At 71.2% G+C, this 56,818-nt stretch carries 53 protein-coding genes (2 of these 53 only partly in view); 17 read left to right on the plus strand and 36 right to left on the minus strand.

Going from position 1 to position 56,818, the window contains the following annotated elements; translation table 11 throughout:
* On the plus strand, positions 1-346 hold the 3' portion of the coding sequence (locus NP777_RS19435) for an AraC family transcriptional regulator (RefSeq protein ID WP_256651432.1). Its footprint begins 524 nt before the window's first position; the window shows 346 of its 870 coding nt (coding positions 525-870); the start codon falls outside the window, past its left edge; it ends in the stop codon at positions 344-346.
* Here the strand turns inward: NP777_RS19435 and NP777_RS19440 are convergent.
* The 18 genes from NP777_RS19440 to NP777_RS19525 form a co-directional block, all read right to left on the minus strand.
* Complete coding sequence (locus NP777_RS19440; RefSeq protein WP_256651433.1) at positions 330-1,589, minus strand: SGNH/GDSL hydrolase family protein; 1,260 nt, start codon at positions 1,587-1,589, stop codon at positions 330-332. The genes NP777_RS19435 and NP777_RS19440 overlap by 17 nt on opposite strands.
* 155 nt (positions 1,590-1,744) lie before the next feature.
* The gene (locus NP777_RS19445) at positions 1,745-2,785 is read right to left on the minus strand and encodes an MBL fold metallo-hydrolase (protein ID WP_256651434.1); all 1,041 of its coding nucleotides are present in this window, start codon (positions 2,783-2,785) and stop codon (positions 1,745-1,747) included.
* On the minus strand, positions 2,782-4,290 hold the full coding sequence (locus tag NP777_RS19450) for a class I adenylate-forming enzyme family protein (RefSeq protein WP_256651435.1): 1,509 nt from the start codon (positions 4,288-4,290) through the stop codon (positions 2,782-2,784). The genes NP777_RS19445 and NP777_RS19450 overlap by 4 nt, the downstream gene beginning before the upstream one ends.
* A 113-nt stretch (positions 4,291-4,403) precedes the next feature.
* A complete protein-coding gene (locus NP777_RS19455) occupies positions 4,404-4,724 on the minus strand; it encodes an EthD family reductase (protein ID WP_308405172.1) in 321 nt (106 codons plus the stop codon).
* 25 nt (positions 4,725-4,749) lie between these two features.
* Positions 4,750-5,127 (minus strand): hypothetical protein, encoded by a 378-nt coding sequence (locus tag NP777_RS19460; protein WP_256651437.1) that lies wholly within the window; start codon positions 5,125-5,127, stop codon positions 4,750-4,752.
* Complete coding sequence (locus NP777_RS19465; RefSeq protein ID WP_256651438.1) at positions 5,124-5,510, minus strand: nuclear transport factor 2 family protein; 387 nt, start codon at positions 5,508-5,510, stop codon at positions 5,124-5,126. The genes NP777_RS19460 and NP777_RS19465 overlap by 4 nt, the downstream gene beginning before the upstream one ends.
* A gap of 168 nt (positions 5,511-5,678) precedes the next feature.
* Positions 5,679-6,302: a TetR/AcrR family transcriptional regulator gene (locus tag NP777_RS19470; RefSeq protein ID WP_256651439.1), complete on the minus strand. Its 624-nt coding sequence runs from the start codon at positions 6,300-6,302 to the stop codon at positions 5,679-5,681.
* 112 nt (positions 6,303-6,414) lie between these two features.
* Positions 6,415-7,212 carry an enoyl-CoA hydratase/isomerase family protein gene (locus NP777_RS19475; protein WP_256651440.1) on the minus strand — a complete coding sequence of 266 codons (798 nt, stop codon included), beginning with the start codon at positions 7,210-7,212 and terminating at the stop codon, positions 6,415-6,417.
* Positions 7,209-8,018 (minus strand): SDR family NAD(P)-dependent oxidoreductase, encoded by an 810-nt coding sequence (locus NP777_RS19480; protein WP_256651441.1) that lies wholly within the window; start codon positions 8,016-8,018, stop codon positions 7,209-7,211. The genes NP777_RS19475 and NP777_RS19480 overlap by 4 nt, the downstream gene beginning before the upstream one ends.
* Before the next feature lie 86 nt (positions 8,019-8,104).
* On the minus strand, positions 8,105-8,881 hold the full coding sequence (locus NP777_RS19485) for an SDR family oxidoreductase (protein ID WP_256651442.1): 777 nt from the start codon (positions 8,879-8,881) through the stop codon (positions 8,105-8,107).
* A complete protein-coding gene (locus NP777_RS19490) occupies positions 8,878-10,110 on the minus strand; it encodes an acyl-CoA dehydrogenase family protein (RefSeq protein WP_256651443.1) in 1,233 nt (410 codons plus the stop codon). The genes NP777_RS19485 and NP777_RS19490 overlap by 4 nt, the downstream gene beginning before the upstream one ends.
* Before the next feature lie 39 nt (positions 10,111-10,149).
* Positions 10,150-11,148: a phosphotransferase family protein gene (locus tag NP777_RS19495; protein ID WP_256651444.1), complete on the minus strand. Its 999-nt coding sequence runs from the start codon at positions 11,146-11,148 to the stop codon at positions 10,150-10,152.
* Positions 11,145-12,347 carry an acyl-CoA dehydrogenase family protein gene (locus tag NP777_RS19500; RefSeq protein WP_256651445.1) on the minus strand — a complete coding sequence of 401 codons (1,203 nt, stop codon included), beginning with the start codon at positions 12,345-12,347 and terminating at the stop codon, positions 11,145-11,147. The genes NP777_RS19495 and NP777_RS19500 overlap by 4 nt, the downstream gene beginning before the upstream one ends.
* Positions 12,348-12,535: 188 nt before the next feature.
* Entirely contained in the window at positions 12,536-13,687 is a 1,152-nt protein-coding gene (locus NP777_RS19505) for a thiolase family protein (protein ID WP_256651446.1), read from the minus strand.
* On the minus strand, positions 13,684-14,130 hold the full coding sequence (locus tag NP777_RS19510; protein WP_256651447.1) for a Zn-ribbon domain-containing OB-fold protein: 447 nt from the start codon (positions 14,128-14,130) through the stop codon (positions 13,684-13,686). Before NP777_RS19510 ends, NP777_RS19505 begins: the two co-directional genes overlap by 4 nt.
* Before the next feature lie 5 nt (positions 14,131-14,135).
* The gene (locus NP777_RS19515; protein ID WP_256651448.1) at positions 14,136-14,924 is read right to left on the minus strand and encodes an enoyl-CoA hydratase/isomerase family protein; all 789 of its coding nucleotides are present in this window, start codon (positions 14,922-14,924) and stop codon (positions 14,136-14,138) included.
* A 96-nt stretch (positions 14,925-15,020) separates the two neighbouring features.
* Positions 15,021-16,172: an acyl-CoA dehydrogenase family protein gene (locus NP777_RS19520; RefSeq protein WP_256651449.1), complete on the minus strand. Its 1,152-nt coding sequence runs from the start codon at positions 16,170-16,172 to the stop codon at positions 15,021-15,023.
* A gap of 120 nt (positions 16,173-16,292) precedes the next feature.
* Positions 16,293-17,096, minus strand: coding sequence for an SDR family NAD(P)-dependent oxidoreductase (locus tag NP777_RS19525; RefSeq protein ID WP_256651450.1), 804 nt, complete (start codon positions 17,094-17,096; stop codon positions 16,293-16,295).
* Positions 17,097-17,191: 95 nt separating this feature from the next.
* Here NP777_RS19525 and NP777_RS19530 point away from each other — a divergent pair, with 95 nt between their 5' ends.
* Together NP777_RS19530 and NP777_RS19535 are read left to right on the plus strand one after the other, a co-directional pair.
* The gene (locus NP777_RS19530; RefSeq protein WP_256651451.1) at positions 17,192-18,232 is read left to right on the plus strand and encodes an NAD(P)-dependent alcohol dehydrogenase; all 1,041 of its coding nucleotides are present in this window, start codon (positions 17,192-17,194) and stop codon (positions 18,230-18,232) included.
* 23 nt (positions 18,233-18,255) lie between these two features.
* Positions 18,256-19,005, plus strand: coding sequence for an SDR family oxidoreductase (locus tag NP777_RS19535; protein ID WP_256651452.1), 750 nt, complete (start codon positions 18,256-18,258; stop codon positions 19,003-19,005).
* 39 nt (positions 19,006-19,044) lie between these two features.
* On the opposite strand, the gene NP777_RS19540 is transcribed toward NP777_RS19535, so the two are convergent.
* Positions 19,045-20,346: an MFS transporter gene (locus NP777_RS19540; RefSeq protein ID WP_256651453.1), complete on the minus strand. Its 1,302-nt coding sequence runs from the start codon at positions 20,344-20,346 to the stop codon at positions 19,045-19,047.
* Positions 20,347-20,520: 174 nt separating this feature from the next.
* Between NP777_RS19540 and NP777_RS19545 the strand changes: the two genes are divergently transcribed.
* Positions 20,521-21,279, plus strand: a complete 759-nt coding sequence (locus NP777_RS19545; RefSeq protein ID WP_256651454.1) for an SDR family NAD(P)-dependent oxidoreductase — start codon at positions 20,521-20,523, stop codon at positions 21,277-21,279.
* A 67-nt stretch (positions 21,280-21,346) separates the two neighbouring features.
* Here NP777_RS19545 and NP777_RS19550 read toward each other — a convergent pair whose 3' ends face one another.
* From NP777_RS19550 to NP777_RS19570, 5 genes are all read right to left on the minus strand, one after another.
* On the minus strand, positions 21,347-22,693 hold the full coding sequence (locus NP777_RS19550; protein ID WP_256651455.1) for an FAD-dependent oxidoreductase: 1,347 nt from the start codon (positions 22,691-22,693) through the stop codon (positions 21,347-21,349).
* A 135-nt stretch (positions 22,694-22,828) separates the two neighbouring features.
* Entirely contained in the window at positions 22,829-24,532 is a 1,704-nt protein-coding gene (locus tag NP777_RS19555) for a DUF4185 domain-containing protein (RefSeq protein WP_256651456.1), read from the minus strand.
* Between the two features lie 35 nt (positions 24,533-24,567).
* Positions 24,568-25,710, minus strand: coding sequence for a DUF4185 domain-containing protein (locus NP777_RS19560; RefSeq protein WP_256651457.1), 1,143 nt, complete (start codon positions 25,708-25,710; stop codon positions 24,568-24,570).
* 76 nt (positions 25,711-25,786) lie between these two features.
* Positions 25,787-27,430, minus strand: coding sequence for a fucose isomerase (locus tag NP777_RS19565; protein ID WP_256651458.1), 1,644 nt, complete (start codon positions 27,428-27,430; stop codon positions 25,787-25,789).
* Between the two features lie 66 nt (positions 27,431-27,496).
* Entirely contained in the window at positions 27,497-28,975 is a 1,479-nt protein-coding gene (locus tag NP777_RS19570; RefSeq protein ID WP_256651459.1) for an FGGY-family carbohydrate kinase, read from the minus strand.
* Between the two features lie 297 nt (positions 28,976-29,272).
* On the opposite strand from NP777_RS19570, the gene NP777_RS19575 reads away from it, so the two are divergent.
* The 4 genes from NP777_RS19575 (at position 29,273) to NP777_RS19590 (ending at position 33,658) form a co-directional block, all read left to right on the plus strand.
* Positions 29,273-30,364, plus strand: a complete 1,092-nt coding sequence (locus NP777_RS19575; RefSeq protein ID WP_256651460.1) for a glycoside hydrolase family 172 protein — start codon at positions 29,273-29,275, stop codon at positions 30,362-30,364.
* A 90-nt stretch (positions 30,365-30,454) separates the two neighbouring features.
* Positions 30,455-31,831: an ABC transporter substrate-binding protein gene (locus NP777_RS19580; protein ID WP_256651461.1), complete on the plus strand. Its 1,377-nt coding sequence runs from the start codon at positions 30,455-30,457 to the stop codon at positions 31,829-31,831.
* A complete protein-coding gene (locus NP777_RS19585) occupies positions 31,828-32,799 on the plus strand; it encodes a carbohydrate ABC transporter permease (protein ID WP_256651462.1) in 972 nt (323 codons plus the stop codon). Before NP777_RS19580 ends, NP777_RS19585 begins: the two co-directional genes overlap by 4 nt.
* Positions 32,789-33,658, plus strand: a complete 870-nt coding sequence (locus NP777_RS19590; protein ID WP_256651463.1) for a carbohydrate ABC transporter permease — start codon at positions 32,789-32,791, stop codon at positions 33,656-33,658. The genes NP777_RS19585 and NP777_RS19590 overlap by 11 nt, the downstream gene beginning before the upstream one ends.
* Before the next feature lie 215 nt (positions 33,659-33,873).
* On the opposite strand, the gene NP777_RS19595 is transcribed toward NP777_RS19590, so the two are convergent.
* Positions 33,874-34,896: a LacI family DNA-binding transcriptional regulator gene (locus NP777_RS19595; protein ID WP_256651464.1), complete on the minus strand. Its 1,023-nt coding sequence runs from the start codon at positions 34,894-34,896 to the stop codon at positions 33,874-33,876.
* 174 nt (positions 34,897-35,070) lie between these two features.
* Complete coding sequence (locus tag NP777_RS19600) at positions 35,071-35,367, minus strand: hypothetical protein (protein WP_256651465.1); 297 nt, start codon at positions 35,365-35,367, stop codon at positions 35,071-35,073.
* A 344-nt stretch (positions 35,368-35,711) separates the two neighbouring features.
* Here NP777_RS19600 and NP777_RS19605 point away from each other — a divergent pair, with 344 nt between their 5' ends.
* Positions 35,712-36,095 carry a hypothetical protein gene (locus tag NP777_RS19605; RefSeq protein ID WP_256651466.1) on the plus strand — a complete coding sequence of 128 codons (384 nt, stop codon included), beginning with the start codon at positions 35,712-35,714 and terminating at the stop codon, positions 36,093-36,095.
* A gap of 300 nt (positions 36,096-36,395) precedes the next feature.
* Here the strand turns inward: NP777_RS19605 and NP777_RS19610 are convergent, their stop codons facing one another.
* Together NP777_RS19610 and NP777_RS19615 are read right to left on the minus strand one after the other, a co-directional pair.
* Positions 36,396-37,883, minus strand: coding sequence for a GntP family permease (locus NP777_RS19610; protein ID WP_256651467.1), 1,488 nt, complete (start codon positions 37,881-37,883; stop codon positions 36,396-36,398).
* Positions 37,884-38,023: 140 nt separating this feature from the next.
* Positions 38,024-39,055 (minus strand): Bug family tripartite tricarboxylate transporter substrate binding protein, encoded by a 1,032-nt coding sequence (locus tag NP777_RS19615; RefSeq protein ID WP_256651468.1) that lies wholly within the window; start codon positions 39,053-39,055, stop codon positions 38,024-38,026.
* Between the two features lie 98 nt (positions 39,056-39,153).
* Between NP777_RS19615 and NP777_RS19620 the strand changes: the two genes are divergently transcribed.
* Entirely contained in the window at positions 39,154-40,827 is a 1,674-nt protein-coding gene (locus tag NP777_RS19620; protein WP_256651518.1) for a sensor histidine kinase, read from the plus strand.
* The gene (locus tag NP777_RS19625; RefSeq protein WP_086881110.1) at positions 40,824-41,516 is read left to right on the plus strand and encodes a response regulator; all 693 of its coding nucleotides are present in this window, start codon (positions 40,824-40,826) and stop codon (positions 41,514-41,516) included. Before NP777_RS19620 ends, NP777_RS19625 begins: the two co-directional genes overlap by 4 nt.
* Before the next feature lie 215 nt (positions 41,517-41,731).
* On the opposite strand, the gene NP777_RS19630 is transcribed toward NP777_RS19625, so the two are convergent.
* The 3 genes from NP777_RS19630 to NP777_RS19640 form a co-directional block, all read right to left on the minus strand.
* Positions 41,732-42,547: an SAM-dependent methyltransferase gene (locus tag NP777_RS19630; RefSeq protein ID WP_256651469.1), complete on the minus strand. Its 816-nt coding sequence runs from the start codon at positions 42,545-42,547 to the stop codon at positions 41,732-41,734.
* Positions 42,548-42,648: 101 nt separating this feature from the next.
* A complete protein-coding gene (locus NP777_RS19635) occupies positions 42,649-42,861 on the minus strand; it encodes a DUF397 domain-containing protein (RefSeq protein ID WP_256651519.1) in 213 nt (70 codons plus the stop codon).
* A gap of 25 nt (positions 42,862-42,886) precedes the next feature.
* Positions 42,887-43,762 (minus strand): helix-turn-helix domain-containing protein, encoded by an 876-nt coding sequence (locus NP777_RS19640; protein ID WP_256651470.1) that lies wholly within the window; start codon positions 43,760-43,762, stop codon positions 42,887-42,889.
* 243 nt (positions 43,763-44,005) lie between these two features.
* On the opposite strand from NP777_RS19640, the gene NP777_RS19645 reads away from it, so the two are divergent.
* The 6 genes from NP777_RS19645 to NP777_RS19670 all read left to right on the plus strand — a co-directional run bounded on the left by NP777_RS19645 (position 44,006) and on the right by NP777_RS19670 (position 52,108).
* Positions 44,006-44,467 carry an ATP-binding protein gene (locus tag NP777_RS19645; RefSeq protein WP_256651471.1) on the plus strand — a complete coding sequence of 154 codons (462 nt, stop codon included), beginning with the start codon at positions 44,006-44,008 and terminating at the stop codon, positions 44,465-44,467.
* Between the two features lie 48 nt (positions 44,468-44,515).
* Positions 44,516-44,956: a hypothetical protein gene (locus NP777_RS19650; RefSeq protein ID WP_256651472.1), complete on the plus strand. Its 441-nt coding sequence runs from the start codon at positions 44,516-44,518 to the stop codon at positions 44,954-44,956.
* A 243-nt stretch (positions 44,957-45,199) separates the two neighbouring features.
* The gene (locus tag NP777_RS19655; RefSeq protein ID WP_391858542.1) at positions 45,200-47,506 is read left to right on the plus strand and encodes an AbfB domain-containing protein; all 2,307 of its coding nucleotides are present in this window, start codon (positions 45,200-45,202) and stop codon (positions 47,504-47,506) included.
* 154 nt (positions 47,507-47,660) lie between these two features.
* The gene (locus tag NP777_RS19660; protein WP_256651473.1) at positions 47,661-49,511 is read left to right on the plus strand and encodes a glycoside hydrolase family 76 protein; all 1,851 of its coding nucleotides are present in this window, start codon (positions 47,661-47,663) and stop codon (positions 49,509-49,511) included.
* Positions 49,512-49,585: 74 nt separating this feature from the next.
* Positions 49,586-51,052, plus strand: a complete 1,467-nt coding sequence (locus NP777_RS19665; protein WP_256651474.1) for a family 43 glycosylhydrolase — start codon at positions 49,586-49,588, stop codon at positions 51,050-51,052.
* A gap of 114 nt (positions 51,053-51,166) precedes the next feature.
* Complete coding sequence (locus NP777_RS19670; protein WP_256651475.1) at positions 51,167-52,108, plus strand: LysR family transcriptional regulator; 942 nt, start codon at positions 51,167-51,169, stop codon at positions 52,106-52,108.
* 81 nt (positions 52,109-52,189) lie between these two features.
* On the opposite strand, the gene melA is transcribed toward NP777_RS19670, so the two are convergent.
* The 5 genes in view from melA to NP777_RS19695 are tightly spaced (at most 41 nt apart) and all read right to left on the minus strand, a layout consistent with a single transcriptional unit that may run on beyond the window.
* Positions 52,190-53,500 carry an alpha-glucosidase/alpha-galactosidase gene (melA, locus tag NP777_RS19675; protein ID WP_256651476.1) on the minus strand — a complete coding sequence of 437 codons (1,311 nt, stop codon included), beginning with the start codon at positions 53,498-53,500 and terminating at the stop codon, positions 52,190-52,192.
* Entirely contained in the window at positions 53,497-54,453 is a 957-nt protein-coding gene (locus NP777_RS19680; protein ID WP_256651477.1) for a carbohydrate kinase family protein, read from the minus strand. Before NP777_RS19680 ends, melA begins: the two co-directional genes overlap by 4 nt.
* Positions 54,454-54,494: 41 nt before the next feature.
* The gene (locus tag NP777_RS19685) at positions 54,495-55,340 is read right to left on the minus strand and encodes a carbohydrate ABC transporter permease (protein WP_256651478.1); all 846 of its coding nucleotides are present in this window, start codon (positions 55,338-55,340) and stop codon (positions 54,495-54,497) included.
* Positions 55,337-56,287 carry a carbohydrate ABC transporter permease gene (locus tag NP777_RS19690; RefSeq protein WP_256651479.1) on the minus strand — a complete coding sequence of 317 codons (951 nt, stop codon included), beginning with the start codon at positions 56,285-56,287 and terminating at the stop codon, positions 55,337-55,339. The genes NP777_RS19685 and NP777_RS19690 overlap by 4 nt, the downstream gene beginning before the upstream one ends.
* 10 nt (positions 56,288-56,297) lie before the next feature.
* A protein-coding gene (locus NP777_RS19695; protein ID WP_256651480.1) for an ABC transporter substrate-binding protein crosses the window boundary here: on the minus strand, positions 56,298-56,818 show its end. It continues 823 nt past the right edge of the window; the window shows 521 of its 1,344 coding nt (coding positions 824-1,344); its start codon lies beyond the right edge, outside the window — the gene reads right to left on this strand; it ends in the stop codon at positions 56,298-56,300.

Below are 56,818 nucleotides of genomic sequence, written 5' to 3' on the forward strand. Positions count from 1 at the left end.
CGCCGCGCTGCGGGCGCTGCACTCGGACCCCGCCTCCCCATGGACCATCGAGCGCCTGGCCGCGGAGGTGAACGTCTCCCGCCCCACCCTGGCGCGCCGGTTCACCACCCTGGTCGGCCGCCCGCCGATGGGGTACCTCACGTGGTGGCGCGTCATTCTCACCGCCACCCTGCTCCGGGACACTTCGGACACCCTGGCCTCCATCGCCGGCCGGGTCGGCTACGGCAGCCCGTACGCGCTCTCCCACGCCTTCCAGCGTGAGTTCGGCACCACCCCGGGGCGGTACCGCAAGGCCGCGGCCCGGGGACCGGCGTGGAGGGGGCAGGAGGTCAGCGGGCGCAGCTGAGGGCGCGGAGGGGGATGGCGTCGCTCATGACCCGCATACCGGCGTCATTGGGGTGGAGGTGGTCGCCGCCGTCGTAGGCGGGGAGCATCCGGGAGGGCGCCGCGGGGTCCCTGACGGCCTCGTCGAAGTCGACGACCGCGTCGAACTCGCCGCTGGTGCGGATGAAGGCGTTGACCTGTTGACGGACCGTCTCGTCGACGGCCTCGTACTCCCGCCACCCCTCGTACGGCATGACGGTCGCCCCGACCACGCATACGCCACGCGCGTGGGACCTCGCGATGATCTGCCGGTAGCCGGCGATGAGGTCGTCGGCCGTGGGGCCCGGTGTGGCCTTGATGTCGTTGATGCCCTCCAGCAGGATCGTCGTGCGCACACCGGCCTGGGAGAGCACATCCCGGTCGAGTCGCTTCAGCGCGCTCTCGGCCGAGCCGTCGGCGAGGACCCTGTTGCCGGAGATGCCCTCGTTGGCCACGCCCTTGAGCCGGGAGCGGGGGTCGGCGAGCAGCCGTCGGGCGAGGAAGTCCGGCCAGCGGCGGTTGGTGTCCTGGGTGGAGGCGGAGCCGTCGGTGATCGAGTCGCCGAAGGCGACGACGGCGCCGGTGCCGGGCCGGGGCCGCACCACGGCGGCGTCCAGGTAGTACCAGGAGGTGATCTGCTGAGAGTAGGCGGCGGCGCCCTCCTCCGCGGCGTGGTCGCCGGACGGTGCGATGTACGAGGTCGCACGGGCCCCTTTGTGGCCGGTCGCGAGGGTGCCCGCGCTGCGTACGTAGAGGCTGATCGCGAGGTCCGACTGGGGCTGGACGCGGCCCGGCAGCGGATCGCTGTAGACGACGCCGCCCGCCGGTACGGTCACCGACGACGCGCCGCGGAAGGTCAGCCGTCCGCTGCTGCCGGGCACGACCGCCGCCCCGGACGCGCGTACACCGGCGTAGGCGTGGCCGAAGGTCACCGGCTGGTCGCCGTAGGCGTTGGAGAGCCGGATGCGCAGGTCCCGGCCGCCGACGCTGGTGTGGACGACGAACCGGTAGGTCAGGTCCTGGGCGGCGGCTCCCGCCGGGTAGGCGCTGGAGCCCCAGGTGACGACGGAGGCGCGCGGGGCGGGCGGCGTCGCGGGCTGGTCGGTGGACCGAGCGGTGGCCTGGGCGGCGTAGGACTCGGTTCCGGTGGTCAGGACGACCCCGAGGGCGGCGGCGGTCGCGGCCAGGAGGCCGAGGGCGCGTGCGGGTAAGCCCGGTCTCTGCATGATGCGTCGCTTCCTTCTCTCGACAGTTGAGTGATCGGAGGAATAGATACGCAATTCCGATCCGGCTGTCGAGAGGGAACGCCGAACTGCCCGGGATTAGCCGCTCGGTACCTCATGGTCATCGGATCTCTTCGCTCGACGTATGTACGGCGTCATCAGCGCACCCGCGTGTACTGATGCACGCCGCCGACATGGGCCACCGCCGCCCGGCCGCGCAGCACGAGGACATCCAGGTGCGCGGCCGTCTCATGGACCGCGAGCATCTGGTTGAAGGCGTTCAACTCCCCGAACGGCACAGCCCGGCGCGTCCATGCGAGCTTTCGCGCCACCGCGTGGGCATCGAGCGTGTCCTCGCCCAGCGCGGCCAGACTCCCGGCCAGCCGGTCGTCGTGGTGGGCGAGCAGTTCGGCGACCCGGGTGTGGGTGGAGTCGGCGACCGGTCCGTGGGCGGGCAGCAGGCGGGCGTCGGCGTAGCGGGTCATCAGCCGCAGCGAGTCCAGGTAGTCGGCGAGCGGGTGGCCGCCCGGCTCGGCGAGTTCGAAGCCGATGGACGGGGTGATGTGCGGCAGGACGTGGTCCCCGGAGAACAGCAGCCCCCGCTGTTCGTCCAGGAAGACCACATGGCCCTTGGTGTGCCCGGGGGTGGGCACGACCCGCAGCTCACGGTCGCCGAAGCGGAGGGCTCCCGCGTGCAGCCAGCGGTCGGGGGCCTCCCATACGCTCGGGTCGTAGCCGCCGTGGTCCATCGCCTCGACGCGGTCGGCGAGTTCTCCGGCGCCCGCCGCGCGCAGGGTCCGCAGCGAGCCGACGGGCTGGTCGCTGCGCAGCCGGTCGAGCATCTCCAGACCCGGGCGCTCCCCCGCGCCGAGGTAGACCCGCGAGCCGAGCAGCCGGCGCAGCTCCACCGCCTGGGTGTAGTGATCGCGGTGGATGTGGGTGACCAGGATGTGGCTGATGTCGCCGGGGTCGCGGTCGATGGCGGCCAGGGCCTCCTCGAGCGCCTTGCGCGCCTCGGGGATCGCCCAGCCCCCGTCGATCATGACGATGCCACCGTCGTCGGCCAGATCCTCCAGCAGATAGACATTGACGGCACGCAGTCCGTCGCCGGGAAGTGGCAGTGGCACGCGGTGCACCCCGGGCCGTACGGTCCGGATTCCGGACGCCGCCCACGGAGCCTGGTCGAACCGCGCTGTCATGCTTCTCCTCGCCGGCCGGTCTCACGGGCGCGCAGTCCGGCGGCCAGATCCCGGGCGCCGCGCCGGTCGAGCTTGCCGACCTTCGTCTGGGGCAGCTCCTCGACGTCGTAGACGTACTCGGGCCACTTGGTCTTGGACAGTCCGACGCTCTCCAAGTGGCCGATCACCTCGGCCAGCTCGATGCCGTCGCCGTCCTCGGCGACGACGAGCAGCGCCACGCGTTCGCCGAGGACATCGTCGGGGACCGGTACGACACAGGCCCTGGCCACCCGCGGGTGGCCGACGACCGCGCGCTCGACCTCGGTGATGTCGATGTTGCGGCCGCCCCGGATGATGATGTCCTTCTCGCGGCCCATGACGCTGATGGTGCCGTCCTCGTGGGTCATCAGCAGATCGCCGGTGGGCAGATAGCCGTCCGCCGTGAGCGCCGGTGGATCGATCCTGCCCTCGCGCGCGTATCCGAGGAAGAGGGAAGGGCCGCGGACCTGCGCCCGGCCGGTCACCCCCGGACCTGCCGCCTGACCGTCGGGGGTGAGCGCGCGTACGTCCGTACCCGGGAAGGGGCGGCCGTCCCTGCCGAGCCGGATCTCCTCGGGGTCGTCGGGGCTCGGCGAGGTGTGGCCCAGGCACTCGGACATGCCGAAGACGCGGAGGATCCTCGTGCCCAGGGAGCGTTCGGCCCGAGCCAGCGCCCCGCGGTCCATGGGCCCGCCGCCCACGGTGATCGACCGGACGCCCCGGAGGATGCCGGAGCCGGCCGCTTCGGCGCCCATCTGCAACGCCATGGTCGGTACGCACATGGTCCAGCGGACACCGGTGTCGGCCATCCGCCGCAGCGCGACCGCCCGGTCCCACTTCCCGGTCAGGACGAGCGGCCCGCGCAGCAGGAGGGAGACGTACACCCCGAAGCAGTACGCCGCGGTGGACGACAGCGGCACGATCGCGGCGACGGCGTCTCCCGGCGCCAGCCCATTGACGTCGATGGTGCTCGTGGCGGCGTACCGCAGGGCCCGCTCGGACTGTACGACGCCCTTGGGCCGCCCGGTGGAACCGGAGGTCAGGCCGATGAGGACGCCGTCCGACCACCGCGCCACCTCGCGCCGGTGGGGTGCGGACCGGCAGGTCCAGCCGTCGAGGACCGTCCGCGCCGGGCCGGGGAGCCGGGTGCGTACCGTCCACTCGTCCATCGCGGAGGGCTCGGCGACGACGGCGTCCGGGCGGATGTCCTCCCATGCGGCGGCGAACTCGGCGGGTGTGGTGTGCCGGTTGACCACCGCGAGAACCCCGCCCCGCAGGCCCACGGCGAGGCTGGCGGCGACGGTGCGCCAGGAGTTGTCGGCCTGGACCAGGACGGTGCCCACCGACTCCTCGGCGGACAGCGCGTCGGCCAGCCGTACGGCCTCCTCGAGCAACTCCCTGGCCGTATGGCCGCCGGTGTCGTCGATCACGGCGATGAAGTCGGCGTCGTCCGCCTGCCGCTGGAACTCCCGCACTACCTGTCGCATCTGGCCCCTCGTCGCACTCTGCCGATCGCCGTGTGTCCGACGTCGTGTGTCCGACGCCGTGTGTCCGACGTCGTGTGTCCGACGCCGTTTGCCCGGACGGCCGGGAATCCTCATCAGGCGGTGAACATCTCCGCCTCGTGCCCCATGACCGCGATCCGGCGGCCCTTCATGTCGCCGACCTGGGCGACGGCATCGGCCCACTCGGGGCTCGCGAGGGCCTTCTCCAGGTCCTCGGGGGAGTCGAAGCCGAGCACGGAGATGCCGTCCCAGCCTTCGGAACGCGGCTCCAGGGCGGCGTCGATCTCGGTGTGCCGCCATGAGCGCAGCCCGGGCAGGCGGCGGGTCAGCTCGGCGTGGTCGCCGCGCCACCACGTGATGAACCGCTCGTGGGTCCACTCCGGGGGCCGGGCCGCCAGCAGGACGAGGTTGTACATGACGGTGCTCTCCATGGGGTCGAGGTCAGGTGAAGCGGATCTCGGACGAGCGCCCGATCAGCAGGCGCCGCAATCGGCCTTCGCCGTTCACCCGCCCGGCGGCGACGAAGGTGGCCTCTGGGACGCCCTCGCGGCGCACCTCGCCCAGGAAGAGCTCGTCCTGGCCGAGCGTGGCCGCCGACAGCAGATGGTGGGTGCGGGTGCCCTTCTCGCGCTGTTCGAGGTAGCGCACCAGGGCGGCGCGGTCCCCGGCGAAGTCGGTGGCGTTGCCGTCGCCGGTGGAGAACAGGATGGAGAGCGAGAAGTCGTCGCTGATCAGATCGAGGATCCGGGACGGCTCGTCCCCGTCGAGGATCTCGAACCACGCGGTGAGGAAGGGGGCGGTGGCCGGGGTGTCCGTCATGCCCGGCTCCCGTCGCCCTGTCCGGTGTTCTGCCGGGCCCAGTCGACCAGCTCGAACGAGGTGGTGAAGAAGGACTGGTAGCGCGCCATGAGCCCGGCGGGCGAGATCACCGCGGCGGAGAGGAAGGAGCCGGTGTACCGCCCGCGCTCCGTCACCACTCCGTACACGGTCTCGACGTCGCCGTCCCGGCTGTGGCGCAGGATCTCATGCGCCCGGTCCACGGGGTTGCGGCCGGCCAGGTACGCGGCGAAGTCCTCCCTGGACTCGCCGCTGACCTCCGTGCCCGGCAGGGCGATGAGGAACCGGAAGTCGGGCTCGAGCAGGTCCAGCGTCCGTTCCGGATGCGGGCTGTCCATACTGGCCATGTACGTGTGCAATGCCATGAGACGGACCCCCAGATCAACCTGAGTTCAGTTCAATTCGGTGATCTGGATCGTAAGCCCGGGGAAACGCGGCTGACAAGGGTCCGTCACGGACGCGAAACGGCCCCCGGGCCGAGGTCAGCCGGGGGCCGGAAACGAAAGGGTCGTACCGGGGTCGCGCTCAGGGCGTCATGTGGCGACCATCCGCACACACGCGCCCTCGATCAGTTCACCGATCTCCGACAGCGGCGTCGGCCCCGACGGCCGGTACCACCGCCATACGCTGACGATCAGGCCGAGCACGCTCGCGCCGAGCAGCTGCGCGTCCCGGAGCGGGAACACGCCCATGGACATCCCCCGCACCAGCAGGTTCATCCAGTCCCGCTCGACGAGCTGGACCAGCTTGCGGGCCTCGACGCGCTCGGCCTCCTCGCGCTTGGACTTGCGCGGGCCGGAGAGCAGGTCCATGTGGTTGTGCAGGATGCGCATCTGCAGAACCTCGTGGTCGGAGACGTCGTACGCCGCGCGGATGGCCGCGCGGAGCGCCTCGGTCGGATCCGTGACGTCCTCGGTCGCCTCCGTGAACTTGTCGTGGGAGCGCTGGAGTTCGAGCCGCATGATGGTGAGCAGGCAGTGGGTCTTGGACTCGAAGTAGTGGTACAGCGCCGTCTGACCGATGCCGACCCGCTCCGCCACGGTGGACCACTTGGTGGCCTCGAAGCTCGTCTCGCCGAAGCAGTCGACGGCGGCCGCCAGGATGGCGGCCCGCTTGGACCTCGGCCCCGCTTCCGGTTCAACGATTCTCGTCGCCATGCCTCGTCTCCTGGCTCGCCCACCGTGTCCGTACCCGAGAGTAGCCCCAAGCTGAACTCAGTTGCCAATCGCGCACCCGACACGGTGGGTTCCCTGGGGTGTGGCGAGGAGTTCATGCGGTGGTGGCGGTGCGGGTGAAGTCGGGCGTCCGCTTGTCCAGGAAGGCGGCGACGCCCTCACGACCGGCGGCGGAGGCGGCCGCGGCGGCGATCGCACGGGCCTCCCGGTCCAGCTGGGTACCGAGGTCGGCGTTCTGTCCGGTGGCGACGAGTCGTCGGGTGGCGCCGAAGGCGGCGGTGGGCCCGTCGCGCAGCGCCTCGGCCGTGCGCAGCGCCTCGGCGGCCAGCCGGTCGGCGGGGACGACCCGGCTCACCAGTCCGATGGCCTCGGCTTCCGCCGCCGCGATACGGCGGTTGGTCAGCAGCAGGTCAAGGGCGCGCTTGGGACCGACGAGCCGGGGCAGGAACCAACTCACTCCGGCGTCCGGTGAGTAGCCGATCCGGGTGTACGCGGTGGTGAACGAGGCGTCGTCGGCGGCCAGGGTCAGATCGGCGGACGCGGCGAGGCCGATGCCCGCACCGGCGACGGCTCCCTGCACGGCGGCCACCACGGGCGCGTCGCCCGCCGCGAACGTGCGCAGGGCGTCATGGAGCGCGTCGGTCACCGCGAGGAGGTGCCGCTCCAGCGGCCCTCCGGAGAAGCGGGAGAACTCCGCGAGGTCCCCGCCGACGCAGAACGACTTCCCTTCGCCGGTCAGCAGCACGGCCCTTACGGATACGGACTCGCCGGCGCAGGCCCGCGCCGCGTCCCGCAGTCCGCGTGCCATCTCCAGGTCGATGGCGTTGCCCGCCGCGCCCCGGCGCAGGGTGACGCGGGCGAGGCCGTCGTCGATCTCGATGCCGACGCTCATCGCGCGGTCCATCCGCCGTCGACGGTGAGGACCTGGCCGGTGCAGTACGAGGAGGCGTCCGAGGCCAGGAACAGCAGCGCGCCGTCGAGTTCATGGGCCGCGCCGCCGCGCCGCAGCAGGGTGTTGCGCTCGACCCAGCGGCTGGAGCGCTCGTCGCCGAAGAGGTCGGCGGTCATCTCGGTGCGGAACCAGCCCGGGGCGAGCGCGTTGACGCGGGTTCCGCTCGGGCCCCACTGCCCGGCCAGTTCCCGGGTCAGCCCGATCAGCCCGGCCTTGGACGCCGCGTAGCTCGCGCCGCCCAGCGGGGCGGCGGTGACCAGGCCGAGGATGGAGGACACGTTGATGACGCTGCGGGGCGGGGCGCCGTCCCCGGCGGGTGCCTCCGCCACCAGGCGTGCCAGATGGAAGGGGGCGGTGAGGTTGACGCCGAGGACGTCGGCGAAGGTGTCCGGGGACTCGTCCTCGGCGCGGGTCTCGCCGGACATGGCCGCGTTGTTGACCAGGATATCGATGCGGCCGGTGGCCTCCAGCGCCGTCCCGGCCAGCCGCGCGCGGTCGGCGGCGCGCGAGACGTCGCAGCCGACGGGGTGGATACGGGCGTCGGAATCGGCGAGTTCCTTCAGCTTCTCGATCCGCCGGGCGGCGGCGAACACGGTGGCCCCGGCCTGTGCGAGGACGGTGGCGAAACGTGCGCCGAGCCCCGCGGACGCGCCGGTGACCAGGGCCGTTCTACCCCGGAGCGAGAACAGCTCGGCGGCCGGCCGGGGCACGTCCCGTGGCGCGGTCATCTCTCCCCCCATGGTCATGCCTCCCTCCGCGGTCATCTCTCCCCCCATGGTCATGCCTCCCTCCGCGGTCATCCCTCCACCCAGGGTCGTCCCTCCGTCCGCGGTCATCCCTCCACCCCGATCGGCAGGGCGGTCGCGCCACCGTCGAGCACCAGGGTCTGGCCGGTCATCCAGGAGGAGGCGTCGGTGGCCAGGAACAGCGCAGCGTGTGCCACGTCCTCGACCGTGCCGAGGCGCCGCAGCGGCAACTTGGCGGTGAGGATCGGCTCCCGGACCTCCCACACCGCCCGTGCCAGCTCCGTCTTGATCAGTCCGGGGGCAATGGCGTTGACGCGGGCGCGCGGCCCCAGTTCGTAGGCGAGCTGACGGGTCATGTGCAGCATGGCGGCCTTGGTGGCGTTGTAGTAGCCGATATGCGGATCGACGACGAGCCCGCCGACGGAGGCGATGTTGACCACCGCTCCCCCGTGCTCGGCCATCCAGGCCCGCCAGGCGCACCGGGTCCAGGCGACCATGCCGTACTGGTTGACCCGGGCGGTCTTCTCGGCGCGCGGCAGGTCCAGGTCGAGCAGATCGCCGTGGTACGGATTGGTGGCCGCGTTGTTGACGAGGACGTCGACCCGGCCGAAGCGGGACATGGTCTCCTCGACGCACCGCTCGGCCTGCTCAGGTTCACCGGCGTTCGCCACCACCGTGTGCACGTCGCCGTCGCCCTTGGCGCGCAGCAACTCCTCGCGCGCGTCGGCGAGTCCGGCCGGTTTGCGGGCGGCGATCACCACATGGGCGCCGGCCGCCCGGTACGCGGTGGCGATGCCGAGGCCGATGCCACGGGATCCGCCGGTGATGACGGCCACCTTGCCGTCGAGGCCGTTGGCGCTCACGCTGCCCCCGTCGTCGGGTCGGTCTTCTTCTTGTAGTGCGCGAGTTCCTGGCGGGCCACCGTCCGCAGATGGACTTCGTCGGGGCCGTCGGCGATGCGCAGCGCCCGGGTGATGGCGTACAGCCGGGCGAGTACGGTGTCGTCGCTGACCCCCGCCGCGCCGTGCGCCTGCACCGCGCGGTCGACCACCTTGTGCGCGACCTCCAGCGCCGCGACCTTGATGGCGGCCACCTCCATGCGGGCGGCGGCGTTGCCGACGGTGTCCATCAGCCAGGCCGATTTGAGCACGAGGAGACGCACCTGCTCGATCTCGATGCGGCTGCGGGCGATCCACTCCCGGACCACTCCCCGGTCGGCGAGCGGCCCGCCGAAGGCGGTGCGTTCGGTGGCGCGCTCGCACATCAGCCGCAGGGCCCGCTCGGCGAAGCCCACGGCGCGCATCGCGTAGTGCATACGGCCGGGGCCGAGCCGTCCCTGGGCGATGGCGAAGCCCTCGCCCTCGCCGCCGAGGATGTTCTCCACCGGTACGCGGACGTTCTCGAAGCGCACGTCGCCGTGGCCGAGCCGGTCGGTGTAACCGAACATCGGCAGATCGCGCAGGACCGTGACGCCCGGCGTGTTCCGGGGGACGAGCAGCATGGACTGCTGCCGGTAGGTGGGCGCCTCCGGGTCCGTCTTCCCCATCAGGATGATCAGCTCGCAGTCGGGGTCGAGGATCCCGGAGGTGTACCACTTGCGGCCGTTGACCACGTACGTGTCGCCGTCGCGGGTGATGCGGGTGCGGATGTTGCGGGCGTCGGAGCTGGCGACCTCCGGTTCGGTCATGGCGAAGCACGACCGGATCCGGGCGTCGAGCAGCGGGCGCAGCCAGCGTTCCCGCTGCTCGGCGGTGCCGTACAGCGCGAGCAGCTCCATGTTGCCGGTGTCGGGCGCCGAGCAGTTGAACACCTCGGGGCCGATGATGGATTGGCCCGCCAGCTCGGCGAGCGGCGCGTATTCGAGGTTGCTGAGCCCCGCGCCCCAGTCGCCGTGTGCCATGAAGAGGTTCCACAGGCCCTCGGCGCGGGCCTTCGCCTTCAGGTCGGCCATGACCGGCGGAAGGGCGTGCGGGTCGTCCCCTTCGGCCAGTTGCCGGTCGTAGGTGGCCTCCGCGGGGAAGACGTGCTCGTCCATGAACGACCGCATGCGGCCCTGGAGTTCACTCGCCCGTGGCGAGTATCCGAAGTCCACGAGTGCTCCTGTTCGGTGGGGGGACGGATCGCTGCCGGGTCAGCCGAGGATGTCGCGGGCGGTGCGGATCATCGCGGCGATGGTGGGCGGCAGGCGTTCCTGGTCCGGGTCGTGGTGTTTGCCCTCGCGGTGGCGACGCAGGTTGTGGCCCATGATCGCGGCCATCTTCATGCGGCCGAGCGCCCGGAACCAGTCCATCGCGGGCAGCGCGTGCCCGCCGTCGCCGCCGTAGGTGCCAAGCGGTTCGCCGTAGGCGTCCAGCAGTTCCGCCTCGCCGGGCAGACCGGGCACCGCGTGTCCCAGCCGGGGGAAGTTGCGGTGGTCGGCGAAGAGCAGGAACCAGCCCAGGTCGATGCGGGGATCGCCGACGCTCCAGATCTCCCAGTCCACGACGGCCACCGCCCGCTCGCCCGCGCACAGCACATTGCCGAGCCGGAAGTCCCCGTGCAGCAGCACCGGCGGGAGGCCGCGGGGTACGCCATCGGCGAGACGTACCAGCAACTGCTCCCCGCCGGGCCGCAGTTCGGGTGGAACGGCACGCAGGGTGCGGCTCCACCGGTCCAGCTCGCCGGTGGGGTCGAGGGGTGCGGGCGCGTCGAGCCCGGGTGTGCGCACATCGGTGCCGTGCAGGCGTCGTAGTACGGACGCGATCTCCAGCATCCGGGCGCGGGCCGTCGCGGCGGGCACCTCGTGGTCGTCCAGCACCGGCTCGACGGCCTCACCGTCCGCGAAGTCCATGGCGAACCAGGCGGGTTGCGTCTCGTCGACGGCCACCACGCCCGGCACCGGCACCGCGGACCCGGCCAGCGCGCCCAGCACCCGTGCCTGGCGCAGCACGTCATTGCGCCCGACGGGCCGCTGCCCCGGTGGCACGGCCTTGACGACGTACCGGGCGTCCCCCGCCGCGACCTCGTACGTCAGCCCGGAGTGGCCGCCCGGCAGCACCTCCAACTCGCCGATGGCCGCGCCCGGGTGGTGGCGGGCGAGCCGGTCGCGGACCCGGGCGGCCAGTTCCGGCACCTCGGTGGCCATGCTCATCGGACGGGCTCCTTGGGCAGGCCGAGGACGCGTTCGGCGAGGATGGTGCGCTGGATCTCGTCGGTGCCGCCCGCGATGCTGTACCCGGGCGCGCCCAGCAGATGCTCCGTCCAGGCGTAGGTGCCCCACTCCCCCGTGTCCGCCACCAGGCTCGGCCCCAGCAGTTCGGACACCAGGTCGCTGGTGCGCCGCATGGTCTCGGTGGCGTACAGCTTGCCGACCGACGCCTCCGCGCCGGGCTCGCGCCCCGCGACGAGGGCGGCGGTCACCCGCAGCCCCATGAGGCGCTGGACGAGGGTGCGGATGTGGAGGTCGGCGGCGCGCTGGTGTTCGGCGCCGGTGAGGGGACGCGGCAGGTTCGCGGCCAAGTCCAGCGCCCGGTCGGCGTTGTCCAGTCCGAGGCCGCCGGAGTCGAGCCGTTCGGCGGCCAGCACGCTGAGCGTGACCCGCCAGCCCTCGCCGACCGGCCCGAGCCGATCGGTGTCCGGCACCCGCACCCCGTCGAGGTAGACCTCGTTGAAGCTGGTGCCGCCAGTCATCTGCCGGATGGGCCGTACGGTGACGCCCGGCGCGTCCATGCGCACCAGGAAGACGGTGATACCGGCGTGTTTGCGGACGTCCGGATCGGTGCGGCACACCGCGACGCCCCAGGTGGCGACGCGGGCGCCGGAGGTCCACACCTTGTGCCCGGTGAGCACCCAGCCGTCGCCGTCCCGCACGGCCCTGGTGCGCACCGCGGCGAGGTCGGAGCCCGCCTCGGTCTCCGAGAAGAGCTGGCAGGCCAGCTCGTCGGTGCGCAGCAGGGGCACGAGCCGGCGGTTCTTCTGCTCCTCGGTGCCCCACAGGCCGATCGCGGGGGCGACTAGGGCCTGTGTCACGGGAAAGATCTCGGGACGGTGGGGTACGTCGAAGGCCGCCTCTTCGGCGCGGTAGAGCTGCTCGTAGTACGCGGGCAGCCCCTGTCCGCCGTACTCCTGCTGCCAGTTGAACGCGGACCAGCCCTGGTCGTAGCGGGTGCGTTCCCACTCCTGGACGCGGGCGGTGTGCTCGCGCTCCTGCTCCTCGGTCCAGTTGTCGAACACGGCGACGGAATCGGAGCCGCTGCCCCACTCCCCGTCGGCGGCGCGGGGCCGGGCGACTCCGGTGAGCCACCGCCGGGCCGCGGCGCGGAACTCCTCGGGTTCCGGGATGCCGCTCATCTCCTTCTCCACCTCCTCGGATCGGGTTTTTCACTGGGTGTCCGGCGGATCACGCGGCGGAGCCGCGTGGCAGGGGCTCCGCCCCCGGGCCCCGGGGTCTGGGGGCGGAGCCCCAGTCGCAGGAAGGGTGCGGGCCGTTCTGCGGGCCGTTTCAGCGGGCCGTTCTGCGGGCCCTTCTGCGGGCCGTTTCAGCGGGACAGCACCGTGCAGGCGCTCACGCCGGGGGCGCCGTACACATGGGTGAAGCCGACCCTGGGCTCGTCCGGGACCTGGCGTTCGCCCGCCTGTCCGCGCAGTTGCCGGACGATCTCGTAGACCTGGCGCAGTCCCGAGGCGCCGATGGGCTCGCCGTTGGCGATGCAGCCGCCGTCGGTGTTGACCGGCAGCGTTCCGCCGATCCCGGTGGCGCCGGAGGCGACCAGCCGCTCCTGCTCGCCGTCCGCGCAGAAGCCGCACTCGGCCAGGTGCATCACCTCGGCACCGCTCTCGGTGTCCTGAAGCTGGCACACGTCCACGTCGCCGGGGCCGAGCCCCGCCTCCTCGAAGGCGGCGGCGGAGGCGTCACGGCTGACGCTGGTCAGTTCGCCCCCGGGGATCCACGGGCTGAACACTTCGAACGATCCGAAGCGACGGGTGCGTACGACCGCCGAGCGCAGGGTGACCGGCCGGCCGTCCAGCGCGCGGGCGGCCTCGGGCGAGCAGAGGACCAGCGCCGCCGCACCCGCCCCCGGGGAGCAGAACATATAGCGGGTCAGCGGATCGCTGACCATGCCGGACTCCAGGATCTCCGCGGCGGACAGCGGCTTTCGGCGCCATGCCTCGGGGGTCAGAGCGCCGTTGCGGTACGCCTTCTCGGCCACCAGGGCGAGGGTCCGCGGGGTGATGCCGTGGTCGTGCATATAGCGCTGGATCTTCATGCCGAAGAACTGCGTGGTCACCATCAGCCCGTCGGTGCCGTACTCCGTTCCCAGGCCCCAGTCCTCGGGCCTCGGGTCGAAGGCGCCGCGCGGGTGTTTGTCGAAGCCGACGGCGAGGACGACGTCCGCCATACCGGAGCGGATCGCGTTCACGGCGGAGACCAGCGCGCTGCCACCGGTGGCGCAGCCGTTCTTGACGTTGACGAACGGCAGTCCGGTGAGGCCGAGTTGGGCTACCAGGGTGTCCGCGAGGCCCGCGCTGTCACTGCCGCCGAACGCGGCCCCCACCCGCGACCACGGGATCCCGGCGTCCGCCAGCGCGGCGTTCACGGCGGCGACGGCCAGTTGCCGGCCGGTCGCCTCCGGCCACCGCCCGAACGGGGTGCGCCCCGCACCGCAGATCAGGACGTCGGCGCCGGTCATGAGCGCTCCTCAGCCGGGGTGGTGGGCCTGGCCCGGGGCACCCCGGGGCCCGCGGTCACGGAGAGGGGCATGCCGATGCGGAGGTGATCGAGGCCGTCGAGGTCGTCCACGTCGAGGACGGCGGCCACCCGCACGTCCTCGGACAGCTCGACATAGCCGAGGGCGAACGGTACGAAGCCTCCGGGCGGGGGCTGGTAGGGCGGCGACTTGGGGGCGTATCGCTGCACCGTCCAGGTCCACAGCGTGCCCGCGCCCGGGAGGACCACCGGATCGGCCGGTCCTCCGCAGCGCGGGCAGGTGTCGTCCGCGGGGTAGACCGTCACCGGGCAGCCGGCACAGCGTGCGCCCTGGAGCCCGGGGGTGGCCTGGGGCCCAGGAGTGGCCTGGAGCTCGGGGGCGGCTTCAGGCCCGGTGGCGGCCCGGCTCCGCGGATCCGTGGTCATCCGGATCAGCGCCCCTGCCACTTGGGTTCGCGCTTCTCCAGGAAGGCCGAGACGCCCTCGTTCGCGTCCTCGGAGTTGAGCGCGACGCCCACCGCGAGGTGCTCCATCACCATCAGCGACTGGGTGTCGGCGTCCAGGCTGCGGTCGATCGTCATCTTCGTGAGCCACATGGTGAAGGGGCTCTTGTCGGTGAGATGGCCGATGAACTCCTCGACCGTGGCGTCCAGTTCGTCCGCCGGGGCCGACTTGTTGATCAGCCCGAACTCGGCGGCCTCGACGCCGGAGAGGAGCTTGCCGGTGAGCATCAGCTCCTTGGTCTTACGGATGCCGATCATGCGCGGCACCCGGTAGATCGGACCGGCCCCGCCGAACAGCGCACGGCGGATGTGGAAGTCGCCGATCTTCGCGTCGTCCGCGGAGATGGCGAAGTCGCAGGAGATCATGATCTCGAAGCCACCGGCCGTGACATGGCCCTCCAGGACCGCGACCGAGGGCGTCTTCATCGAGTACAGCCGGTCGCACACCTTCGCGGACTTCACCGCGACGTCGATCGCGTTCGACTTGCCCACGTAGTCGGCCTTCAGGCTGTCGAGGTCGAAGCCCGAGCAGAACGTGCCGCCACGGCCGCGCACCACCAGGACCCGCAGGTCGGGGTCCTCGTCCACCTCGGTGATGATCTCGTCGAGCCGGTCCAGGATCGGCACGGTGACGCAGTTCTTCTTCCACGGTCGGTTGAGCCACACCCGGGCGACGTGGCCGTCGCGCTCGAACTGGATCTCGTCTTCCGTCGTCATCCCTCACCCCTCTGAAACTGAACTGAATTCATTACAACTTTGAGTCCGTCGGGAGAGCCGTGTCAAGCCCTTGATCGAGCCAGGCCGATGTTCGGTTCAGGCGGCGGGGTGGCCGACGAGGCCGAGGAGCCGGGCCCGGTGCTGGTCCGCGGTGCCGAACAGCACCTCGGCGGCGCGTGCCCGGCGTACGTACAGATGGGCCGGGTGCTCCCAGGTGAAGCCGATGCCGCCGTGCAGCTGGACGTACTCGGCCGTCGCCAGCCGGAAGGTGTCCGAGCACACCACGGCGGCGGCGCAGGCGGCCGTCGGCAGGTGCGGCGAGGCGACGGCGGCGCAGACGGTCGCGTAGACCGACGCCGAGCGCGCCGCCTCCAGCGCCACCAGCACATCGGCCAGCCGGTGCTTGATGGCCTGGAAGGACCCGATGGGGCGGCCGAACTGGTGGCGCTGCGCCACGAACGCGACCGTGGCGTCCAGCGCGTGGCCGCTGCCACCGACCTGCTCGGCCGCCAGCGCGGCCCGTCCGATGTCCAACGTCGCCGCGACCACGTCCTCGGCGCCGTCCGCCGTGCCCACGGCGGTGGCCGGGGCACCCCGGAACTCCACCAGCGCCTGGCGTCGCGTCTCGTCCAGGACGCGGCGCGGAGCCCGCCGGCAGCTGCCGGGGGCGGGCTCACAGGCGAAGAGCCGGGGTCCGGCGGGGGTTCCGGCCCGCACCAGGACCAGATCCGCGCCGGCGCCGTCGAGCACGAAATCCGCGTGTCCGCGCAGCACCCAGCCGCCACTCCCCCGCTCCGCGGCGACACCGGGCTCGCCGGCGTCGAACCGTCCGGCCTCGAACCCGGCCACGGTTGCGGTGAGCGTGCCGTCGGCGATCCGGGGCAGATAGCGCTCGCACGCCGTACGGTCGCCGCTGAGCAGCAGGGCGTGGGCGGCCAGCGCCACCGTGGGCAGCAGCGGCCCGCGGTACAGGGCGCGCCCGGATTCCTCCAGGGCCACCGCCAGTTCGGCGAAGGTGAAGCCCGACCCGCCGTACTCCTCCGGAACGGCCAGTCCATGGACTCCGATCTCGCGCGCGAGCCGGGCCCAGAGCGCTTCGTCGTATCCGCGCGGGGTGGCCGGCTGTTCGCGCAGTTCCTCGACGCCACTCGTCTCGGCGTAGAAGTCCCGCAGGACGGTGCGCAGTTGTCGTTGCTCATCCGTTTCGGACAGCAGCTGGGGGTCGAGCTCGGGGTGGCGACGGTGCACGGGATCTCCATCGTGATCGGGCGGCGGACCGGAGGATGATAGAATTGAACTCAATTCGAGACCGTAGGCAGCGAACCCCGGGTGAGCAAGACCCGCACCGCGGCCGCTCCGGACACCCGCTCAGACGGTGAACCGGCCGCCGTTGGCGAGCAGCACCGCGCCGACCAGGTTCGCCGCGGCATCGCTCACGAGAAAGAGGGCGATCTCGGATATCTCCTCGGGGGTCGCGTACGGGCGCACCCGCGGATCGGCGAAGCCCGTCCGCAGCGCCTCGGGGGTACGGGCCGCCATCCCCGTCTCCGTGGGCCCCGGCGCCACCACGTTGACCCGGATCCCGGAGGCGATGACCTCCTTGGCCACGGCCTGGGCCAGCGCGTGCACACCCGCCTTGGAGGCCGCGTAATGGGGGTAGCCGACGGGCGCATCGAAGGCCGACGACGATCCGATCACCGCGATCGCCCCGGCCCCGGTCGGCCGCATGACCCGCACCGCGGCGCGCAGCACATGGAAGGTTCCGTCCAGGTTCACGCCCATGACTCGCCGCCAGGAGGCGTCGTCGAGGGAGTCGGTCAGCTCGACCGGCCGGCCTTCGACCGTCGCGTCCGCGATGCGCCGCTTCGCCTCCGGGTCGTCGACCCCCGCCGCGTGCACCAGGACGTCGAGCCGCCCGTACCGGCGCAGTATGTCCCGGAAGGCGCCGTCGACACCCGCCGCCTCCGTCACGTCGAGCGCGATCGCCGTGGCGTCGGGCAGTTCCGCGGCGACCGCGGCGGCACCCTCGCCGTTCACGTCCGCCAGGACGACGGCCGCCGCCCCTTCCGCGGCCAGTTGCCGGGCTACCGCCGCGCCCATACCGGAGGCGGCTCCCGTCACCATCGCGACCCGGCCGGCGAACCTCCCGGTGCGGATGTCTTCGCGCGTCACGCCGACTCCCTTCACTTGCCCGGACCATCTATTGAACCGACTTCACCTCTGTTACCGTGGCTGCCGCGGCGCTGACAAGACCCAGGACGGTGAAGATGAGGGCACTGCGGCTGACGGCCTGGGGGAAGGCTCCGGCACCGGTCGAGGTCGACCGGCCCGTCCCCCATGGCGCCGAGGTGTTGGTGCGGGTCGAAGCCGCCGGGCTGTGCCGCTCCGATCTGCACGTGGTCGACGCCGCCCCGGGGGTGCTCCCCTACCGGCTGCCGTTCACCCTCGGCCATGAGGTCGCCGGGCGGATCACCGCCCTGGGGCCCGGCGCCGACGGGGTGGCGATCGGCGAACGCGTGGTGGTGTACGGGCCGTGGGGCTGTGGCTCCTGCGCACGGTGCGCCGCGGGCCGCGACAACTACTGCGACCGGCGTGACACCCTCGCCTGGCACGGGTCGGGGCTGGGCCGGGACGGCGGAATGGCCGAGTATCTGCTCGTCCCGTCCGCCCGCCAACTGGTGCCGATCGGCGACCTGCCCGCCGACCAGGCCGCCCCCCTCTCCGACGCGGGCCTGACCTCCTACCACGCCGTGGCCGGACTCCGGCACGCGCTCGGCGAGGGCGCCACCGCCGTCGTCATCGGTATCGGCGGCCTCGGCCACCTGGCCGTCCAAATCCTCCGTGCCACCACCGAGAGCCGGGTGCTGGCGGTCGACGTCCGGGAGGACGCCCTGGCCCTCGCGGACCGCTCCGGCGCGGACTTCGGAACCCTGATGCGACCGGACACCGCCCGCGCGCTGCGGGCGCGAAGCGGCGACGTGGGAGTGGACGCCGTGCTCGACTTCGTCGGCACCGCACAGACGATGGACCTCGCGGTCAGCGTGGCGCGCCCCGGTGGCGAACTCGCCGTCGTCGGAAGCGGGGGCGGCAGTCTGACGGTGTCCAAGCCGGGTGTACTCCCCGCCGGTTTCCGGCTCTCGCTGCCCTTCTGGGGAACTCGCCATGAACTGGCCGGGGTCGTCGCGCTGGCGGGTTCGGGCGCGCTCCGCGTCGAGACGGAACACTTTCCGCTGTCCGCCGCCCCGGAGGCGATCGACCGGCTTCGCCGTGGCGGGACCCGGGGCCGGACCGTGCTCGTACCGGATTGATCACCTACACGAGGGAAGTCGGCATGCGCTTCGACGGAAGAGTCGCGATCGTCACCGGCGGGGCCCGGGGCATGGGTGCCACGCATGTACGGGGACTGGTCGCGGAAGGGGCCCGGGTCGCCGTCTGCGACATCCTGGACGAGGTGGGAGAGGCCCTGGCCGATGAGCTCCCCCACGCGCGCTACCACCACCTCGACGTCACCGACGAAGCGCGGTGGCGGTCGGTCGTCCGAGCGGTCGAGAACACTCTCGGTCCCGTGGACGTCCTGGTCAACAACGCGGGGATCATGCACTTCGGCGGTGTGGAGGAGCAGTCGCCCGCACACTTCCGCCGGATCCTCGACGTCAATCTGGTGGGCGCCTTCCTCGGCATGCACACCGTACTCCCCGGTATGCGCGAACGCGGTCACGGGGCCGTCGTCAACGTCTCGTCGGCCGCCGGTATGACGGGCTTCGCCGGTGGCATCGGCTATGTGGCGAGCAAGTGGGGGGTGCGCGGGATGACCAAGGCCGCCGCACTGGACATGGCGGGCAGCGGGGTGCGTATCAACTCCGTACACCCCGGAGTCATCCGTACGCCCATGGGTGAGAGCGCCTCACCCGAACTCTTCGCCCAGCAGCCGGTGGCGCGCATCGGGGAGCCCGAGGAGGTCACCCGCATGGTGCTCTTCCTGGCCGGCGACGACGCCTCCTACACCACGGGCGGGGAGTTCCTCGTCGACGGTGGCCAGACCATCGGCCAGGGCGGCCACCCCGAGGCGGCAGCGGACTGATGTCCTTCGGTGGCCGATGGTCGCCACGACGGGCACCTCCTACACATCCCTGCGGACGGTGAGCAGGGAACCGATCCCGATCAGACAGACCAGCATGACGAAGAACGCCGGGGAGAGCAGGTTCCCGGTCCGCTGGACCAGGAAGGCCGCGATGTACGGGGCCGTACCGCCCGCCAGGACGGTGCCGATGTTGTACCCGATCGCCATACCGGTGTAGCGGACCCGGCGCTCGAACAGATGCGGCCACAAGCTGGCCGCCGGGACCTGCACGAACGCGCTGCCCAGCATCAGGAGCACATACGCCAGCCCGGCCAGCGCCAGGCTGTGCCGGCCCATGAGCATCATCGCGGGGTAGGCGGTCACCAGGAAGGCCAGCAGCCCGCCCATCAGGACGCGACGGCAGCCGAACCGGGCGGCGAGCCGTCCGGCCGGGACCATGAGCAGCACGGTGACGAGCACGACGGCCGCGGTCAGCCAGTACACCAGCGTGGTGTCGTAGCCGAGGTTGGTGGTCAGGTAGATGCCGATGTACGTCAGCCCGAGGAAGATGGCGCCGCCCTGGGCCATGGCCAGGCCGATGGACTGCAGCAGCGCCGTGCGGTGGGTGGCCAGGACCTCCCGGATCGGAGCCGTGGGGATGTCGGCGCGCCGTGCGGCCTCCTTGAACTCCGGGGTGTCCTCGATCCGCATCCGGGCCCACAGACAGAGCAGGGTGAGTGGCACGGCCATGAGGAAGGGCAGCCGCCAGCCCCATTCGGCCATCTGGTCCTTGGTGGTGAGGGCCGAGATCGCCCCGGCGGTGGCGGCCGCGAACATGAACCCGAGGTTGGACCCGATGGGTGTGACGGCGCCGAGGAAGGCCCTGCGCCGGGGTGGCGCCGACTCGTAGATGTAGGTGTAGGCGCCGACCGACTCGCCACCCGAGGAAATGCCCTGTGCCAGCCGGGTGATGAACAGGAGCACCGCGGCGAGCACACCGATCTGGCTGTACGTCGGCAGCAGCCCCGTGACGCTGCTGGCCACCCCCATGCACAGCACCGAGGAGACCAGCGCCTTGCGACGCCCCCATCGGTCGCCGATCCACCCGAAGAAGACACCGCCGATCGGCCGCACCACGAGACCGGTGGCGAACACCGCGAGCGCCGCCAGCATCGAGGCCGCCGGATCGTCGCCCGGGAAGAACTGCGGAGCGATCGCCACGGCCAGATAGCCGTAGACGCTGAAGTCGTAGTACTCGATCAGCGTGCCGATGCTCCCGGCGAGCATCGCGCGGCGCACCGTACGGGGGTCGTGTGACGCCGACTCCTCCCCCGGAGGGGCGGGTTGTTGTGTGGTGCTCATGGTCCGGCTCCCTTCCCGCGGCACGGCCCGGTACCCTGCCGACGTTTCGGGACGGTACAGAACTGAACTCAGTACAGCTAGCCTTAGCGCATGGATTACTGCATCAGTCTGGATACCTGAACCGGATTCGATTTACTCTGAGGGTCGCGGAAAGGAGACCCTGTGGAGAGCCCGTTGCGAGATCGACTGTCCGGACAGATCGCCCTGGTCACCGGCGCCACCGGCGGCATAGGGACCGCCGTCTCGCGGCGGCTGGCCGCCGAGGGCGCCACGGTGGTGGTGACCGACGTGGACGCCACCCGCTGCGACCACCTGGCGCGGGAGCTGACGGCCGACGGAGCGCGGGCGCTGGGCCTGGCGCTGGACGTGAGTGACGAGGAGGCGTGGCGCGACGTGGTCGAGCACGTGGTCTCCGCGCTGGGCGGCCTGTCCGTGCTGGTCAACAACGCGGGGATCGCCGAGATGCGCACCGTGGAGACGGAGACCCAGGAGTCATGGGACAAGGTCATCTCGGTGACCCAGGGCGGTGTCTGGCTCGGCATGAAGCACGGTGGCCCCGCGATCGAACGCTCCGGCGGCGGCTCGATCGTCAACATCGCATCGATCTTCGGCACGGTGGGCGGCTTCGGCAGCCAGTTCTCGTATCACGCGGCGAAGGGCGCGGTCCGGCTGATGACGAAGAACGCCGCGCTGCACTGGGCCACCCGCGGCGTCCGGGTCAATTCGATCCATCCCGGTTTCATCGAGACCCCGCTCTCGCGCGAACTGTGGCAGGGCACACCCCGTCACACCGCGATGGTCGAGGGCACCCCCATGAGGCGGCTCGGCAGTCCGGAAGAGGTGGCGGGGGCCGTGGCGTTCCTCGCGTCCCGGGACGCGAGCTTCGTGACCGGCTCCGAGCTGTACGTGGACGGCGGCTGGACGGCACGCTGACGGGACACCACCCGCCGTGGCGGACGGGCGTCGTGGCGGACGAGCCGGGTGCCGGTCCGCCGCACGCTCAGTCCGCCACGTGTGACGCGCTCGCGGTGGCGGTGTCCGCGGCGGTCAGCCCGAACACCAGGGCCGAGGCTATGCCGCCCGCGTAGGCGCGGTGCCACAGGCCGCCGGTGTCCGACCCGGCCGCGAGGAGCCCGGGGAGCGGTTCGCCATCGCCGCGCAGTACGCGGGCCCGGTCGTCGACGCGGACACCGTGGAAGGGAAAGGTGATGGCCGGTACCGCCTCGATCACGTAGTACGGCGGTTCGTCGAGCGGGAGGCGGTCCAGCTTCCGGCCGGGCGCGGTCTCCAGCCCCGCCGCGGCGTGTTCGTTGAACAGCTTGACCGCGTCGCGCACGGCGTCGCCCCGATATCCCCATTCCTCCGGGAGGTAGGCCAGTTCGTCGAGGTCTTCGGCGAGTCCCACCCGGCCGCCCCGCTTGCCGGCCAGGGCGAATTTGTCCACGGCGACCGCGCCCTCGACGTAACTGCCGACGACCCAGTCACGGAACACCCGGGCGTCGGCGATGAGAAGGCCCCGGCCTTCGGGCTGCTCCAGCAACGCCATGGCCGTGAGGTGGTCCCCCAGCGTCTCGTCGACGAACCGGTCGTTGTCCACGTTGAACAGGAGGGCGTGCTCGCTGTAGTAGAGCGACAGGTCGACGAAGTCCGCCGGATCCGCGAAGGGGATGCCGCTGGGGATGAGATGGCCGTAGAAGCCCGCGTCATCGTGGCCGGTGGCGGCACCGACCGAGGTGGCCAGGCGGTAGCCACCGCCGCGGCTGAGGGGGTTGGAGCGGAGCCGCATGCCCCCGGCGCGGGGGTGCACATGCGTGGCGCGGAGTTCCGTATCGCCCTGGAACCCACCGGTCGCGATGAGCGTGGATCCGGCGCGCACACGCATCCGGGTGCCATCGGCCAGTCGCAGCTCCGCCCCCGTCACGACACCGTCCTCGACCACCAGCCTTTCGGTGCGCGTCTCCAACAGCAACGCGCCACCGCCTCGGCGGATGGCCTGACGACAGGTGGCGACGTATTGATGGGTGTCGAACTGGTGCCCGCGACCGAAACTCAGAACGCGCTGCGCGTCCTCAATGTCCACGCCGAGGGAACGGATCCACGAGACGCCCTCGGGGAACCGCTCCACGAGGGCGCGCTTGAGCGCGGTGTCTCCGTACGGATTCTGCTGGTCCATGACGTCGTGGCTCGGCGCGGTCCACGCGTAACCCGCGAAGAGCGCGGAACCGCCGACGTCCCTACCGATCTCCACGACCGTGACGGACAGACCGTTGCGAACCGCGCGGGCACCGGCGGTCAACCCCGCCATACCCGCACCGATGATCAGCAGATCGACATCTTCCGCGCGCACGTGACTCCCCTCCGGCCATGGGACAACGACCCTCTCAGCAAAACCGAACCCAGTTCAAAGAGCAAGCACTGGGACCAGATCAGCCTGCCAGAACCAGCGTCACCGTGACCGAAGTGGATTCTCTTGCTGAGGGTTTCAGCGGTAGTGGGCCGCCAGTTCGGCGATGGAGGTGAAGGTCTGGGTTCCGCCGGTGCCGCCGATGACGCGGACGCCGTCACCGGTTGTGGTGTCGAAGTCGAAGACGTAGGTCTTGTTCGTGCCGGCGGCCGAGGAGGTCGGGTAGGACGGTGTGACGCGTTGGCCGGTGACGTCGGTCCAGATGCCATTGCGGCGGACCTGGATCCTGGGTGGGCCGCCGAACCAGCCGCCGTCGCCGAACATGGTGCCGGTGGTGTAGGCCACCTGGTTGAGGCGGTACGTACGTGGCCAGGTGTAGCCCCACCAGCTGGTCGGCTTGCGTTCGTCGTTCCAGTCGTCCTCGTTCTGGGTCGTGTCGCCGTCGTTGTAGATCGCGCGGCCGAAGTGGGTGGCGCGTTCGATGGGCACGGTGCCGGGTTCGCGGGCGAGGTTGCGGGCGGCGTCCGGGGCGTTGTCCGGGGTGGTGGGGACCGAGGGGGTGAGGGACATCTTGCGCAGTGAGAAGGTGTACGCCCAGAAGTCGCCGGCCGGGTAACCCCCGCCGCAGGGGCAGACGTTGGACTGCAGCCACATCGACTTGCCGTCCGCGCTGATGTACTTCGACGGGATGGTGGTGGCGTAGCCGCCGTGCTTGGTGTGGGTCCAGGGGTAGCCGCCGAAGTCCTTGGGGGTGAAGTGCTTCCACGGGCCCCAGGGCGTGGGCGCCTCGTAGAACTCGTACGTGTACTCCGTCCAGGACGTGTAGATGTAGCGCTTCAGTGCCTTGTTGTAGACCACGCCGCCCTGGCTGATCACGCTGAGGTCCTTGACCCGGCCCGCGGTTCCCACGTTCTGGTAGACGCGGTGGTCGTCGTGGAGGACCGACACCCGCTGGTCGACACTGGCGGACCACCGCGGGGTGCCGCCGCTGTCACCGGCGTAGAACTGCCAGGTGGAGCGGTCCATGATGGACATGGCGGGCACCCGGGCCAGATAGAGGTCGGTGGGGTCCGGGTCGGGGTCGAAGGTGTCGCGCCAGTTGTAGTCCAGGCCGTAGGCGTAGACGTATCCGTCCGGGCTGTCGGCGTTGTCCTTGCCGTAGTCCAGGAACATGACCGTGGTGAACTTCTGGTCCGAGAACATCGGCTCGACCTTGTCCGATGTCCAGGTGGCGCCCTTGTCGGCGGACTTCACGACCGTGGCGCTGGGCGCGTTGTCCAGCGTGCCCTTCTTGAGGTCCTGCACGGCGAGATACAGGTCGCCGTTGACGCAGACCATGCCGGTCGGCTTGCGGTAGTAGTCCTGGGGAGCGCCCCAGACCCGGCCGATGCCGTCGCCCGACGCCCGCTGGGCGCCCGTCAGGTTGCCGGGCGAGCCACCGATCCGGGCCACGCCGATGTCCTGCCAGGTGTCGCCGAAGCCGACGCCGTCGCCGTACGCGGCGTAGACGTTGTCGTCGTTCGACCAGCACGACGGCCACAGGTCGCCGTGCTCCTTGTTGTCGCCGATCGCGGGGGCGCCGATGGTGGCGCCGGGGGCGATGTCCACGGTGGAGAAGTAGTCGCTCTCCGGGGCGTTCGCGGCTGTGGCGGAGGTGGCCTCGCGCCCGGCCTCGCGGGCGTGGCCGGTGCCCGCGCTGTCCGCCTGGACGGCGGGTACGGTCGCCATCGTCACGACGGCCAGCCCGGCCGCCAGGGTGATCAGGAGTCTGGATCGTCGCACGGTGTGCTCCTCGCGGGTGTCGGTGGCGGCGTCCTTCAGGCGGCCAGGCCGTTGATCCGGTACTGCATCACCCGGTAGTTCTGGTCGTCGTACCACTGGCTCACGGCGATGTGGAAGTCGCCGAAGGTCGAGCCCGGGACGATGAAGCCGCCGTAGGGGTTGGCCACCGCGTTGCCGGACTCGTTGCCGGGAGTCGTGGGGAGGATCAGGGGCTGTTCCGGGGTGGCGAACAAGTTGCTCGTCGGCAGCGGGAAGACCTGGGCGCGGATGTCGAGTGGCTCCATGTTCAGCCAGGTCAGGGCGTACTTGCCGCCCATCGCACGGAAGCAGATCTCACCGAAGCGGCGCCGGGCGGTGATGGTGGTCGGGTAGTTGCCCCAGGCCCAGGCGCCGTTCGCGTAGCCCCACGGCTGGTACGCCGCCGGGTCGCCCAACCGGTCCTGCGGGACGCGGTGCAGCAGGAGGTCGGAGGGCACGTCCCGGTTGAACACGCTGGAGAGGACGTAGCAGTAGCCGTCGTCCGCCACCGCATAGGTCTTCTGCTGGAACTGGCCGCCGTACTGATCCCCGGGCCACTGGCACAGGTACTGCCACGTCTGGCCGTTGTCCGTCGAGCGCCAGAAGTCGGAGTGGTGGGTCCGGTACAGAACACCCCGCATCAAGTGCATGTACATCGTGTTGCCGACGGCGAAGACGTCCGACGGTATGGCGGTGGTGTTGTTCTCGTGGCTCTCCGGGACCAGGCCCACGGCCTGCGAACCGCCCACGCTGTCGTCGATGACGAGGGCGTTCAGATCGGGGTGGCGTGCCCGAAGCCCCACCGGGGCCCGCCAGTTGGGGCCGCCCACGCCGCCGCCGTCGAAGGTGTCGCCGCACACGAACAGCATCGTGCCGTCGGGGCAGCGGACGGGGATGCCCAGGTCGGTCCAGGGTGCGGCGAACCGGCCCGTCTCGGCCGGGCCGGTGAGGTTTCTGACCTTCGTGCCGGTGACGGCGGCGGCGCTCGCCCGCGGCGCCCCCGCCGTCAACCCGGCCGCCGCGGTGGCCAGGCCCAGACCGGCCGCGAGCACCAGCCGGCGGCCGGGGCCACCGGCGGTTCCCGCACCCTCCCCACCAGCGGTTTCGACGGGCTCCCCGCCGGCCACTCCGGCGGGGACGGGTCGTGATGAAGCTGCCATGTGCGACTCCTCGGAATCGTGCGCTTCTACGGCTGCGGCTCTACGGCCATGGCTACGGCTACGGCTACCGCTACGGCTACGGCTGGACCGCCACGTCTCCGCACAGGTGCACCTCGACGCCCAGCTCGGCGAAGAGCGCGGCCTTGGCGCGCAGCGCCTTGTCGGCGGTGGCCGCGTCGGGGGCGTAGGCCACGTTGAGGTGGTTGGCGCGGTGGCGGGCCATGAACTGGTCGCGGGTGACGCCGTGCAGGACCGCGTGCATGATCGGCCACTGGTGATTGGTGGCGTCGAGCCGGCGCCGGGTCTCCTCCTCGGGCAGCTCGACCGACGTGGCGCGCCCGAGGTCCACATGCAGCCTGCCGTCCATCAGGAACACCCGCGACCAGACGATCTCGCCCGGCTTGGAGACACCGCTGAGGGTGCCGCCGCCGAGCGGGAAGAACATCGGGGGCTGGCGCATGCTGTACGACTTGTCGTAGCCGCCGTTGTGCGAGGCGGGCACCGAGCCGGAGATCTCGAAGACCCAGACGAACCGGCCGTCGTACTCCTCGCCCCAGCGGATGTCGTGCAGTGTGGTGGCCGGGTCGAGACCCATCGCCGTCCAGATGCGATTGGTGACCAGGGAGTCCACGGCGACGCCCTCGTCCACCTCGTTGAAGTGCGGCAGCGGCGCGCCCGCGTACAGCTCGCGGGCGCCGTCGCGACTCCGTACCGGCGGCCGCTGGACGTTGTTGAGCAGGCCCTCGGCGAGGTCGCTCGCCGGGACGGTGTCCTTCAGGCCCTGCTGGTACTGGATGCCGACCGCGTCGAGCCCGAAGTCGTCGGCGATGCGCACCGCGGCGATGTACATCTTGAACTGGCTGAGCAGCTGGGCGTCGGTGAGTTCGGTGGCCTCGTCGGTGCCGGTGTGGAAGGTCATCCCGGCCCGGTCGAGCCAGCCGCGGACCTCCTGGGCCGCCTCGTCCGACACCTGCTTCATCTCGGCCACCAGGGCGCTCTGCGACAGGCGCTCCTTGTAGATGCCGAGCGGGTTGAGGAACTCGTCGTCGATGATGGCGTTGTACATGCCCATGCAGCCCTCGTCGAAGACACCGATGATCGCCTTCTCCTCGCGCAGCTGCCGGGCGAGGGCCATGCCCAGTGCGGTCTCGGCGTCCGCGTCCGGCAGGGGCGGCAGGGGCCGGACGTGGCTGGTGTCGTGAGTGAGGGTGCCGGTCTCCAGCCAGGTGCGCAACGACTCGCGCGCCCACTCGTCGGTGAAGTCGGCGCTCCACAGCACCGCGTAGTCGCGCCCCGCCTTGGTGAGGCTCCCGGCGAGGTTCAGCAGGCCGACCAGACCGGGGAATTCGCCACTCCAGTTGGCCACCACCAGGATCGGGCCCTGGTGGTCACGCAGACCGGCGAGGACGTGGTGGCTGTACTGCCAGACGGCCTCGACGACGATGAGCGGGGCGTCCTTGGGTATGTGCTTGAAGACCTCGATACCGGCGCGCTGGCTGTCGATGAACCCGTGCCCCTTGGCCTCGTCCACCGCGTGGCCTCGGCGGACCTTCCAGCCGAGGTCCGTGAGGGCCGCGGTGAGGTCGCTCTCCAGCTTCTCCTGGGTGGGCCAGCAGGTGACGTTGGCGGCGGGGCGCAGGTCGCCGCTGGCCACGGTGTAGACGGTGGCCGGGTCGGCGGCGGGCGGGCGGTGGAGCTCGGGCAGGGTGTACGCGGTCATGCGGTCTCCGTTGGTGGTGCGTCGTTGGCGGTGCGTCGTAGGCGCGGGGCGCCGCAGGCGTGGCGCTCAGCGCTCCTGTAGTGCGGCCAGCGCGTGGACGGTCGCGGCGGTGTCCGGGTACAGCCGCCGGTAGAGGGCGTACAACTCGTCGTAACGCCCGGTGTGTTCGGCGCGGGGCGTCACCGTCTCGCGCACCGGGTTCCAGTCGTCGATGGAGGCGTCCCCGACGAGCTGGGCGGCCAGCAGCGCGTCGCCGTAGCCCGCGCCGATGGTGATGGTGCGCACCTCCTGCGGGCGGCCGGTGATGTCGGAGACGATCTGCGTCCACAGCGAGCCCTGGGTGCCGCCACCGACGGCCACCACCCGGCGGATGTCGCCGCCGACCGCCTCGATGACCTCGATGTTCTGGCGGATGCCGAACCCGGTGGCCTCGAGTGCGGCGCGGTAGAGATCACCGCGGGTGTGGGACAGGGTCAGCCCCGCGATCACTCCACGGGCGTCGGGGTCCATGATCGGGGTGCGCTCGCCGGAGAAGTACGGGAGCATCAGCAGGCCGTTGGCGCCGACGCCCGACTCGGCGGCCAGCGCGGTGAGTTCGGCGTGGTCACCGTCGGCGAACAGCTCCTTGAGCCAGTTGGCCACCGCACCGGAGGTGGCCATGCCACCGGCCAGATTCCGGGTGCCGGGCAGTGCGCCGACCGTGCCCCACAGGGATGGGCTGGTCAGCGGTGTGGGCACGGTGTGGATGAGGAACATGGTGGTGCCGTACATCAGCATCAGATCGCCGACGTTCTGCGCACCCACGCTCAGGGCCTCGGCCCAGGCATCGATGGTGCCGGTGGTGACGGGGATTCCGGCGGGCAGACCGGTCGCCTCGGCGGCCTCGGGGGTGAGGGCACCGGCCGTCTCGCCGGGCCAGCGCAGTGGCGGCAGTTCGATGCCGGGGGCGACCTCGGCGGCCCAGGGGGCGTACCACTCGCGGGCGAGCGTGTCGTACAGCGGGGTGCACTGGCTGGCCGAGTGGTGGTCCAGGACGTAGTTCCCGGTGAGCTTACCCACCAGCCAGGAACTCGGCATGTACAGGCGCTTGGCCCGTGCGTAGAGTTCGGGCTCCTCCTCGGCGATCCACGCGATCTTCGGCCCGGCGGCCTGGGTGGTCAGGGCGGAGCCGCCGCGGCGGATGATCTCGTCGGCGCCGAGCCGCGCCTCGATGCGCCGGATCTGCCGGACCGAGCGGGTGTCCACGCCGTAGAGCACGGCGGGGCGCAGCGGGGCGTCGTGCTCATCGGTCAGCAGGACGCAGGGGCCCATGCCGCTGACCCCGACGGCGACCACGGTGGTGTCCTCCGCGGCGGTCAGCTCCCGGGCCAGTTCGGTGAACTCGCGCCACCAGACGGAGGCGTTCATCTCGAAGCGGCCGGGACCCGGTCTTTCCGGGGTGTGTTCCCGGGTGGCCGAGCGGATCAGTGCGCCATCGAGACCGACCAGGACGCCCTTGCTGCTCGAGGTGCCGATGTCCACTCCGATGACTGCGTTGCGAGGCATGGCGAGCACGCTGACAGAAAACGATTTCATCGTCAAGAGAGACCACGCGAATGGCCTTTGCGCTGCCGAAAAGCCATATCAGCGGCGCGCGTCGGCACCCCGCGGCACTCGGCGACACCCCTCGATCGACCGCGCGTCTCACCCCTTGACACCCCCTGGAGCCCGCTCTACGTTTCGGTGAAATGGATTTCAGACGTGCCGTTCCGCACTGCCGGTGACGCCGTTTTCCGCGCGCCACGGAGCCCCTTCCGGCCCGTCGGCGCGCGTCCCGTACCCCACCCATGAGGGCAAGACACGATGACGACCTTTGGACTCGACGGCATCTCCCGCAGGACACGTGCCGTGAGCCGTTCCATCAGCGCCGAGAACATCACCGGCGCCAAGTCGGGTGGCGGCCGCGCCACGGAGGGCACCGGAGCGGTGGCGGCGAGCAGGCTGGGGCCGGGCTGGAAGATCTCCCCCAGCATCGACATCGCCCCCGGCACGACGGCCGTGCTCGCCGACATCGAGGGTCCGGGCACCATCCGCCACCTGTGGTGCACCACCGACCCGCACCGGGCCTGGCGGGGCACTCTGCTGCGGATGTACTGGGAGGACGAGGAGGAACCGGCCGTCGAGGTGCCACTCGGCGACTTCTTCTGCAACGGCTGGAACACCTTCAGCCAGGTCTCGTCGGTGCCCATCGCCGCGAACCCCAACGGCGGCTTCAACGCGTACTGGCCGATGCCGTTCCACCGCAAGGCGCGGATCACCCTGGAGAACCTGACCGCCGAGAAGGTCACGCTCTACTACCAGGTGGACTACGAGCTGGACGAGGTCGCGGACGACGCCCTCTGGTTCCACGCCCAGTGGCGCCGCAGCCACCCGGTGCCGTACGGCGAGGTGCACACCCTGCTCGACACGGTCACCGGGGCCGGCGGCTATGTCGGCACCTATCTGGCCTGGGGCGTCAACAGCCCCGGCTGGTGGGGCGAGGGCGAGCTGAAGTTCTATCTGGACGGCGACGACGAGTTCCCCACGCTCTGCGGCACCGGCACCGAGGACTACTTCGGCGGCGCCTGGAACTTCGACGTCCCCGGCCAGGGCTACACCGCGTACACCACCCCGTATCTGGGCCTGAACCAGATCCTGCGCCCGGACGGGCTGTACAACAGCCAGCAGCGGTTCGGGATGTATCGCTGGCACGTCCTGGACCCCATCCGCTTCTCCGAGGACCTGCGCGTCACCGTGCAGAGCCTCGGCATCGGTCCGGGGCAGGGCAACGGGCTGCCGCACCGCTACCGGCACACCAGCGATGACATCGCCAGCACCTCGCTGTTCTACCTGGACGCCCCGTCGTCCGCGTCCCGCCCGGCCACGCCGGACCTGCTCACGCTCGAGGTCGACTGAGAGGTTCCCCCACCTCCGGATCCGTACGTCCCAGCACTCACCCCCCACCCGCACATCCCAGCCCCATCCCACTCCGACAGGAGCGCACGCATGCTCCAGCACGGCAATGACGCCGGGCGCCCGGCCACCTCCCCCGGCACCTCACGCCGCCGTTTCCTCACCGCGGCGGCGGGCGCGGGCTCGGCCGTGGCGGCCCCGGCCCTGCTCACCGGTTGCGGCACGGCCCGAGCGAAGGGGGGCAACCTCCAGTTCTGGAACTTCTACGGGCCCCAGCGCTCGCCGGACCCCGCGGTCAACGCACAGGCCAAGTGGTTCGTCGACATGGTCGACCGGTGGAACGCCACCCACAAGGCGCGGATCGACCTCGTCCATCTGCCGCAGCCCACGTATGTCAACGGATTCAAGCTGCCGTCCGCCTTCGCCACCGGTGAGGGCCCGGACATCTTCCTGCTCTCCCCCGGCGACTTCCTGCGGTACTGCAACGGCGGCGTCCTGGCCGACCTCACACCGCATATGGAGAAGGCGGCCATCGACGACTTCGGCTCCGCGCTCGACAGCCGCATGGTGGACGGCAAGGTCTACGCCCTCCCCATGGAGATCGAGCCGCTGGCCATGTTCTACGCCCAGGACGTCTGGGAGAAGGCCGGTCTGTCGGAGGCCGACATCCCCACCACCTGGGACCAGATGCTCGACATCGGCGACAAGTTGCGCACCAGGACACGGGCCGGGCTGGTCTTCGAGACCAATCCGGGCTACTACCAGAACTTCACCTGGTACCCGTGGATGTGGCAGGGCGGCGGCGAGGTCCTGGACGAACGCGGCGATGTGGCCTTCGACTCCAAGGCCACCCGCCAGGCCCTGGGGCTCTGGCAGGACGCGGTGCGCCACGGCATCGCGCCGCGCACCATGCCCGCCGCCGCGGATGTGGTCGGCGGTTTCAAGGGCGGCAATGTGGCCATGTGGCAGCAGGGCATCTGGAACGTCTCCAGCTTCAAGGCGTTCGCGCCCAAGTACCGGTACGGGGTCTTCAAGTTGCCCACGCCCCCGGGCGGCCGGTACGTCACCGCGCTGGGCGGCTGGTCGTTCTGCGCCAACGCCCAGGGCCGCGACCCCGAGGCGGCGGCCGAGTTCTGCGTCTGGGCGCTGGGCTCCATGAAGGACGAGTCCATCGACCGGATGGTGGAGTGGTGCGTCGGCACCAAGTCCGATGTGGCGCCACGGGATACCGCCCTGGACCGCGGCTCCGCCAAGGGCGGCTACGACTCCGAGATCATGAAGAAGTTCAAGGACGAGATCTTCCCGGGCGGCCGTGCCGAACCGCGCTATCCCCCGGTCGTCTACAAGGCGATCTCCGACGCCATCCAGGGCACCATGCTGGCCGGCCACGGCGTGGCCGGCGCCGCCGAGAGAGCCGCCCGCTCCATCGCGGCCTACACCAAGAGCTACCAGGGGGCGAGTCTGATATGAGCGGTGTCGCCGCGCAGGAGCGCCGCCACCGGGCCACCGTGACCCCGGCGCGGTCGCCCGCCGCGTCCGGCCGCCGGCCGAGGCTGAGCCGCAAGCACCGCGAGTGGCTGGCCGCCGGTCTGTTCCTCGCACCCGATGTGCTCGGGCTGCTGGTGTTCGTCGCGATCCCGATGGTGCTGTCCATCGGGCTGAGCTTCTTCCAGGTCAGCGGCTTCGGCAGCTATGAGTGGATCGGGCTCGGCAACTACCGGCGGATGCTGAACGACCCGCTGTTCTGGGACTCGATGAAGATCACCGGGCTGTATGTGGTGTTCCTCGTCCCCCTCCTGTTCTGTGTGAGCCTGGGGCTGGGCCTGCTGGTCAAGCAGAAGCTGCCCGGGGTCGGCGTCTACCGCACGATGCTCTTCATGCCGTACGTCATCAGCCTGGTGGTGGTCGGCGTGCTGTGGAAGTTCCTGCTCGACGAGCAGACCGGGGTGGTCAACCGGGCCATGCGCGCCGCCGGTTTCGACGGCGAGTCCTGGCTCGGCAGTCCGTCCCTCGCCCTCGGCTGTGTCATCGCCGTCATGGTGTGGGTGATGATGGGCTACTACATGATCATTTTCCTGGCCGGGCTCCAGGAGATCCCCCAGGAGTTCTACGAGGCCGCGAAGCTGGACGGTGCCGGGCCGTGGACCACGTTCCGCACCATCACCTGGCCGCTGCTGCGCCCCACCAGCTTCTTCGTCCTGCTGATGTCGACGGTCGCCGCCATCACCGGCGGTCTCGACCTGATCTTCGTCCTGACCAACGGCGGCCCCGCCAACGGCACATCGCTCGCCATCTTCTACATCTACCAGCAGGCGTTCGGATTCGGGGAGTACGGCTATGCGTCGGCCATGGGCTCGTTCCTGGTGCTGATCATGGTGCTCATCTCCGCGGTGCTCTTCAAGCTCACGAGAGGCGGGAGGTTCGACGATGGCGAGTGACGCCCTGACGACCCGGGCCCACACCACGGCCACCGCGGCCGGTCGGCGGCGGCTGCTCTCCGCACGCTCCGGACTGACGGTCCTGGCCGTCGTCCTGTCGCTGATCAGCCTCTTTCCCGTGGTGTGGATGGTCACGTCGTCGTTCAAGACGCGTGCCACCGTCACCGACGGACGGCTGATCCCGCGGGACTTCACCTTCCAGAACTTCGTCTACGTCTTCACCGAGGTGCCGTTCGGCCGCTATCTGTGGAACAGCTTCTTCATCTCCACGGTGATCACCGTGGCGGCGCTGTTCTTCCACTCGATGGCCGCCTACGCGCTGGCGCGGCTGCGCTTCCCCGGGCGTGAGAAGCTCTTCGGCGCCATCTTCGCGACGCTGCTGGTCACCGCGCCGGTGGTGCTGATCCCACTGTTCCTGGTCGCCCGCGAATTGGGGCTGCTCGACAGCTACGCCGGGCTGATCATCCCGGCGATCTTCAACGCGTTCGGCATCTTCCTGCTGCGCCAGTTCTACCTGGGGCTGCCGAAGGAGCTGGAGGAGGCGGCGGTCATCGACGGCTGCGGCCACTGGCGGGTCTACTGGAACATCGTCCTGCCGATGTCCCGGCCGATTCTGTCGGCCCTGGCCATCTTCTTCTTCCTCGCCAACTGGAACGCGTTTGTCTGGCCGTTGGTCGCCACGAGTGATCAGGACCTGACGGTGGTGCAGCTGGGCATCTCGTCGTTCCAGACGCAGTACACGTCCAACTGGAACTACATCCTGGCGGCGGCGACGGTGGCGGCGCTGCCGATGCTGGTGCTGTTCTTCGTCTTCCAGCGGCGGATCGTGGAGTCGATCAAGACGTCGGGGCTGAAGTGAGAGCTGGGTGAGAGCTGGTTGAGGGGGGCTGGGTGATGGGTGAAGTGGCGCCGCACGGGCTGACTGGCCGGTGCGGCGCCGCTTTGTTCGTTGTTCGGTGCGGGGGTTGTTCGTTGTTCGGTGCGGGGGTTGTTCGTTGTTCGGTGCGGGGGTTGTTCGTTGTTCGGTGCGGGGGTTGTTCGTTGTTCGGTGCGGGGGCGCGGGGCGCCCGCCCGTCAGGCTCGGGCAGGTCCGGCCGTGCTCTCCCGGACCTGCAGCTTTGTGCGGAGCACCACGGTCTGCACCGGTGACACGCTGCCGTCCATGCGCTGGAGGAGGAGGTCGGCGGCGGTGCGCCCCAGCTCGTACGAGGGCAGTTCGACCGCGGTGAGGGATGGCCGTACCAAGGACGCCCAGGGAACGTCACCGAAGGAGAGCACACCGACGTCGGGTGGGGTGCGGCCGGCCTCGCGGAGGGCGTCGAGGACGCCGATGGTCATGAGGTTGTTGGCGACGAACACGGCATCGGGCGGTTCGGGCAGCGCCAGTAGTTCGCGCATCGCCGCGCGGCCGCCGTCCACCCGGAAGTCGGCATGCCGTACGTAGGTGTTGTCGGCCGCGGCCGCGCCGCCCCGGGCGGCGCTCAACGCCGTACGGTGGCCCGCGAGGCGCTCCTCGGAGGTGGAGGCCCCTTCGGGCCCGGTGATGCAGGCGATCCTGTGGTAACCGGCCTGGAGGAGGTGGCGGGTGGCCACCTCGCCACCGTGGTGGTTGTCGACCCGGACCGCGTCCACCTCGGCGTCGCGCGGCCGCCGGTCGACGGCGACCACGGGCACCCGCCGGTCGGTCAGCGGTCCCAGATCCGTCTCGTCCTGGGACGCCGCAGCCACGATCACGCCCGCCATCTGCTCACCGAGAGCCACCTCCAGGTAGCGGCGCTCCTTGTCGGTGTCCTCGTCGGAGTTGCACAGGACCACGGAGAGGCTGGTGCGCTGCGCGGCGTCCTCGACGCCACGGGCGAGCGAGGTGAAGAACGGGTTCTCGATGTCCGGGATGATCAGCGCGATCACACTGGACCGCTGCTTGCGCAGCGACCGCGCCACCCGATTGGGCGCGAACCCGAGGGCCGCCGCTGCCTCTTGCACGGACAGGGCACGTGCCGGTGTGACCTTACCGCCGTTGAAGACACGCGAGACGGTCGCCGGAGAGACACCGGCGGCTCGCGCCACGTCATGGATCGTCACCAACTGTGTCCGCATCCTTTCACCGTGTACGGTCGCGCTTCAGCCTACCCTGCCGGTGAAAAGGATTTCACACCGGTATTGAGGGGGGTAGAGGACGGGGGCGGGCCCCCGGCCGCGGGCGGTGGTCGGGGGCCCGCCCCCGTCGGCGGCGCGGGCGGGGGCGGTGGGCGGAGGCGGTCCGTCCGGGTTTCAGTCGTGGGTGTGGGAGGCGTCCCGGCGGGGAGCGTTCCCGTGAGTGGCGGGCCCGGGGCGTGATGGCGGCGTATCGACGATGTGGCCGAGGAGATGCAGCGGCGCGGCGCCGACCCCAGCCGCCTCGACCGCGTCCCAGTAGGCGTGCGCATGGGAAGCGTCGACCAGTCCGTGGACCAGTGGTAGCCCGGACACGGCGGTGTGCAGCAGGGATTCGAGCCGGCAGGAGGCGACCGTGCCCGGCAGCCAGGACCGTTCCGCGTAGCCGGTCGATGTCGAGGACGGCCGTGCCACCGCTGCCACCGCTGACGGCGGTGACGGCGGTGACGGCGGTGACGATCAGGTCGGCCTCGTACACCGCGGCGGGCAGGCCCGGAGCGGACTCGGCCGCCGTCACCGACCCGGCCAGCCCGTTCCCGCGCAGTTCCACGGCGAGCGTGCGCAGGCGCGGCGCGCTGCCCGCGACATCGCACAGCAGCAGGTGGGCAGGCGGGCGCGGGACGCGGGTGAGCAGCAGGTTGAGGGATGAGGTGCCGATCGAGCGCCGCGTCGGTGGCGCGCATCACTTCGAATCCGTAGCCGGTCAACGCGGGAATCATGCCCGCCAGGGAGACACAGCGGGCGCCGAGGGAGGCGGCGTGGCTGACGGCGCGGGCGGTGTGGCCGGTGAGCGCGCTTCCCGCGGTCAGTTCATCCGCGAACAGCGGCAGCGCGACGAACGCGGAACGGCCCAAGGGTGTTCCGAGTTCCTCCAGGAGTCGGGGACCGCCGTCCGGGAAGAGCAGGTGCCGCAAGTGTTCGCGGGGCAGGTCCGCTTCCGGGATCCCGGCGAGCGCCGCGAGGTGCCCGGGGGCGGGGAGATAGCCGATGAGCGCGGCGTCCGTGCGGGATGTGCACGGGGCAGGAGCCGGGGCAAGGCGCGGACGTGGGGTGGCGGCCTGGGTGAGTTCGTCCCGCAGGAGGCGGGTGAACGTGGCGAAAGCGGACGCGTCGAGGGCAGCGGCCGAGGGCCCGCAGGGTGACACGCAGCCCGTCCCCGACCGGCCGAACGGCCAGGAACTCATCGGTTCCCACCGGCGGCGGGGCGAGTTCCGTGTCGTGCTGGTCCCAGTCGAGGGTGAGGGCCGCGCCGGTGGGTGAACCGAGGGTGGAGAAGTCCAGGTAGCTGAAGGGGAATTGGGCCGCACCGAGTGAGGCCGAGGATGGCGAAGGCCACTTCCCGGTTGACACCGCAACGGCTCGTCAAGGTCCATGGCCGGAGTCTCGCGGGTGGGTCCGACGGCCATCGGGCCGCCGGACCCACCACGCGCACGACCGGCGGCTCAGGCGAACACCGACAGCAGCAGGGCCATCGCCAGGCCGAGCACACTGACCAGGGTCTGCACGGCGGTCTGGGTCTTGGTGGCCTGGGTGAGATCCATGCCGAACGACTCCTTCACCAGCCAGAACCCCGCATGGTTGACGTAGTTCAGGCCGAGCGAACCAGCCCCGATCGCGACCACGAGCAGGGAGGCCTCCAGGCCCCCGCCGTCGCCGATCAGCGGGGCCACGATGCCGGTGGCGGAGACGATGCCGACGGTGGCGGAACCGGTGGTCAGCGACAGCAGCAGGGCGATGAGCCAGCCCAGCAGGATCACATTGATGTGGGCACCCTCGGCGGCCGACGCGATGGCGTCGCCGATGCCCGAGTCCTGAAGGACCTGCTTGAACGCCCCTCCCCCGCCGATGATGAGCAGGATGGCGGCGATGGACTTCAGGCTGTCGGTCAGGGAGGCACGGGTCTCCTCACCCGAACGGCCGGAGTGGCCGGAGCGGGCGGAGTGGCCGGAGCGCGCGGAGCCGACCATCGTCACGCCGAGGGCGAAGACGAAACCGGCGAGCATCGCCACCAGCGGTTCTCCAGCGAACACCAGCGCCGCGCCCAGTCCGCTCGACTCGTCCAGCACCGTCTCGGCCAGGGTGCGCAGCAGCATCAGGACGACGGGCACCAGCACCGCCGCCACGGCCAGCCCAGTGGGCACACCGGTCCGGCGGGGCGCCTCCGCGCTCGCCTGGGCACCGGGCCCGCCGGACGCACCGGCGCCCGCCGTGGCGGCGGCCTGCGCGGGCTGACGCTCGGCCCCCGTGAACTGCGCCACCAGCTCGGCGTCCGGAGCGACATCGGGAAGCCGGGGCGCGATCCAGCGGGCGTAGACGGGACCGGCCAGGATGACGGTGGGCACGGCGCAGACGATGCCGACGCCGAGGGTGAGGCCGAGGTCGGCGTGCAGACCGGTCATCGCGGTCAGCGGGCCGGGGTGGGGCGGCAGCATGCCGTGCAGGGTGGACAGCGAGGCGATGGCGGGCACGCCGAGGAGTACGTACGGGCTGCCCTTGGTGCCGCCCTGTTCCTCCATCCTGCGGGCGACGCTGAAGATCAACGGCAGCAGCACGATCAGGCCCACCTCGAAGAACATGGGCACACCGATGACGAACGCCGCGGCCCCCACCAGCCAGGGCAGCCTGCGGGGCTCGGCGCGGGCGACGAGGGCGCGGGCGATGGCGTCGGTGGCGCCCGAGTCGGACAGCAGTCGGCCGAGCATGGCGCCCAGGGCGAGGGTGACGCCCACGTCGCCGAGGGTGCCGCCGGCGCCCTCCTCGATGGATCCGGCGAGTTTCGCGGCCGGCTCCCCGGCCGCTATCCCCGTGCCCACGCTGACCAGGATCAGCGCGACGAACGGATGGACCCGCAGCCGGGAGTTGATGAGATAGATCAGTGCTGCGATCGCCACCGTGAGGATGAGCAGCAGCCACCAGGTGTGTGCGGTCATGCGATGCCTTTCCGGGACATATGGGTTGGTACCAGGGCATGCGGGGGGTTCGTACGCCACCAGGGCATGGGTGGGTCAGGTGTTCAAGGGCAACGAGGGCGGCAAGGACGTGCGGCGGCCGCCGCGGCGAAAGTGTTCGGTCAGTCCAGTCCCAGGTGTCCGACCAGTTCCGCCACGGTCTTGTCCTGCCGGGCCAGATACGTGGCGAACGCGCCACCCGTGGTGAAGGCGTCGGTCCAGCCGTGGCGGGTGAGCTCGGCCTTCCACTGCCGGGAGGCGTGCAGCGCGGTCAGCACCTCGATCCAGCGTTCGCGGTCCGCCGAGCTGATGCCGGGCGGGGCGACGATCCCCCGCCAGTTGTCGAAGACCAGGTCGATCCCGGCCGCCTTCAGCGTGGGCACCCCGGGCAGCGCGGCCACGGGCCGGTCGCTGGTGACCGCGAGCACCCTGAGCTGCCCGGCCGCGATCTGGTCGAGGAACTCGCCGATGCCGCTGGTGGCGAAGTCGACCCGGCCGTCCAGCAGCGCGGGGAGCAGATCGCCGCCACCGCCGTCGTAGGCGTCGTAACGCACCGTCTTCGGCTGGATGCCGACGGCACGGGCCAGCGCCATGGGCAGCAGGTGGTCCGGGCCGCCCAGCGACGAGCCGCCGCCGACCGTGACGTCTCCGGGGCGCTTCCGCCACCCGGCGACCAGGTCCGCGACGGTGCGGTACGGCGAGTCCTTGCGGACCACCACCGCCTCGGGCTCCTCGATCAGGCGGGCGATCGGGGTGGTCCGCGCCACGGTCACCTTCGTGTGGGCGACATGCGACGCGCCCAGCACCCCGAGGCCCATCTGCAGGGCGAGCCGTCCGTTCCCCCGCTCGTCCACGGTGCGCTGGAGACCGACCGTGCCACCGGCGCCGGGCAGGTTGAACACCTCCATGTCCGAGGTGGTCCCGGTCTCCTCCAGCACCCGGGCCACGGTCCGGGCCGTGGTGTCGTAGCCGCCTCCGGGGGTGTTCGGCACCAGGATCCGCAACCCGTCGTCCCGGGTGTCCCCGGTGCCCGGCCAGGTGCCGCAGGCGCCGACGAGCAGGGACAGCACAGCGGCCAGGGCGCCGGACAGGACGCGGGTACGGGCGCCGGACAGGACACGGGTACGGGCGCCGGTGCGGGTGCGGCGTCTCATGGCACCTCCCTTTCGCTTCCCATACGGCGGACGCCATGATTGTGCGGCCTGGTGGACAATGCGCCCAGGTTGTGTCAGCAGGAGAGATTGAGTTCATTGTGGTCGCCGCGTTCCGTCGCCAAACGCTCGCGGGCGAGATGCTGCTCCTCCAGCTCGCCATCGTCGTGGTGGTGCTGATGGCGGTGGCGGCGGTCTCGCTCGCGCAGTCGGAGGCCACCTTCAACCGGGTGGAGGGCCGCCGGGTCGGTGCGCTCGCCGAGCAGTTGGCCGCCCAGCCGCTGGTGCGCAGCAGGCTGGTGGGGCCCTCTCCGGCGGAGGCGCTGGCCCCGCTGGTGTACTCGGCGCGGGTGCAGTCGCGGGTGACATCCGTCACGGTGGCCGATCGCCACGGGCGCGTCGTCAGCTCGACGAATCCCACGGTGCTCGGCGACCGGCTGCCCCTGGGCGAGGGGGTGGGCGTGGGCCGTGGCTGGTCGGGCACGCTGGACTGGGACGGCAGCCGGGAGCTGGTGGCGCAGGTGCCGGTGCTCGGCGCGACGGGGGACGACCTGGGGCGGCATCTGGGCACGGTGATGATCGGCGAGGCGTCTCCGACGGTGTGGCAGCGGCTGAGCGGCGCGTCCTCGTATCTGCCCGTCTATCTCGGCGTGGCCAGCGCGCTCGGCGTCGTCGGCTCCTGGCTGCTCGCCCGGCGGGTCAAACGGCAGACGCTGGGCCTGGAGCCGCGCGAGATCACCGGGCTGGCCGAGCACCGCGAGGCGATGCTGTACGGCATCGCCGAGGGCGTCGTCGCCCTCGATCCGCAGCACCGGGTGACCCTCGTCAACGACATGGGCAGGCGGCTGCTGGACCTGCCCGAGGACTGTGTCGGCCGGAACCTGGCCGAGCTGGGCATCGAGGGGCGGCTGCTGGACGTCCTGGCCGGGGCGCGTAAGGAATCGGCGGACCCGAAGGACGAGGTCGTGGTCCGGCACGGCCGGGTCCTGGTGATGAACCGGATGACCGTGGTCAAGGACGGACGGCCGCTCGGCTCCGTCACCACCCTGCGGGACCGCACCGAGCTGGCGAGGCTGGAGCGCGAGATCGGCTCCTTCCAGTCCACCTCCGAGCTGCTGCGTGCGCAGACCCATGAGTTCGCCAACCAGTTGCACACCATCTCCGGGCTGATCCAGATCGGCGAGCAGGAGGAGGTGGTGCGCTATATCCGGGCGCTCAACCAGCGCCGTCAGTCGCTCGACATGTCCATTGGCCGCCGGGTCCGGGACACCGCCATCGCCGCGCTGCTGATGGCGAAGGCTTCCCAGGCCGCCGAGCGGAAGGTGGCCCTGCGCCTCTCGGACCGCACCGCGCTGGACCGGCTGACGCCCGAGGACGCCGCCGATGTGGCGACCGTGGTCGGCAACCTGGTCGACAACGCCATCGACGCCGCCACCTCCGAGCACGGCGGTGAGAGCAAGGAGGGCGGCGGGGACGGCGCCGAGCCGTGGGTGGAGGTCGAGCTGCGCCAGGACCACACCAGTGTGGAGATCGTGGTGCGCGACTCCGGCCCCGGCGTGGCCCCAGGACTCGCCCAGGAGGTCTTCGCCCACGGCTTCACGACCAAGGCCGCCCGGGAGGGCGAGCGCGGCATCGGACTCGCGCTCACCCGGCTCGTCTGCGAGCGTCGCGGCGGCGAGATCGCGGTGACCAACACCAGCCAGGGCGCGATGTTCAGCGCCCGCATGTCCGTCAGCCACCCCGCCGACGCGGTGGCGGAAGGAGTGACCCGATGACCGAGTCGGCCGGCACGATCGATGTGCTCGTCGTGGACGACGACTTCATGGTGGCGCGCGTCCACCGCACGTTCGTGGAGCGGGTGGCGCCGTTCCGCGTCGTCGGCACCGCCCACACCGGCGAGCAGGCGATCGAGGCGGTCGACGCGCTCCGGCCCGATCTGGTCCTGCTCGACCTCTATCTGCCGGACCTCTTCGGCCTGGACGTCATCCCCCGGCTGCGCACCGCCGGGCACGACTGCGACGTCATGGTGATCACCGCGGCCCGGGAGGCCGACGCGGTGCGCGGCGCCGTCCGCCAGGGCGTGGTGGACTACCTCCTCAAGCCCTTCGACTACGAGGATCTCCAGCCCCGCCTGGAACGCTACGCGACCCAGCGCGGGCGGCTGCTCACCACGGTCGTCCGTGGCCAGGCGGACGTGGACCGCGTCCTGGCCGGGGCGTTCGCGCCCCCGGCGGGCGGCGCCCTCCCGAAGGGTCTGAGCGTGGAGACCGCCCAGCTCGTCGAGCGGACCCTCCGCGAGGCGGACGGCACCGTCTCCGCCGCCGAGGCGGCCACCGCCATCGGCATCTCCCGGGTCAGCGCCCGCCGCTACCTGGAGTACTTCCACGCCACCGGCCACGCCGACGTCTCGCTGCGCTACGGCACCGCCGGACGCCCGGAGCGCCGCTACAGCCGTCGGGCGTAACGCCGCTGACGAGTCGGCATGTGCGTCCCTCGACACCGCCACCCGCACGTCCGGGGCGTCCACGGGCCACCAGACGGCGGCGTCGGTGGCCGGTTTCGCGCCGTTCCTCGCCGTGCTGCTCGCGGAGTCCTCCGGCCGGGCGGGCCCGGCCGGACTCTGTGTGCGCATCGCGCCGGTGGGCCCGGACACGGCGCCGGGCCCACCGGTCGACGACGTCAGGGCTTGCGGGCCACCGCTCCGTACATCGCGATGTCCTCGTCCTTGATGTCCTCGGTGACGGTGGCGTCCGGGCGCCACTTGTGGACCTGGGTGACGCCGGGCTCGACCAGTTCGAGGCCGTCGAAGAACCGCTCGGCCTCGGCCTCGGTGCGCAGCCGCATGGGCATGTCGCGGGCCGCGTACTCACGGGCGACCCGGGCCACCTCGTCCGGCGCGAAGTCGGCGGTGCCGATGGACATCGCCAGGTAGCTGCCGGAGGGCAGCGGCTCCAGGAGGCGGTTGACGATTCCGTAGGCGTCGTCCTTGTCCAGGACGAAGTGCACGATGGCGATCACCGTCAGGGCGACCGGCCGGGTCAGGTCGAGGGTCTCGCGGAGTTCGGCGGCCTCCAGGATGGTGGCGGGCTCGCACATGTCCGCCTCGACATAGGCGGTCCTGCCCTCGGGGGTGCTGGCGAGCAGGCCCTGGGAGAGCGTGAGGACGATGGGGTCGTTGTCCACGTAGACGACCCGGGAGTCCGGGGCCACCGCCTGGGCGATCTCATGGAGGTTGGGCGAGGTCGGGATGCCGGTGCCGATGTCGAGGAACTGCCGGATGCCCGCCTCCTCGGCCAGATAGCGCACGGCCCGGTTCATGAAGTCGCGGTTGGCCCGCATATGGATCGGCAGGGCGGGCCACTCGCGGGACATCGCGATGCCCGCTTCCTTGTCGGCCGGGTAGTAGTCCTTGCCGCCGAGGATGTAGTCGTAGATACGTGCCGAATGCGCGCTCTCGGTGTCGATGCGGTCGGCCGACCATCCGTTGTCGCTCAAGGCGTCCCCTCCCAGTGGATCGTCTGTTCGCTGTTGATGTGCCCCCGGTCGCGCGGACCGGGACGGGTCCGCGCGACCGGGGAGGATGCGGTGCCGTGGCGCTAGCAGAGGAAGTCGGCGTCGCCGGCCTTCACACTCGCCAGAAACCGGGTCATCTCGTTCGTGGTGAAAACCAGTGCGGGGCCGTCGGGGTCGGTCGACTGACGCAGCGCCACCCGCCCGTCGTGCAGCTTCTTGGCTTCGACGCAGGCGCCGCCGGCGTCGTCGCTCCACGGCTTGGACCAGCCCAAGGTGCCGAGGTCGTGGGAGGGCATACCGCTGCGTATGTGGTGGTGCACTTCAGAGCTCCTTGCGAATTGCGCCGAGGACGGCCTCGGTTTTCCTGGCGGGCACCGACTGGGCGCCCATCCGGTCCAGGACCTCGCGATACACCACCACGTCTTCCTCTTTGTCCAGATACACCGCGCCAACCAGGCCGCTGAGGTAGACGATGTCGGGCAACTCCGGAGCCCGGAACCGGAAAACATGGAACGCACCGGCCCGCATGGCCGGATGCGGGCCGCTCCCGAACGGCATGATCTGCACGGTCACCTGGGGAAGGGCGCTGACCTCGATCAGATGGTCGATCTGGGCGCGCATCACGGCCGGACCACCGACCGGCCACCTCAGCACCGTCTCGTCCATCACGACCCACAGCCGCGGCGGGGATTCCCGGGACAGCAACTCCTGGCGCTGCATCCGCAGGGCGACCCTGCGCTCGGTGGCCTCCGACGGAGCGTGCGGGTTTCCGGCGCTGAGCAGCGCACGGGCGTAGTCCTCGGTCTGCAGCAGCCCGTGGACGAACTGCGCCTCGTAGGCGCGGATCTGAAGCGCCGCCTGCTCCAGATTCAGATACGCGGCGAACCAGTCCGGCATCACATCGCGGTAGGTGTGCCACCAGCCGCGCTTGTTGGCCTCGCGGACCGACTTCAGGAAGGTGTCCAGCTCGTGCCGGTCGGTGATGCCGTACGTCTGGAGCAGCTTCTCCACGTCCGCGAGTCTGAGCCGGGCCACCTTGGCGGCTTCCATCCTGCGAATCGTGGAGTGGCTGACCCCGATCGCCGCGCCCGCCTGGTCGTAGGTCAGGCCGGCGCGCGTCCGCAGCTCCTCCAGCTGCCTGCCCAGGATCATGCGGAGGACAGAGGGGGCACCACCCCACGCGGTTTCCGCCGCCAACGCTCTACCTCCCCACACCGGGCTACGGCTGCAGTCTGTCACGGTCGCCGGCCGCGCGAACGGCATCCCCCCGATGGCAACTTGCAATTTTCAACTTACCGCTTGCAAGTCGTTCGTTGCACCTGTCACAGTGGTAACACCGTCCGATCACGGTGGGAACGCTTGCGTGGGTACGTCCGTAGGCACTGCGCAGTGCGGGAACGGCACGGTCATGATGCGCAGGCAGACGAAAGGCGGCCGCTCGTGGCTCCCCTCGCCCTCCCCCTGACTCCCCTTCGGACGTCCCGGGAGCAGGACACCCAGCCGGGATATGCCTCACGGCTTCCGGCCACCGCCTCCGCGGTGGGCACGATCCGCGCGGCCGTGCGCGAGCGGCTGCGCGCCTGGGGCGTGAGCGCCCAAGTGTGCGACGACGCGCTCCTCATACTCTCCGAGCTGGTCACCAACGTGATCACGCATACGGCCAGCGATCACCTGGAGTGCAGGCTGAGCGTCGGCGCGGGCCGGCTGCGCCTCGAGGTCGAGGACGAGGTCCGGGCCCACACCCTCCCCGCGCCCCGCACCCCCGACCCCGATGAGCACTGCGGACGAGGGCTGTTGCTGGTCGGCGCGGTGAGCAGCGCCTGGGGCGTCAGGGACGCCCCGCACGGGCGGGGGCGGATCGTATGGGCCGAGCTGCCGTCGCGCACGGAAGAGTGTCACTGACTCATGGACCGACAGTTTGTTGCCCCCGAGGCGCCTGAGACACGTGAGATGCCTGATGCGCCGGCACTCGGCGCGGCGCGCCTCTGGCGAGGCCACCGCGGACGTCTGCGGCTCCCCGACGGACTGCCCGCCAGGCTGGGGTACGACGCGGTCGGGATGCCCACGGACATCGGCAGGCGGGTCATGAAGTGTCTGCCCCGCATCGGCTGTGTCTTCGCCGACGACCAGCGATGGTGGTGGATCGTGCCATCGGGGTCGAACATCGACGTCGCCTGGCCGACGTTCACCAGCTACGCGGTCGGGGCGCGGACGACCGACCTGAGCGGCGGGCACTCCGGGCGTTCCCGTCTCCCCCGCCTGATCCATCACCCCCAGGACGACTCGCCGTACACCCCGCCGATTCCGCTGTACTTCATGACCTGCCATATCGCCGGAATCCGGCCCCACTGGTCACCGGGGGACGCCTCCGGGCCGTCCCAGGCGATCTAGGCCCCCTCCCGCGCCGCTGCCGCTCCGCATGAGGCCCTGCCCGGCCGACAACGTTGTCCCCAGGTATGGACAAACACTGGAGTGGAGTGCTCTGGTAATGCGTGCAGCAAGTGTTCCCTGTGGAAGAGTTCCGCCGCTCTCCCGGCGGCGGCGCCAACCGGACCATGGAGCAGCAGCGTGCTGAGACACTTGTTCCTTCGCTTCCCCTCCCTCCTCCGTCCAAGACGGACCTGGCGGCGGCGCGTGGCCGCCGCCGTGGTCCCCGCGCTGGCCGCCACCGGTCTGCTCGTCTCCGGCGCCGGCCCCTCCCACGCCGCCCAGGCCTGGGAGCCCAAACCCGCCCCGATGACGACCCCGTGGACGAACCAGGTCCCGGTCGACAACCCGCTGCCGGAGTATCCGCGCCCGCAGCTCACCCGCCCCGACTGGTCCCCCCTGAACGGCATTTGGGACTTCGCGGTCACCTCCCGCGACGCCGGGCAGCCGGCCACGTTCGGCGAGCGGATCCGGGTGCCGTTCGTGCCCGAGTCCGCGCTCTCCGGCGTCCAGCGCAAGATCACCCAGAATGACAAGCTCTGGTACAAGCGCACCTTCACGGTGCCCTCCGGCTGGAACGGCCGCCGCGTCCAGCTCAACTTCGGCGCGTCCGACTGGGAGACCACGGTCTGGGTCAACGGCAAGCAGGCCGGCGCCGCCCACCGCGGCGGCTACGACGCCTTCTCGTACGACATCACGCCCCTGCTGAACGGCGGCACCAACACCATCGTCCTCTCCGTGTACGACCCCACGGAGACCGGCGGTCAGGCCATCGGCAAGCAGCGCGTCCAGGACGTCACCCCGCACCCCGGCCGGAGCATCGTCTACACCGCCTCGTCGGGGATCTGGCAGACCGTCTGGCTGGAGCCCACCGCCCCCTCGCACATCACCCGCCTGGACATGGTCCCGCGCCTGGAGGACAACACCCTGCGGGTCACGGTGCGCGGCGCCGGAGGAGCCGACGGAGCGGGCGTCAAGGTCACCGTCTCCAGCGGCGGTAGGACGGTCGGCAGCGCCACCGGGACCGTGGGCGGCGAGCTCTCGGTGCCGGTGCCCGACGCCCACCTGTGGACGCCGGAGGACCCGTTCCTGTACGACGTCACTGCCGAGCTGACCGGCGTCGCCGGAGCCGACAAGGTCGGCGGCTACACCGGTATGCGCTCGATCGCGGTGAAGGACGTGGGCGGGGTACGGCGGCCGGTGCTCAACGGCAAGTTCGTCTTCCAGACCGGCACCCTGGACCAGGGTTACTGGCCGGACGGCATCTACACCGCGCCCACCGACGAGGCCCTCAAGTACGACCTGCAGGCCCACAAGGACCTGGGCTTCAACATGGTCCGCAAGCACATCAAGGTCGAGCCGCAGCGGTGGTTCTACTGGGCGGACCGGCTCGGGCTGCTGGTGTGGCAGGACATGCCCTCGATGGACAGCGGCAAGACCCCGGACACCGCGGCCCGCGCCCAGTGGGAGAGCGAGTACCGCGCCATCATCGACCAGCACCGCGGCTCGCCCGCGCTCATCCAGTGGGTGGACCAGAACGAGGGCTGGGGCCAGTACGACCAGGCCCGCATCGCCGACATGGTCAAGGCGTACGACCCCTCGCGTCTGGTGGACAACATGAGCGGCGTCAACTGCTGCGCCGCCAAGGACGGCGGCAACGGCGACGTCATCGACAACCACAACTACGTCGGACCCGGCAACACCCCGGCGGAGTCGGTGCGCGCCTCGGTGCTCGGGGAGTACGGCGGCCTGGGCTACCGGGTGCCCGGCCATGAGTGGTATCCGGGCGGCGGGTTCAGCTACGAGGACCAGCCGAGCGTCTCCGCGCTCAACGACCGGCTCGTCGGCCTGCTCGACGGGATCCGGGAGAGCGGCATGCCCGCGGGCGGCCTGTCGGCCTCCGTCTACACCCAGATCACGGACGTGGAGAACGAGGCCAACGGGCTGCTGTCCTACGACCGCCAGGTGGTCAAGGTCGACCAGGCCCGGGTGCGGGCCGCCAACCAGGCCCTCGTCGCGGCCTCCCGGTCGGCCGGCGCCACGGTGAAACTGCCCGTCGGGCAGAACGTGTCGATCCGGGTCACCACACCCGGCTACACCGACCGCTACATCCGCCACTACGACGGGCTTGGCTTCACCGAGGTGGTGCAGGCGTCCAGCGCCGACCTGCTGAAACGGGACGCCACCTGGACGGTCCGGCAGGGTCTCGCGAACAAGCTCTGCTACTCCTTCGAGTCCCGCAACTACCCCGGTGAGTATCTGCGCCACCGCGACTTCCGGGTCCGGCGCGAGGCGGGCGACGGCTCCACCGTGTACAAGGAGGACGCCACCTGGTGCCCGACCCAGGGCAGCGGTGGCATCCGGATGTCGGCCGCCAACTTCCCCGGGCAGTATCTGCGGCACATCAACGCCGAGCTGTGGCTGGCCCAGTCCGGCGGCGGCCACGCCTGGGACAACCCGGCCGGCTTCACCGAGGACACCACCTGGGCGATCGAGTCGCCCTGGGCTCCCTAGCCCGACCGCCGCGGGCCCGGACCGAACGGCCCGGACCGAACGGGCCGGACTGAACGGGCCCGCACCCTCCGGCGGCCGCCCCCGCGCGGGCGGCCGCCCTTCTCTCCTCCCTCACGCTCATGCGCACGGCCCCCCACGGAAAGGCGGGTACGTCATGTCAGCGCGGCTCCACCGTGTCCTCCACGGACTCCTGACCCTGGCCATCGCCCTGGCCGGCCTGGTCGCCCTCCCCACGCCGTCCCGTGCCGCGACCCCGGTCTGCGCACTGGCGTGCGACACCCTCGACCCCTCGAAGGCACAGCGCGAGACCTTCCCCGTACCGCAGGTGAACCTGGGCGGCCGGATCCTGAAGTTGCACGTCTCCGACCCCGACTCCATGGCCTGGGCCAGCATCGACAACGGTGTGCCGGGCGACGCGGTCTGGCTCGACCGGTCCTGGGACCGGGGCGCCACCTGGGAGGGCCTGCTCGGCAAGGCGAGCATCCCCGGCACCTGGACCGGCACCCGCACCCTGATGTACAACCTCACCGACCCGGTGGGCCACCGGCGCGGCTGGCTCCGCGCCTGCGGTGACGCCGCCGGTGTCACCTGCACCGACTGGGTCTACCCGAAGGTGTGCGACGGCACGTTCTGCGACGGCGCCGACCCCGCCGGCGCGGCCGGCGACGACCGCCCGGTGCCCTCCACCACCCTCTTCGGGCGCACCATCAGCCTCCATGTCGACCAGAAGAACGGGATGGCGTGGGGCGTCATCGAAAGCGGTGGCGCGGGCGACGAGATCTGGCTGGACCGCTCCTGGGACACCGGCGCCGGCTGGCCCGAGGGCTCCTCCCTCGGCCGTACGGGCGTGGCGTCGGGCAAGACCTCGACGCGGACGGCCATGTTCGCCACCCGGGACCCGCGCGGGCTGATGTTCGGCGGCGCGGTCCGGGCGTGTGGCCGTGAGGCGAGCCACCAGGAGGGCAGTTGCACGGCCTGGGTCAGGCCCGCGCCGAGCCGGGCACGCGCGGCCGCGGACGCGCTGATGGCCTCGTACCACACGTACGAGGGCTGGTGGCGCAGCAGTTGGTGGAACTCGGCCGTCGCCGTCACCTCGCTCATCGACTTCGCCGAGCGCACCGGGCGGCACGACTACGACTGGGTCATCGCCCGCACCTTCGAGCAGAACCGCGGCACCTTCGCCCCCGGCGAGCGCAGCTCCGACGCGGTGGAGGGCCACTTCATCAGCCGCGCCATCGACGACGCGGCCTGGTGGGGCGTGGCCTGGCTGGCGGCGTACGACCACACCCATGAGCGGCGCTACCTGGACGAGGCGGTCACCATCGCCGCCTACGTCCACCAGTACTGGGACACCGGCAGCTGCGGCGGCGGTGTGTGGTGGAACCGGGAGCGCACCTACAAGAACGCCGTGACCAACGGGCTGTACCTGTGGCTGGCCACATCACTGCACCGGCGGATCTCCGGCGACACCGTGTGGGGCGACCGGGCGACCACGGCCGCGACCTGGTACCTCAACAGCGGGATGATCAACAGCGCGGGGCTGGTCAACGACGGGCTGACCGGCGACTGCCGCAACAACTCCCAGACCGTGTGGAGTTACAACCAGGGCCTCGCCATCGGCGCCTTCACCCAACTCTGGCGGTCCACCGGCAATGCCCGGTACCTGGACACCGCCCGCCGCCTGGCGGACGCCGCGACCACCTCGGCGGCGCTGACCCGCGACGGCGTGCTGACCGAGTCCTGCGACACCGGCGGCAACGCCTGCGACGACAACCAGAAGCAGTTCAAGGGCATCTTCATGCGCCACTTCGCCGACCTCGCGGACGCCACCGGATCCGCCACCTACCGGGCGTACATCAAGAAGCAGGCCGACTCGATCTGGGTCACCGACCGCGACCCGCTCAACCGGCTCGGCCAGCGCTGGGCGGGCACCGCCCCCAACCAGGTGGACTGGCGCACCCAGGCCAGTGCCCTTGGCGCGCTGACGGCCGCGGACGGCCTGTGACGCCTCCCCACCAACCGGCCGACCGCCACCTCGACCCCCACGAGCCGTACTCGCATCGACGCAAGGAAGCGCCCATGAGTCCTCGCACCGCCCGCCGCCACGCGGCACTGCTCACCGCCCTGCTCGCCATCCTGTGGGGCCTGATCGCCGCACCGCCCGCGGCCACGGCGGCCCCGCACACCGCCGCCGCGGCCCCGCACACCGCCGCCGCGGGTACCTTCCGCAACCCCCTCAACACCGGCCCCGACCCGTTCGTGACCACCTGGAACGGGAACTACTACCTGACCACCACGCAGGGCGACAGCATCCGGATGTGGCGCTCCACCTCCCTGGGCACCCTGCTCGACGCCGACCCCATCACCGTGTGGACGGACACCGACGGCTCCCGCAACCAGCACATCTGGGCGCCGGAGTTCTACCGCTTCGGCAACCGCTGGTACCTCTACTACACCGCCGACGACGGGGTCGACGACCACCACCGGCTCTATGTGCTGGAGTCGGACCGCGACGACCCGGCCGGCCCGTACCACTTCAAGTCCCGGCTGACGCCGCCCAACCACACCGCCGACTTCGCCATCGACCCCGGCATCCTCGAGCACAACGGGCGCCTGTACCTCGCGTACTCCGGTATCAACCAGTACCAGCACAACGGCCTCAACATCGCCCCGATGTCCAACCCGTACACCGTCTCGGGCAACGCGGTCGCCATCAACGCGGCGGGCGGCTGCCCGGAGGTGCGCGAGGGCCCTGAGTTCCTCTACCGCAACGGCCGCACCTGGATGACGTACTCCACCTGCGACACGGGCAAGCCGGACTACCAGGTCTGGATGATGTCCCTGCCGTCCACCGCCGACCCGCTCGTGCCCGGCAACTGGACCCAGCACCCCGGCGCGGTGTTCTCCCGCGCCGATGACCACGGCGTCTACGGTCCGGGCCACCACGCGTTCTTCCGCTCGCCGGACGGCAAGGAGGACTGGATCGTCTACCACGCCAAGACCACGTCGGTGAACACCTACAGCAACCGCACCACCCGCGCCCAGAAGATCACCTGGAACGCCGACGGCAGCCCGAACCTGGGCCGCCCGCTCGCCATGGGCGCCACCCAGGACCTGCCGTCCGGCGACCCTGGGGCGGGCACGTACTGGATCAATGACGACGGCCGGTCCAGCGGCGACGGAAGCGTGTCGTACACCGGCACCTGGAACTCGGGGACCGGCTGCGCCACCCAGTGCTTCTGGGGCGACGACCACTGGAGCGACCGGGCGGGCAACACCGCCACCTTCTCCTTCACCGGCACCCGGATCGCCCTGCTCTCGGTCCGCGACACCGGCAACGGCATCGCCGCCCTCAGCATCGACGGCGGCCCCGAGCAACGCTTCGACTTCTACGGCGCGATCCGCACCGGGGAGACCCTGCAGTACCTCAGTCCCCGGCTCCCCTCCGGCCGGCACACCCTGCGCATCCGGGTGACCGGCGAGCACAACGCCCAGTCGGGCGCCTCGTTCGTGAGCGTGGACCGCGCCGAGGTGTACACCCGCTGACACCCGGCCACGTCCGCGGCCCCCGCCCGGTGGCGGGGGCCGCACCCGCCGCGGGGGTCAGGCGAGACATGACGCCCGGCGCGATTCCGCCGGGCCTGCCCTACCGTGGCGCGGGTGGATCTCAACTTGCTCGTGGCGCTGGACGCGCTGCTGGAGGAGAACAGCGTGACCGCCGCGGCCGACCGGCTGAACCTCTCGCCACCGGCGATGAGCCGGACGCTGGCCCGGATCCGTCGCGCCACCGGCGACGACATCCTGGTCCGCGCCGGCCGCACCATGGTCCCGACCCCGCGCGCCCTCGAACTGCGCGAGGAGACCCGCGACCTGGTCCGGCGGGCCACCGCCGTGCTCACTCCCGTACGCCGGCTCGACCTCGCCCGGCTGAACCGGCACTTCACCGTGCGGGGGCATGACGCGCTGCTGGCGGCACTCGCCGCCCCGCTGATCGCCAGGGTCGGCGCCACCGCCCCGAACATCCATCTGAGCCTGCTGGCCGAGTCCGCAGCCGACCGGCCCGACCTCGCCCGGGGCCAGGTCGATCTGGAGATCGGCGCGGACGAGCCGGACCGTCCGGAGATCTCCTCCGAGGTGGTCGGCGCCGACCGGTTGGTCCTGGCCCTGCGGCGGGGGCACCCCCTCGCCAGGGGCCGGGTCGGCCTCGACAAGCTCATCCGCATGACCTTCGTGACGGTCTCGCGCCGGGGCCGACTGCACAACGCCATCGACGACGCCCTCGCCGAACACGGCCTGCGGCGGCGGGTGATCGCGTCCCTGCCGACGAGCGCCGCGGCGCTGGACGTGGTGTCCCGTTCGGACGCCGTGGCCGTCGTCGCCGAGCGGGTCTGCCGACCCGCCTCGGCGCGGCTCGGCCTCGTCACCCGGCGGCTCCCGCTGGAACTGCCACCGACCCAGGTGGTCCTCACCTGGCATCACCGGCACGACAGCGACCCCGCGCACGCGTGGCTGCGCGGCCAGGTGCGGGACGTGCTCCGCGAGGCGACCGACGGCACCGCGAAGGGCCGACCCGCGACCGGGCGGCTACGCGGATCCGTGTAGCCGCCCGGTCGCGTAGCCGCGTCCAGGCGCTTCGGCTCACATACGCATCGTGAGCCGCTTGGCACACTATTCTTCGTATTGTCAGATGGCGAGGGTCGCGCGCAGCGCCGGTTGCAGCCGCTCGCCGTGTGCGCGCACCATCTCGTCGCACAGCTCCCAGATCTGCTCGACCCGCAGGGCGGCGGCCGTCGCCGGGTCGGTCATGGCCGCGTGCCGGATATGGCGTGGCTCGTCCTCCAGGGCGGCGCGCACCACGAGGTCGTTCATGCTGAGGTAGGTGCGGTTGAGCGCGGCGAGCTGCGGGGGCAGCGCACCGGCACGGGTCGGCTGGACACCGGACCGGTCGACCAGACACGGCACTTCGACCACGCCGTGGGCCGGAAGGTTCTCGATGAGGCCGTGGTTGGGCACATTGCCGTAGACGGTCCTGGGGGTGCCGGTCACCATCGAGTGGATGATCTGCGGGGCGTACTCCATGGTCCCCTCGACGTCGATGGGGGCGCCGGCCGCGAGGGCGTCGCGGGTCCGTTCGTACGCGTCGACGTTCTCGTCCACGATGCCGAGGTACGCGCCGACGGGCAGCCGCAGCCGCTCGATCTCGCTGTCGTGGTGCAGATACCAGGGCACGTATTCGGAGGAGTGCTCGCTGGTCTCGGTCGGGTAGTAGCCGAGCCGCCGGTACATGTCGACGCGGACCCGCCGCCGCAGCTGCCCGTTCTCCGCGATCAGCGCGTCCAGCCGGGGGTAGAGGTCGGTGCCGTCGTGCTCCAGACGGAGCACCCACGCCTGGTGGTTGACCCCGGCGGCGCGGTAGGTGACCTCGTCGAAGGGGACCTCCAGCAGGTCGCACAGGTCGTGGATGGTCCAGTGCACCGAGTGGCACAGGCCGACGACCCGGGTCAGCCCGGTGGCCGCCACGAGGTACTGCACGTTCATGGCCATCGGGTTGGTGTAGTTGAGCAGCCAGGCCCCGGGGCATACGGCGGCGATGTCCTCGCCCAGCGCCTTGAGGAACGGGAAGGTGCGCAGGGCGCGGAAGATGCCGCCGACGCCGAGGGTGTCGCCGATGGTCTGCCGCACACCGTGCCGGGCGGGGATCTCGAAGTCGATCCGGGTGGCCTCGCCCATGCCGATCTGGACGAGGTTGATGACGAAGTCGGCGCCGTCGAGCGCCTCGCGCCGGTCGGCGTGTGCGGTGATGTGCGCGGCGGCGCCCCGCAGCTCGGCGATGTACCGCGCGGCGGACTCGGCGGTGGCCAGGCGTTCCGGGTCGATGTCGTGCAGGGCGATCCGCGCGGACTTCAGCTCCGGGAAGGCGAAGAGATCCGCCAGCAGGCCCTGGGTGAAGACGACGCTTCCCGCGCCGATCAGCACGATCTTGGGGTTGATCATGACGGGATGTCTCCGTTGGCGGTGAGGTGGGTGAGGGCTTCGTCCCAGGTGGGCTGGGCGGTGGTGCCGCCCGCGGCGCGGGTGGACAGCGCGCCGCAGGCGACGGCGAGGTCGAGCGCCTCGGCGATCGGCCGGCCCGTCAGCCGTCCGGCGAGGAAGCCGGCGTTGAAGCTGTCGCCCGCGCCGACGGCGTCCTGGGGTGTGATACGGATACCGGCGGTGCTGAGCAGGGTCCGGCCGTCGTGGCAGAGGGCGCCGTCCGCCCCGTTCTTGACGGCCACCAGCGGGACCTGCCGGGCGAGGAGTTCGGCGGCCGCCGCGACGGACGTGCCGTCGGTGCCCGCCAGCCGGTGGGCCTCGGCCGCGTTGGGCAGCAGGAGGTCGGTCCTGGCGAGTACGGGCGCAAGCGCGGCGCGGTCCCAGCGGCCCGAGGGGTCGTCGTTGGTGTCCAGCGAGGTGGTGGCGCCCGCCACGCGGGCGGTGTCGAAGAGGTCCGGCAGATCGGCGGCGAGCCCCGGCATGAGGAAGTACGACGCGGCGTGGAGGTGCCGGGTCGAGGTCAGCAGGCGTGCGGGAATGTCGCGGCCCGAGGTGGTGGCGAGGGTGCCCGGCGCGGTGAGGATGGCCCGGTCGTCCCCGCGGGTCACGATGACCGTGAGCGGTGTCGGCAGGCCGCCGTCCAGGTGCAGACCGCTGACGTCGACGCCGTGCGCCACGAGCCGGTCGCGCATGTAGTGTCCGGCGCCGTCGTCCCCGACGCGTCCGGCGAAGGCCACGCGCAGCCCCAGCCGGGCGGCGCCGCACGCGGTGATCGCGGCGGAGCCGCCGAGGGTGAGCGCGCCGCTGTCGACGAGCTGTTCGCGCCGGCTGAAGGCGAACGGGGCATCGAGCGGTCCGACGATGACGTCCGGGTTGGCGTCCCCGATGACGAGCAGGTCGAAGGTGGGTGGCATACGGGTTCCTGAAGGGTGAGGGAGGGGCTGGGCGGTGCCGGTCAGCCCTTGAGGCCGGTGGAGGTGATCGACCGGACGAAGGTCTTCTGGGCGGCGAGGAAGGCGAGCAGCACCGGCAGGACGGTGATGACGTTCCCCGCCATCACGGCCGACCACTGGGTGTGGTGCTGCCCCCGGAAGGTGGTCAGGCCCAGCTGGAGGGTGTAGTTGGCGTCGTGGTTCAGCGCGATGAGCGGCCACGAGAGGTCGTTCCAGGTGGTGAGGAAGGTCAGCACGGCGACCGTGCTGAGCGCCGGGCGGGACAGCGGGACGACGATCTGGAACAGCACCCGCAGCCGCGAACACCCGTCGATCCAGGCGGCCTCCTCCAGCTCCCTGGGCAGGGAGAGGAAGAACTGCCGCAGCAGGAACACCGCGAACGGCGTCACCAGCGAGGGCACGATCAGCGCCCCGAGGGTGTCGACGAGCCCCAGCTTCCGCATCACCAGGAACGTCGGGATCATCGTCAGCTGGAACGGGATGGCCATGGTGGCCAGCATCAGCACCAGCAGCACCCGGGACCCGCCGAATCGCATCCGGGCGAAGGCGTATCCGCCCAGCGTCCCCAGCAGCAGATTGGACACGACCGCGACGGCCGAGACGATCAGCGAGTTGGCGAACCAGCGCGGGAACATCGCGTTGCCGAGCACGAAGCGGTAGCCGTCCAGGTGGATCCCGGAGGGCCAGAGCGCGGGCGGGAAGCGGTTGATCTCCGCGTCGCTCATCACGGAGCTGAGCCCCAGCCAGATCAGCGGTACGGCGAAGAGCAGCGCCAGCGGCGCGAGCAGCAGATGCCACGGGCTGAACGGCAGCCGCGGCCGCCGCCGTGGGGAGGACGGATCCGTCATGACGTGGCTCCCTCGATACGGCGGGCGCCGCGGCGCCGGACCAGCCGCAACGCGGCGGCGGCCACCAGCAGGGCGACGCCCAGGACATAGGCCGCCGCGGCCCCGTAACCGGCGGTGAAGTTCCGGAACGCCTGCTCCCAGACGAAGTAGACGATCACGGTGGTGGATCCGAGCGGGCCGCCCTTCGTCGTCACATACACCAGGTCGAAGACCTGTAGGGCGCTGATCGTCTGCCAGAGCAGCAGGAACACGCTGACCGGCCCGATGGTGGGCAGGGTGACATGGCGCAGCACATGACGGCGTTCCGCGCCGTCCAGGGTGGCGGCCTCGGTGAGTTCGCGGGGCACGTCCTGGAGGGCCGCGAGATAGATCACGACGCAGAAGCCGGTGCCGCTCCACAGCGAGATGCCCACCAGGACCAGCAGCGCCTGCGCCGGATCGGACAGGAAGCCCTGTGGCGAGACTCCGAGGTGGTGCAGCAGCGAGTTGGCCGCGCCGAACTCCGGGTCGAGGATGAAGGAGAACAGCACGCCCTGGGCGGCGGCCGAGACCACGAACGGCACGAAGAGCAGGGTGCGGTACAGACCGGTGAACCGGATCCGGCGGTTGAGGATCAGCGCGAGCGCCAGCCCCAGACCGATGCTCAGCGGTACGTACAGCGCCGTGTACTCCAGGGTGTTGCGCACGGCCTGGGCGAACTGCGGATCGTCGGCCAGTTGGCGGTAGTTGTCCAGGCCCACCCAGGCGCTCGGGGTGAGCAGGTCGCTGTACTGGAACGACAGCAGCAGGGACCACAGGACGGGGACGACGCTCAGGCCCAGGATGACCAGGACGGAGGGGAGGACGAACACCCAGGCGGTCGCGGCCTCCCGGCGGCCTCGGCGGCGTCCGGAACGGGCCGGTGTGCGGGGCGCCGGGCGAGTGATGGGGGTGGGCAGACGGGACATGGGCAGCTCCTCAACGCACCTTCGCGATGGCCGCGTTGGCCTCGTCGGCGCACCGTCGCAGGGCCTTCGCCGGTGTGCTCTTGCCAAGCAGGACGGCGGTGATGGCCTCGCCGAACGGCATGGAGATCTTGGGGTAGGCCCGGTCGACCGGCCGTACCCGGGCGGTCTCCAGGACCTCGGTGAACACCGGCAGACCGGGCACCCCGGCCGCGTACGCCCGCCACTGCGGACGGCGCTCGGCCGGCCGGCTCTGCGGCAGGCTGCCCGCCTGGGTGTCCCAGCGGTACGCCTGCTCGGGCTCCATGAGCCAGCCGACGAACGTGCGGGCCGCCTCCAGCCGCGCGGCGCCGTTGTCGAACACGCTCCAGGTGTCGGGGCCGGAGATGGTCACCGACCGGCCGCTGAAGCCGGGCAGGGGCACGACGTGGTAGTCGATCTTCGCCTGGCGGATGTCGGGCAGTTGCCAGGGGCCGGTGGCGACCATGCCCAGCCGGCCGGCGGCGAACGCCTGGTACATCTGCTCGCCACCGG

This window comes from Streptomyces rugosispiralis, from assembly GCF_024505145.1.
Taxonomy (GTDB): Bacteria; Actinomycetota; Actinomycetes; order Streptomycetales; family Streptomycetaceae; genus Streptomyces; species Streptomyces rugosispiralis.

Coding starts and splice junctions, on each gene's coding strand:
- NP777_RS19685 (WP_256651478.1), bottom strand. CDS start 55,340: ATGACGGATCCGTCCTCCCCACGGCGGCGGCCGCGGCTGCCGTTCAGC.
- NP777_RS19660 (WP_256651473.1), top strand. CDS start 47,661: ATGTCAGCGCGGCTCCACCGTGTCCTCCACGGACTCCTGACCCTGGCC.
- NP777_RS19530 (WP_256651451.1), top strand. CDS start 17,192: ATGAGGGCACTGCGGCTGACGGCCTGGGGGAAGGCTCCGGCACCGGTC.
- NP777_RS19615 (WP_256651468.1), bottom strand. CDS start 39,055: ATGAGACGCCGCACCCGCACCGGCGCCCGTACCCGTGTCCTGTCCGGC.
- NP777_RS19595 (WP_256651464.1), bottom strand. CDS start 34,896: ATGCGGACACAGTTGGTGACGATCCATGACGTGGCGCGAGCCGCCGGT.
- NP777_RS19570 (WP_256651459.1), bottom strand. CDS start 28,975: ATGCCTCGCAACGCAGTCATCGGAGTGGACATCGGCACCTCGAGCAGC.
- NP777_RS19540 (WP_256651453.1), bottom strand. CDS start 20,346: ATGAGCACCACACAACAACCCGCCCCTCCGGGGGAGGAGTCGGCGTCA.
- NP777_RS19455 (WP_308405172.1), bottom strand. CDS start 4,724: ATGTACAACCTCGTCCTGCTGGCGGCCCGGCCCCCGGAGTGGACCCAC.
- NP777_RS19465 (WP_256651438.1), bottom strand. CDS start 5,510: ATGGCATTGCACACGTACATGGCCAGTATGGACAGCCCGCATCCGGAA.
- NP777_RS19535 (WP_256651452.1), top strand. CDS start 18,256: ATGCGCTTCGACGGAAGAGTCGCGATCGTCACCGGCGGGGCCCGGGGC.
- NP777_RS19495 (WP_256651444.1), bottom strand. CDS start 11,148: ATGAGCATGGCCACCGAGGTGCCGGAACTGGCCGCCCGGGTCCGCGAC.
- NP777_RS19575 (WP_256651460.1), top strand. CDS start 29,273: ATGACGACCTTTGGACTCGACGGCATCTCCCGCAGGACACGTGCCGTG.
- NP777_RS19680 (WP_256651477.1), bottom strand. CDS start 54,453: ATGCCACCCACCTTCGACCTGCTCGTCATCGGGGACGCCAACCCGGAC.
- NP777_RS19515 (WP_256651448.1), bottom strand. CDS start 14,924: ATGACGACGGAAGACGAGATCCAGTTCGAGCGCGACGGCCACGTCGCC.
- NP777_RS19560 (WP_256651457.1), bottom strand. CDS start 25,710: ATGGCAGCTTCATCACGACCCGTCCCCGCCGGAGTGGCCGGCGGGGAG.
- NP777_RS19585 (WP_256651462.1), top strand. CDS start 31,828: ATGAGCGGTGTCGCCGCGCAGGAGCGCCGCCACCGGGCCACCGTGACC.
- NP777_RS19470 (WP_256651439.1), bottom strand. CDS start 6,302: ATGGCGACGAGAATCGTTGAACCGGAAGCGGGGCCGAGGTCCAAGCGG.
- NP777_RS19565 (WP_256651458.1), bottom strand. CDS start 27,430: ATGACCGCGTACACCCTGCCCGAGCTCCACCGCCCGCCCGCCGCCGAC.
- NP777_RS19510 (WP_256651447.1), bottom strand. CDS start 14,130: ATGACCACGGATCCGCGGAGCCGGGCCGCCACCGGGCCTGAAGCCGCC.
- NP777_RS19635 (WP_256651519.1), bottom strand. CDS start 42,861: ATGCCCTCCCACGACCTCGGCACCTTGGGCTGGTCCAAGCCGTGGAGC.
- NP777_RS19625 (WP_086881110.1), top strand. CDS start 40,824: ATGACCGAGTCGGCCGGCACGATCGATGTGCTCGTCGTGGACGACGAC.
- NP777_RS19580 (WP_256651461.1), top strand. CDS start 30,455: ATGCTCCAGCACGGCAATGACGCCGGGCGCCCGGCCACCTCCCCCGGC.
- melA (WP_256651476.1), bottom strand. CDS start 53,500: ATGATCAACCCCAAGATCGTGCTGATCGGCGCGGGAAGCGTCGTCTTC.
- NP777_RS19650 (WP_256651472.1), top strand. CDS start 44,516: ATGCCTGATGCGCCGGCACTCGGCGCGGCGCGCCTCTGGCGAGGCCAC.
- NP777_RS19590 (WP_256651463.1), top strand. CDS start 32,789: ATGGCGAGTGACGCCCTGACGACCCGGGCCCACACCACGGCCACCGCG.
- NP777_RS19450 (WP_256651435.1), bottom strand. CDS start 4,290: ATGCGACAGGTAGTGCGGGAGTTCCAGCGGCAGGCGGACGACGCCGAC.
- NP777_RS19445 (WP_256651434.1), bottom strand. CDS start 2,785: ATGACAGCGCGGTTCGACCAGGCTCCGTGGGCGGCGTCCGGAATCCGG.
- NP777_RS19460 (WP_256651437.1), bottom strand. CDS start 5,127: ATGACGGACACCCCGGCCACCGCCCCCTTCCTCACCGCGTGGTTCGAG.
- NP777_RS19610 (WP_256651467.1), bottom strand. CDS start 37,883: ATGACCGCACACACCTGGTGGCTGCTGCTCATCCTCACGGTGGCGATC.
- NP777_RS19505 (WP_256651446.1), bottom strand. CDS start 13,687: ATGACCGGCGCCGACGTCCTGATCTGCGGTGCGGGGCGCACCCCGTTC.
- NP777_RS19500 (WP_256651445.1), bottom strand. CDS start 12,347: ATGAGCGGCATCCCGGAACCCGAGGAGTTCCGCGCCGCGGCCCGGCGG.
- NP777_RS19665 (WP_256651474.1), top strand. CDS start 49,586: ATGAGTCCTCGCACCGCCCGCCGCCACGCGGCACTGCTCACCGCCCTG.
- NP777_RS19440 (WP_256651433.1), bottom strand. CDS start 1,589: ATGCAGAGACCGGGCTTACCCGCACGCGCCCTCGGCCTCCTGGCCGCG.
- NP777_RS19480 (WP_256651441.1), bottom strand. CDS start 8,018: ATGACCATGGGGGGAGAGATGACCGCGCCACGGGACGTGCCCCGGCCG.
- NP777_RS19690 (WP_256651479.1), bottom strand. CDS start 56,287: ATGTCCCGTCTGCCCACCCCCATCACTCGCCCGGCGCCCCGCACACCG.
- NP777_RS19475 (WP_256651440.1), bottom strand. CDS start 7,212: ATGAGCGTCGGCATCGAGATCGACGACGGCCTCGCCCGCGTCACCCTG.